The 57,671-nt window shown below is 38.0% G+C and carries 35 protein-coding genes, 2 tRNA genes and 3 rRNA genes (1 of these 40 running past the window's edge); 34 read left to right on the top strand and 6 right to left on the bottom strand.

Annotation, left to right across the window (positions count from 1 at the left end):
- From B9O19_RS04680 to B9O19_RS04670, 3 genes are all read left to right on the top strand, one after another.
- On the top strand, window positions 1-348 hold the 3' portion of the coding sequence (locus B9O19_RS04680; RefSeq protein WP_102365326.1) for a zinc-ribbon domain-containing protein. It extends 60 nt beyond the left edge of the window; 348 of the gene's 408 nt are visible here — the last part of the coding sequence; the start codon falls outside the window, past its left edge; it ends in the stop codon at window positions 346-348.
- A gap of 193 nt (window positions 349-541) precedes the next feature.
- Complete coding sequence (locus B9O19_RS04675) at window positions 542-1,873, top strand: MATE family efflux transporter (protein WP_245863024.1); 1,332 nt, start codon at window positions 542-544, stop codon at window positions 1,871-1,873.
- 26 nt (window positions 1,874-1,899) lie between these two features.
- On the top strand, window positions 1,900-2,385 hold the full coding sequence (locus B9O19_RS04670; protein WP_102365324.1) for a pyridoxamine 5'-phosphate oxidase family protein: 486 nt from the start codon (window positions 1,900-1,902) through the stop codon (window positions 2,383-2,385).
- Between the two features lie 470 nt (window positions 2,386-2,855).
- Here B9O19_RS04670 and gap read toward each other — a convergent pair whose 3' ends face one another.
- Window positions 2,856-3,872, bottom strand: coding sequence for a type I glyceraldehyde-3-phosphate dehydrogenase (gene gap / locus B9O19_RS04665; protein WP_102365323.1), 1,017 nt, complete (start codon window positions 3,870-3,872; stop codon window positions 2,856-2,858).
- 701 nt (window positions 3,873-4,573) lie between these two features.
- On the opposite strand from gap, the gene B9O19_RS04660 reads away from it, so the two are divergent.
- From B9O19_RS04660 to B9O19_RS04635, 6 genes are all read left to right on the top strand, one after another.
- Window positions 4,574-4,837 (top strand): DUF6809 family protein, encoded by a 264-nt coding sequence (locus B9O19_RS04660; protein ID WP_102365322.1) that lies wholly within the window; start codon window positions 4,574-4,576, stop codon window positions 4,835-4,837.
- 740 nt (window positions 4,838-5,577) lie between these two features.
- Window positions 5,578-7,032, top strand: a complete 1,455-nt coding sequence (locus B9O19_RS04655; protein WP_102365321.1) for an N-acetylmuramoyl-L-alanine amidase — start codon at window positions 5,578-5,580, stop codon at window positions 7,030-7,032.
- Between the two features lie 149 nt (window positions 7,033-7,181).
- The gene (locus B9O19_RS04650; RefSeq protein ID WP_102365320.1) at window positions 7,182-8,426 is read left to right on the top strand and encodes a peptidase U32 family protein; all 1,245 of its coding nucleotides are present in this window, start codon (window positions 7,182-7,184) and stop codon (window positions 8,424-8,426) included.
- 254 nt (window positions 8,427-8,680) lie between these two features.
- Window positions 8,681-11,545 (top strand): S-layer homology domain-containing protein, encoded by a 2,865-nt coding sequence (locus B9O19_RS04645; protein ID WP_102365319.1) that lies wholly within the window; start codon window positions 8,681-8,683, stop codon window positions 11,543-11,545.
- A 233-nt stretch (window positions 11,546-11,778) separates the two neighbouring features.
- Window positions 11,779-12,171: a helix-turn-helix domain-containing protein gene (locus B9O19_RS04640; RefSeq protein ID WP_102365318.1), complete on the top strand. Its 393-nt coding sequence runs from the start codon at window positions 11,779-11,781 to the stop codon at window positions 12,169-12,171.
- A gap of 332 nt (window positions 12,172-12,503) precedes the next feature.
- On the top strand, window positions 12,504-17,738 hold the full coding sequence (locus B9O19_RS04635) for an S-layer homology domain-containing protein (RefSeq protein ID WP_102365317.1): 5,235 nt from the start codon (window positions 12,504-12,506) through the stop codon (window positions 17,736-17,738).
- Window positions 17,739-17,821: 83 nt separating this feature from the next.
- Here the strand turns inward: B9O19_RS04635 and B9O19_RS04630 are convergent, their stop codons facing one another.
- The gene (locus tag B9O19_RS04630; RefSeq protein ID WP_102365316.1) at window positions 17,822-18,274 is read right to left on the bottom strand and encodes a C-GCAxxG-C-C family protein; all 453 of its coding nucleotides are present in this window, start codon (window positions 18,272-18,274) and stop codon (window positions 17,822-17,824) included.
- A 138-nt stretch (window positions 18,275-18,412) separates the two neighbouring features.
- Between B9O19_RS04630 and B9O19_RS04625 the strand changes: the two genes are divergently transcribed.
- From B9O19_RS04625 to B9O19_RS04595, 7 genes are all read left to right on the top strand, one after another.
- Entirely contained in the window at window positions 18,413-19,765 is a 1,353-nt protein-coding gene (locus B9O19_RS04625; RefSeq protein WP_102365315.1) for a sodium-dependent transporter, read from the top strand.
- A 303-nt stretch (window positions 19,766-20,068) separates the two neighbouring features.
- A complete protein-coding gene (locus B9O19_RS04620; protein ID WP_102365314.1) occupies window positions 20,069-26,281 on the top strand; it encodes an S-layer homology domain-containing protein in 6,213 nt (2,070 codons plus the stop codon).
- On the top strand, window positions 26,274-29,054 hold the full coding sequence (locus tag B9O19_RS04615) for an S-layer homology domain-containing protein (RefSeq protein ID WP_102365313.1): 2,781 nt from the start codon (window positions 26,274-26,276) through the stop codon (window positions 29,052-29,054). The genes B9O19_RS04620 and B9O19_RS04615 overlap by 8 nt, the downstream gene beginning before the upstream one ends.
- A gap of 374 nt (window positions 29,055-29,428) precedes the next feature.
- Window positions 29,429-30,418 (top strand): acyl-CoA dehydratase activase-related protein, encoded by a 990-nt coding sequence (locus tag B9O19_RS04610; RefSeq protein WP_102365312.1) that lies wholly within the window; start codon window positions 29,429-29,431, stop codon window positions 30,416-30,418.
- Complete coding sequence (locus B9O19_RS04605) at window positions 30,415-31,638, top strand: 2-hydroxyacyl-CoA dehydratase (protein ID WP_102365311.1); 1,224 nt, start codon at window positions 30,415-30,417, stop codon at window positions 31,636-31,638. The genes B9O19_RS04610 and B9O19_RS04605 overlap by 4 nt, the downstream gene beginning before the upstream one ends.
- A 15-nt stretch (window positions 31,639-31,653) precedes the next feature.
- Window positions 31,654-32,646, top strand: coding sequence for an acyl-CoA dehydratase activase (locus B9O19_RS04600; protein WP_102365310.1), 993 nt, complete (start codon window positions 31,654-31,656; stop codon window positions 32,644-32,646).
- A 22-nt stretch (window positions 32,647-32,668) separates the two neighbouring features.
- Window positions 32,669-32,914, top strand: coding sequence for a TIGR03905 family TSCPD domain-containing protein (locus tag B9O19_RS04595; RefSeq protein ID WP_102365309.1), 246 nt, complete (start codon window positions 32,669-32,671; stop codon window positions 32,912-32,914).
- Between the two features lie 128 nt (window positions 32,915-33,042).
- Here B9O19_RS04595 and B9O19_RS04590 read toward each other — a convergent pair whose 3' ends face one another.
- On the bottom strand, window positions 33,043-33,414 hold the full coding sequence (locus B9O19_RS04590; RefSeq protein ID WP_102365308.1) for a hypothetical protein: 372 nt from the start codon (window positions 33,412-33,414) through the stop codon (window positions 33,043-33,045).
- A gap of 179 nt (window positions 33,415-33,593) precedes the next feature.
- Here B9O19_RS04590 and dapF point away from each other — a divergent pair, with 179 nt between their 5' ends.
- The 5 genes from dapF to kduI all read left to right on the top strand — a co-directional run bounded on the left by dapF (window position 33,594) and on the right by kduI (window position 38,050).
- The gene (gene dapF, locus B9O19_RS04585) at window positions 33,594-34,445 is read left to right on the top strand and encodes a diaminopimelate epimerase (protein WP_102366609.1); all 852 of its coding nucleotides are present in this window, start codon (window positions 33,594-33,596) and stop codon (window positions 34,443-34,445) included.
- A 30-nt stretch (window positions 34,446-34,475) separates the two neighbouring features.
- A complete protein-coding gene (locus B9O19_RS04580; RefSeq protein WP_102365307.1) occupies window positions 34,476-35,750 on the top strand; it encodes an LL-diaminopimelate aminotransferase in 1,275 nt (424 codons plus the stop codon).
- Window positions 35,751-35,821: 71 nt separating this feature from the next.
- Window positions 35,822-36,052, top strand: a complete 231-nt coding sequence (locus B9O19_RS04575; RefSeq protein WP_102365306.1) for a YlmC/YmxH family sporulation protein — start codon at window positions 35,822-35,824, stop codon at window positions 36,050-36,052.
- A 115-nt stretch (window positions 36,053-36,167) separates the two neighbouring features.
- A complete protein-coding gene (noc, locus tag B9O19_RS04570; protein WP_245863022.1) occupies window positions 36,168-37,085 on the top strand; it encodes a nucleoid occlusion protein in 918 nt (305 codons plus the stop codon).
- Between the two features lie 128 nt (window positions 37,086-37,213).
- Window positions 37,214-38,050, top strand: a complete 837-nt coding sequence (gene kduI / locus B9O19_RS04565; protein ID WP_172620954.1) for a 5-dehydro-4-deoxy-D-glucuronate isomerase — start codon at window positions 37,214-37,216, stop codon at window positions 38,048-38,050.
- Window positions 38,051-38,103: 53 nt separating this feature from the next.
- On the opposite strand, the gene B9O19_RS11630 is transcribed toward kduI, so the two are convergent.
- On the bottom strand, window positions 38,104-38,280 hold the full coding sequence (locus B9O19_RS11630; RefSeq protein ID WP_158648915.1) for a hypothetical protein: 177 nt from the start codon (window positions 38,278-38,280) through the stop codon (window positions 38,104-38,106).
- 172 nt (window positions 38,281-38,452) lie between these two features.
- Between B9O19_RS11630 and B9O19_RS04560 the strand changes: the two genes are divergently transcribed.
- From B9O19_RS04560 to rrf, 6 genes are all read left to right on the top strand, one after another.
- Window positions 38,453-39,436 (top strand): hypothetical protein, encoded by a 984-nt coding sequence (locus B9O19_RS04560; RefSeq protein WP_102365305.1) that lies wholly within the window; start codon window positions 38,453-38,455, stop codon window positions 39,434-39,436.
- A 1,273-nt stretch (window positions 39,437-40,709) separates the two neighbouring features.
- Window positions 40,710-42,240: ribosomal RNA gene (locus B9O19_RS04555) — 16S ribosomal RNA — on the top strand.
- Between the two features lie 279 nt (window positions 42,241-42,519).
- Window positions 42,520-42,596, top strand: a tRNA-Ile gene (locus tag B9O19_RS04550).
- Between the two features lie 40 nt (window positions 42,597-42,636).
- Window positions 42,637-42,712: transfer RNA gene (locus B9O19_RS04545), tRNA-Ala, on the top strand.
- 515 nt (window positions 42,713-43,227) lie between these two features.
- Window positions 43,228-46,079: ribosomal RNA gene (locus B9O19_RS04540) — 23S ribosomal RNA — on the top strand.
- A gap of 133 nt (window positions 46,080-46,212) precedes the next feature.
- Window positions 46,213-46,328 (top strand): 5S ribosomal RNA (gene rrf / locus B9O19_RS04535).
- The 16S, 23S and 5S rRNA genes sit together here with 2 tRNA genes alongside, the layout of an rRNA operon.
- A gap of 980 nt (window positions 46,329-47,308) precedes the next feature.
- Here rrf and B9O19_RS04530 read toward each other — a convergent pair.
- On the bottom strand, window positions 47,309-47,566 hold the full coding sequence (locus B9O19_RS04530; RefSeq protein ID WP_306560578.1) for a helix-turn-helix domain-containing protein: 258 nt from the start codon (window positions 47,564-47,566) through the stop codon (window positions 47,309-47,311).
- Window positions 47,567-48,312: 746 nt separating this feature from the next.
- Here B9O19_RS04530 and B9O19_RS04525 point away from each other — a divergent pair.
- The 6 genes from B9O19_RS04525 to B9O19_RS04500 all read left to right on the top strand — a co-directional run bounded on the left by B9O19_RS04525 (window position 48,313) and on the right by B9O19_RS04500 (window position 53,529).
- A complete protein-coding gene (locus tag B9O19_RS04525; RefSeq protein WP_102365304.1) occupies window positions 48,313-48,834 on the top strand; it encodes a copper amine oxidase N-terminal domain-containing protein in 522 nt (173 codons plus the stop codon).
- Between the two features lie 186 nt (window positions 48,835-49,020).
- The gene (locus B9O19_RS04520) at window positions 49,021-49,959 is read left to right on the top strand and encodes an L-rhamnose/proton symporter RhaT (RefSeq protein WP_158648914.1); all 939 of its coding nucleotides are present in this window, start codon (window positions 49,021-49,023) and stop codon (window positions 49,957-49,959) included.
- A gap of 465 nt (window positions 49,960-50,424) precedes the next feature.
- Entirely contained in the window at window positions 50,425-51,378 is a 954-nt protein-coding gene (locus tag B9O19_RS04515; protein WP_158648913.1) for a sensor histidine kinase, read from the top strand.
- A gap of 222 nt (window positions 51,379-51,600) precedes the next feature.
- On the top strand, window positions 51,601-51,921 hold the full coding sequence (locus B9O19_RS04510; protein ID WP_102365301.1) for a PadR family transcriptional regulator: 321 nt from the start codon (window positions 51,601-51,603) through the stop codon (window positions 51,919-51,921).
- Entirely contained in the window at window positions 51,911-52,513 is a 603-nt protein-coding gene (locus tag B9O19_RS04505) for a DUF1700 domain-containing protein (RefSeq protein WP_102365300.1), read from the top strand. Before B9O19_RS04510 ends, B9O19_RS04505 begins: the two co-directional genes overlap by 11 nt.
- Complete coding sequence (locus B9O19_RS04500) at window positions 52,510-53,529, top strand: DUF4097 family beta strand repeat-containing protein (protein WP_102365299.1); 1,020 nt, start codon at window positions 52,510-52,512, stop codon at window positions 53,527-53,529. The genes B9O19_RS04505 and B9O19_RS04500 overlap by 4 nt, the downstream gene beginning before the upstream one ends.
- A gap of 287 nt (window positions 53,530-53,816) precedes the next feature.
- Here the strand turns inward: B9O19_RS04500 and B9O19_RS04495 are convergent, their stop codons facing one another.
- A complete protein-coding gene (locus B9O19_RS04495) occupies window positions 53,817-55,271 on the bottom strand; it encodes a carbon starvation CstA family protein (RefSeq protein ID WP_102365298.1) in 1,455 nt (484 codons plus the stop codon).
- A gap of 396 nt (window positions 55,272-55,667) precedes the next feature.
- Here B9O19_RS04495 and B9O19_RS04490 point away from each other — a divergent pair, with 396 nt between their 5' ends.
- Window positions 55,668-56,615, top strand: a complete 948-nt coding sequence (locus B9O19_RS04490) for an SGNH/GDSL hydrolase family protein (RefSeq protein WP_102365297.1) — start codon at window positions 55,668-55,670, stop codon at window positions 56,613-56,615.
- Window positions 56,616-57,671: the final 1,056 nt, after the last annotated feature.

Genomic DNA, 57,671 nt, shown 5'->3' with positions numbered 1-57,671 from the left:
TGCGGAGAAACTCAAAAGAAAGAGGGTTCTCAGAACCAAAGCGGTACATATTCTGATTTTCATAGTGTTAAGGAAAAAGGTCCGGTCGGGACAGCTATAGCCAGTTTTATAATTGGTATTATAAGTTTGGTACTCTGCAATACGGTTATAGGTCCGATTGTTGGCCTAATACTGGGTATAGTGGGGACGAAACAGTATAACCCTGCAAGGAATACGAGTAAGTGGATGGGCGTTTGGGGAATAGTACTAAACGCATTGTCTATCATTGCTTTAATCGTTTTTATTGCTGTCGTTATATATTTATACTCAACGGGGCAGCTTGAACCGGATATAGATATAGTTAACTAACCGTATTGTAAAAATAGAAATTGTTATATATAAAAACAGCAGGTTAAGATATATGCAATATGGGGTTGACATTATATAAGAGATATGGTTAAATGTTAAATTAAATAATTACGCTGTTTTGCCGCCGGGTAAAACAGCGGAGCGTCAGACTTTCTATCATTAGGTCTTTGAAGATAGAAAGCTGGCGCTTTTTATGAATAAGGAGACAAGATATATGGAGCAGACAAACTGTTTAAAAGACTTTATTCGCTATACTTCGCTTAATGTTCTCGGAATGATAGGCTTATCATTTTATATATTAGCGGATACGTTTTTCGTTTCTAACGGAGTTGGGGCGAATGGTCTGACGGCGCTTAATTTGGCCGTTCCGGTATACAGTTTTATTCACGGAAGCGGTTTAATGTTTGGTATAGGCGGCGCGTCTAAGTATTCTGTTTTAAGAGGTCAAAAGGCATACCAAGATTCAAACAGAGTATTTACAAATACTGTATACGCGGCAGGTCTTCTGTCAGTGATTTTTGTGCTGCTGGGAGTGTTTGCTTCTAATAAAATAACTGTTCTTTTAGGCGCCGATAATGAAGTGTTTGATATGACAAAAACTTATCTGAGCGTGCTGCTGTACTTTGCTCCGGCGTTTATAATGAATGATGTGCTGATTTGCTTTGTGCGCAATGACGGGAATCCGAAACTGTCAATGTCGGCAATGCTTGCCGGAAGTTTTTCTAATATTATACTTGACTATATCTTTATATATCCATTTGGTATGGGTATATTCGGCGCGGTTTTGGCAACCGGTTTTGCTCCGATAATAAGTATGCTGATTCTGTCGGTGCATTTCAGAAATAAAAACTGCTTTCGCTTTAAACTTAAGAGACCTGATTTAAAGCTTATAGGCACGATTTTTTCGTTGGGTATTCCATCTCTGATTACGGAGCTGGCTTCCGGCATAGTAATAATTGTCTTTAATATAATTATACTGGCTATTCAAGGGAATGTTGGAGTTGCGGCATATGGGGTTATTGCAAATATTTCGTTTGTGGTCGCGTCTATTTATACGGGTATCGCTCAGGGAATGCAGCCGATAGTCAGTTCTGCATACGGCAGGGGTAATATCAGCAGCGTAAAGCTTACTTTAAAGTATGCAGTGGTAACAATGCTGGCGGTTTCAGTTTTGGTTTACACATGTATTTTTATATTTGCCGGACCGATAACAGGAATATTTAACAGCGGGAATAATGGTATTTTGCAAAGTATTGCAGAACAGGGATTAAAAATTTATTTTACGGCGGTTCCGTTTATGGGTCTTAATATAGTTATTTCAATGTTTTTTATAGCGGTTGAAAAAGCAATTCCAGCACAGGCAATCTCATTGCTCCGCGGAATTGTGCTTATAATTCCTATAGCGCTACTTATGTCATTTTTAGCAAGTCTTATAGGGGTATGGCTGACATTGCCGATGACAGAAGGGCTTGTAGCTATCCTCGGTATTGTGTTATATTGCCGTGTTAAGAAAAGATTATTATAGAGTTACTGATATAAAGGAGAAGAAATATGTTTAGAGAGATGCGCAGAAAAAAACAGTCATTGTCCGGTGAAAAAATATCGGAGATATTAAATAATGGTACCTCGGGAGTTTTGGCTCTGTCGGGAGACAATGATTACCCGTATGCAGTTCCGCTCAGCTATGTGTATGACGGTTCAAGCATTTACTTCCATGCGGCGAAAACCGGACACAAAATTGACGCTGTAAAAAGAAATAATAAAGCGTCTTTTTGCATAATCGGTCAAGACGACGTGGTGCCGGAAAAATATACGACCAATTATAAGAGCATCATTGCCTTTGGGAAGATTCGGATTTTAGATGATGAGGGAGAAAAAAGAAGTGCAATCGAAAAGCTGGCGGTCAAATATTCTCCCGGGGATAAGACGGACAGAGAGGCTGAAATAAAAAAGGAATGGGATAATTTATGTATGCTTGAGCTGCAGATTGATTATATTACCGGAAAAGAATCAATAGAGCTGACAAAAATAAAATAGAAAAAAGAAGTATAATATTTTTAAGGTTAAATAGCGTATACGAAATTGATTTATATTTTAATTAGAAATTAAAATATAAATATAAGAAGCATGCAAAGTGGAAAAAACGTGCAAAGTAAATTTGACAATTTGTTTAAGTTTGCTTTTATGTGTTATACTCGTATTTAAAAAACTAAAATGAATTTCAGATAAAATACTGAAAAGTAAATCGAGCTGGCAAGAACAGTTATAACTATATTTTAACTGAGAACATTGTAAATAATTCTTTATATTAAAAAGTTATGTGGTTTATTATAAAAGCAAGTAAATTTTCAGTCTGAGAGTACAGAATAATATATTTAAGTAAAATATGATAATAAAAAAACTTAATATTTCATAACTTCGGTTTATAAAGTATGTTTTTATATAAAATACGCCGCCTGTTTTCAGGCGGCGTATTTTTATTAAATTATATAATAAATATAGAAATCTTAGCCAAGTTCAGAGAAATATTTGATTGTTCTAACCATCTGGCTGGTGTAAGAGTTCTCATTGTCATACCATGATACTGTCTGAACCTCATAGAGGTCGTCGCCGATTTGGTTAACCATTGTCTGAGTTGCGTCAAATAATGAACCCTGAGTAATACCAATAATATCTGAAGATACAAGCTGTTCCTCAGTATATCCGAATGATGCTGATTCAGCAGCTTTCATTGCAGCGTTGATACCTTCAACAGTAACATCTTTGCCCTTAACTACTGAAACAAGGATAGTAGTAGAACCGGTTGGTACAGGTACACGCTGTGCGCTTCCGATAAGCTTACCGTTAAGTTCAGGAATAACAAGACCAATTGCTTTAGCAGCGCCTGTTGAGTTAGGAACTATGTTAACAGCTCCGGCACGTGCACGTCTTAAATCGCCTTTTCTCTGAGGTCCGTCAAGAATCATTTGGTCGCCTGTGTAAGCGTGGATTGTAGACATGATTCCTGATTGGATAGGAGCGTAGTCGTTAAGAGCCTTAGCCATAGGAGCCAAGCAGTTTGTTGTACATGAAGCAGCAGAAATAATCTTGTCTTCAGGTGTCAAAATTCCTTCGTTAACACCAAAAACAACGGTTGGAAGGTCATTTCCTGCAGGAGCTGAAATAACTACCTTCTTAGCTCCGGCATTGATATGAGCCTGTGCCTTATCCTTTGATGTATAGAAGCCTGTGCATTCCAAAACAACGTCTACATCAAGCTCTCCCCAAGGAAGGTTGTTAGCGTCTGCTTCCTTATAAATTTCAATTTCTTTTCCGTCAACTGTGATAGAAGACTCGCCGGCTGTAACCTTATCGCCGAGAGCGTATCTGCCCTGAGCTGAATCATACTTCAAAAGATGAGCGAGCATAGTAGGGCTTGTTAAGTCGTTTATAGCAACAACTTCATAACCCTCCGCGCCGAACATCTGTCTGAAAGCCAGACGGCCGATACGTCCAAAACCATTAATAGCAACTTTTACTGACATAGTAAAGTACCTCCTAAAAAGATATATATTGTTTTATATTTTGCAGGTTTATCAGCTATCGGAACAGCGAAGCCTGTAAGTAAGAATAAAAATACGCCTCTTAGCCGACAGCAGTATTATTTTACCTCAAACAGATAAAATATTCAAGTATTTTTTCGATATTTTTTTAACGATTAAAAAAATAGGACAATTTAACTATATGTTGACACCATAAAGAAAATGAATTAGTCATTTAAACAATGCAAATGTTTTCAATCTTTGCTTATTAGTATACACAAATCCTTTAAATATATAAACAAGCATCAGAATATAAGAACAAGAGTGATATAATATTAAGATTTTTATTACAGAATATAATATAGAAGTTTAACAAATTATAATGTGCTGAAGCAATCATTTGTTTATTTTAGGATTATCGGTACGCCCAACTAGATAATCTATTGATACATTAAAATAATAAAGCAGGTGATTTAAAAATATGATAAAACTGTATGCAAGTATAGTGGTTATGCAGTTAGATACATTTTATTGTTTACCTGATTCTATAAAATCTTTTAATGTGACCGGATGATAAAGTTCTCAATTCCAAACAAAATAATACCATTATAAAAAGACAAAATCAAGTCATAAATTTAAAAAAGAATAAAAGGAAGTTTCAAGCGTGAAGAAATTTTAAAATACATAAATTGGAGGGGAAACGATTGAGTGTACTGAAAGAATTGTATTACGGAAATATAAATCCTCATGAAAAACGTGTTGTCAGCAATTTAGAATTTGAAAAACATGTAAAAGTTATATTAGAAAATGAAGAAAAACTAAGCATAACACTGAAGAATGAGGAAAAATATCTTTTTGAACAGTTATTAGCCGCACATGAAGAAGTTTCAAGTCTGGAATTATTGGAATATTTTATTGAAGGATGGAAACTGGGCAGCCGCTTTATGCTTGATACTTTTATTATATAGAATAAAATAACATTCTGGACTAAAGTTTTAAAGATAATATAAAAAATAATATTTTTATATCTTAAGTATTATGCAGTTAATAAAAATTATTAATAATAAAGTCAATTGCCGTCTGTAAAATTTATTTTAAGTACATTATAGTAGTATCTAACTAAAATTATTGTTTATATCCTGCATGTTGCAATGTTTGTTCCCGGACATGCGGTTTCAGATGTATTTAGACTATAATATAATAGGTTTAAAATTAGGCCGCTTGTATAATAAGCAGCTGATTTGATTCATCTTGTTATTATAAGCGCAGTAAAAGTTTTTTTGGCTCGCCTTTAAAATAATCTTTATATACTCAAAATTGTTATAATTTTATTGTGCAATTTATACAAAAGCGGCAATGTTGAAAAAAATCAAATATTACAGAAATGTTACAGAAATATTTATCTTATGTTACAAAAAATGACCGCAAGATATTGGCATCAAAAATTTTGTAACACAATATATTGATTTTTAAAAATAAAATTATATAAAAATACGGAAAATTTTGTGGGAAATATTTTGGCCATTTTGTGAATTGCAAATTAACAAATTGTGAAAAAATCGGGATTTTACTTGATTTTCCGAGCCTGCCGTGGTATACTGTGTGCACAGTTTCGGTTTTGAAATTGGAATGCTTGCTGAAATATTTTGTATATTGGCGCACCAGTATCAGGAGTTTTCAGCGGCAAAATTTTTGAGGTGATTATTTTATGCGAAAACACAAACTATTAGCAGGAACAGTACTAATACTGTCGATGTTAATATTTGCTCTGCCGGTTATAACGGCATCAGCCAGAGAATTCTCTGACGTACCTATTACCGCTTCATATTATACGGCGGTGGATAAGTTGAGCAATATGGGTGTTATTCAAGGTAGAGAAGATGGAAACTTTGCTCCTGAGGCTCAGACTACGCGTGCCGAATTCTGTGCGTTTATGTCAAGGGCTACAGGCTATAATGAAACTTATTACACAGCGGGAGACATACCGTTCTCTGACGTTCCTGACGGGTATTGGGCAAATAACTACATATCTTATTGTTATGAAAAGGGATATATAAACGGTATGCTTGACGGTTCTTTCGCTCCGGCTGATCCGGTTACATATGAACAGGTGGTTAAAATGGTCGTATGTTCATCCGGTGCCGGCGATGAAAGCCTAAGAAGCGTTGGCCCTTATTGGTATTCGGGTTATGTGGCTGTGGCAGAAAAGTATGGTTTGCTTCAGAACACGAAGAAGACTGTGGGTAAGGACGCTAACAGAGCGTTTGTGGCACAAATGGTGTATAACTCTTTGAGTTTTATTAACGGCGGTGATTTGGACGATTCAAATCAGTCGTCGGGTGACGCTTCCGATTTGTCAAATAATTCAGCATATCCTACAGCGGAACCGGAAGAACCGGAAAACACAGATATTTCCGGTGAAGATATATTTGATGCTACCCCGGCTCCTACATTAGCGCCTACACCGGACCCAACAGCGTTTCCAACTCCGGATCCGACAGCCAAACCGGCATTGGCTCCTACGCCTATGCCGACATTGGCTCCAACAAGAGAACCGGTTATTAATGAACCGGTATATAAACCTTCAATTCCGTCTAATAATGGTCTTACTGTTGTAATAGACCCCGGTCACAATTACAGCGGCGTTGATACAGGCGCTACCGGAAACGGTTTGAGAGAGCAGGATATAACCTATTATATCGCTGAAAAGGTTAAGCCTCTGCTTGAAGAGAGAGGGTTTAATGTTGTAATGACGCGTAATTCTGTTTATGATAACTGTTCTACAGAATCTACGTCAGCCAGCCTTGCTTACAGGTCAAATTTAGCTAACAGTATTGGTGCGGATTTGTTTGTATCAATCCATTGTAATGCAGGAGGCGGAACAGGAACCGAAACATATTATTATTACGGCAATGCTGATGGCAAAAGGTTAGCTACATATATTCAGAACTATGTGACAAGTTCTCTTGGTACCTCTAACAGAGGTGTTAAAGAGGCAGGGTTTGCAGTTATTAAAAATACCAGCATGACGGCGATACTTCTTGAAACTGCATTTATTGATACTGCCGCCGACGCAGCTAAACTGGCCGATGATGGCTGTCAGTGGAGCTATGCTGAAAGTATAGCGCACGGTATTTGTGATTACTTTGGTGTAGCGTATTAGTTGATGTTTATTAATAATATTGAGTAGGCAGCGCACAGCCTGCTCAATATTATAGTTATTTAAAATGGTTTACAAATTAATATTAGGGTGTCGGGCACATATATTATGTGCCTTTATGCGTGTCTAGGGAAAGATAGGGGGTTAATTAGATGAATAGAGATAAAACAATTAAAAAACCGGAACTGTTGGCGCCGGCAGGGAACTTGGATAAGCTGAAAATAGCATTAACTTATGGTGCCGACGCTGTTTATATCGGAGGAGAAGAATTTTCGCTGAGAGTTGCCGCGGATAATTTCAGCGCAGATGATATTCTTGAGGGTGTGAAATTTGCTCATGAAAGAGGTAAAAAAGTATATTTGACCGCTAATGTGATACCGCATAATTCTGATATAAATGAATATTCAGAGTTTTTAGGAAGTGTTAAAGACAGCGGTATTGACGCGGTTATTTTATCCGATTTAGGAATGTTTGCGTTAACTAAAGAAATTGCCCCGGACTTGGATATACATGTGAGCACTCAGGCGAATAATGTAAATTGGAAAAGTGCTGAAACATGGTATAACATGGGCGCAAAGCGGGTTATTTTGGCCCGGGAGATGTCTTTGGACGAGATAAGGGAAATTCGGGAGCGTACACCAAAAGAGTTAGAACTGGAAGCTTTCGTGCATGGGGCTATGTGTATATCATATTCCGGCAGGTGCTTGCTGAGCAACTATATGGCCGGCAGAGACAGCAACCGCGGTGAATGCGCGCATCCTTGCAGGTGGAAGTATTTTCTAATGGAAGAGCAGAGACCTGGCGAATATATGCCGGTGTATGAAAATGAAAGAGGTACGTTTATATATAATTCTAAAGACCTTTGTATGCTCCAGTATGTGGATAAGCTGATAGAATCAGGTTTGAGCAGTTTTAAGATAGAGGGCAGGGTGAAATCTGAATTTTATGTTGCCACAATTGTAAAAGCGTATAGAAAGTCTATTGACGATTATTTTAATTCGGATGAAAATTATGTGTTTGACACTAAGCTATTAGATGAAGTGAAAAAAGTCAGTCATCGTGATTATACAACAGGCTTCTATTTTGGAAAGCCCGGCGGCAGCGAACAGCACTATGAGAGCAGCTCTTATATACGCAACTATGATATGGTAGGAATAGTAACCGGATATGACAAAGAGACAAAAATGGCTGAGGTTATTCAAAAGAATAGATTCTTTAAGGGGAATACAGTAGAATTTTTAAGGCCTTTCGGTGATTTTCACGCTCAGGTGATTGAGTATATGACCGACGGGGAGGGCAATGAGATAGAGGTTGCCAATCATCCTCAGAGCGTTGTATATATTAAAAGCGAGATTGAACTGGAGCCCGATACTTTTATAAGAATGGAAAGAAAATAGAAACTAAATACTGCTGAGGGTTATATTGGATTATTTTCAGCTGCTATGCTTAAATTAGCCGAATAATAGGATAAATATTCAGTGGTTATAAGTTGTTTATCTATTGACTTTTTTCGATAAACATGATAAAATAAACTTCGCATTTATGCGTCATATTTGTGCGCGAGTCTGTTTGGAATTTAATGGACAAGCATAATTATGAAAATTTATATATTTATAAAATAAATAAATATTTTTATTTGGAGGGGTAAAAAATGAAAAACATTAAAAGAGTTTTGTGCTTGGTTTTGACGCTTTTGATGGTTGCGTCCACTGTATCTGTTTTTGCAGCTTTCAGTGATGTTCCGACAACAGTGTCATATGAAAAAGCCGTTTCAGCACTTAACCAATTGGGCATTATCAAAGGTTATGATGATGGAACATTTAAGCCTGATAATGATGTAACCCGTGCAGAATTTACTGCTATGCTGATGAGAACTATGGGAGCCGGTTCTATAGGTTCGTCCTCATCTGCAGATTTACCGTTTTCCGATGTTTCTGACCAGAATTCTGATATTTCATGGTCTATCCCGAACATCAATACCGCTTATAAAAATGGTATCGTTAACGGTTATGAGGACGGAACTTTCAGACCTAATGACAAGGTTGCTTATGAAGAAGCAGTAAAGATGGTTGTTTGCGCGCTTGGATACGGAGAAAATATTTCTGTTGACGCAACTCCGTGGTATTCAAACTTCATGGCTCAGGCAAGGTCTTTGGGTATCTTAAAAGGCGCTCAGAACTTAGGTTCTGCTGAGAAGCCGGCTTCACGTGCTTGTATAGCGCAGATGCTCTATGATTCACTTGAGGTATCTCTTGTTGAAAACGGCGTAGTAACAACAAAGACATTCCTCGCTGATTATCTAGGATACATTAAAAATACAGGGTATATTTCAGCAAACGATTTGACAAGTCTTGACGACCCGGATGTTAACCTCCGCGAGAATCAGATACAGATTCGTGCAAAAGAGCCGAACTCTACAGTTTATGAAGTTCATACATACGCTGTAGATAACGCAGCTGAATTTACAAATAAGCTCGGATATCAAATTGATTTCTTCTATCCTAAAACATCAGCTAATGATACAATCCGTACGCTGTTCAGTTATGAGATAAAAGAAAATGCAACTCTTGAACTCAATTCTTCAATGATTGAAAAAGACGAGTCTAATAATACAACAATTAAGTATTATCCAACTGAGACATCATCGCTTACAAACGCTAATTTGGCATCTGACAACATTGTTATATATAATGGAAAGCTTTATGGTTCCAATGCGGACGCAAGCAGATTCTCTACAGATATGTTCCCTAACGTAGGTACAATAACAGTACTGGATTCTGATAAGGACGGCAAGTATGACGTTGTTACTATTTGGGACTATCAGGTATATTATGTATCAAAGAAATCTACAAGTGATTCTTCGATAGTTGATAATGCATCAAGAGCGACTGATAAAACTTTGACTTTGGATGTTGATAAAGACACTAATCTTGAAATAGTAGATAAAAATGGAACAAAGGTTTCGTTCAGCTCTATTTCTGAAGGTAATGTAATCTGCTATGCAGTGAGCAACTATGCTGAGAATGGCGGCGAACAGTATTCAAGAGCTGTTGTGGTAACTGACAAGGCTACCGGAAACGTATCTTCAACAATTTCCGGGGATGAAATGTCTATTGGCAGCAATTCATATAAGTTCTCAGACGCGGCTCCTTGGATGGAGAATGGAAATGACGGTTCACTTGAGGAACCAAAGACTGGTGACAATGGAACATATGCCCTGGATATTTTAGGTAATGTGTTTGCGTATAGCAAGAGCAATGAGGTAGTTAACCAATATTATGGATATGTTTTGGCTTATGACGAGGGAGAAGCTACTTTCTCATCAATAGATGATTTTCAGGTTAGAATACTAACTCAAAATAATTCCAAAACAGATTTTCATATCAGAAAGGGAACCACTGTTAACGGTGTAAGCTGTTCTACAGCATATGACTTTTTGGACGCTTTGAGAGAAGGCGCGTCTTATCAGAAGACCGGAGAAGTTGGTCATACAGACGTGCAGCAGGTAGTTAAATATACTTATACTACTTATAAAGGAAACCAGTGTATAGATACTCTTTATACTGTAACCCCTGACACGGATGTAAAAGACGGACAAACTGTTGAGTCAGATAAGCTTTATAATTTTGCTAATCTTGAGCGAGGAGAAGTTTCATTAAAATATGCTAACAGTAAACTTAGCAGCGGAAATATTCAGCTTTCAGTCGGAAGCTCTATAGTTTTTGTAGTTCCGCCGCAGGATCAAAGAAATGATACGGATAGGTTTAGGAAAGCAACAAACAGCTATTTCAGCACAAATAAGACTTATGACAGCGTTGAGGCATTTGATGTTTCAAACACAAATTCCGCTAAGGTAGTTGTTGTATACGGCGGAAGCGCCGCTACGGAAGTTGACGACAGCTCGCCGATATATGTATTTAATGATAAGCCGAGCCAGCAGATAAATGCAAACACATCTGATACAATGTATAAAGTTTCAGGCTTTAAGATTTCTAAAACTTCAACTAACGGAACTTTTGACGATTGGGCTTCGCTCTCATCTAATAGTGTAGTTAAGAATGCACAGATTGGTGATATCTACAGAGTGGGCGAGGACAGTGACGGCTTCAAGACATTTAAGGATGAATATCGTCTGTATCCTGCTGACGAAGGTTATATCGAAGTAGGAAGCGGCAGAGTTTCAAATTGGAGCAGCGCTGATTTCTGTGTTATTTACGGAAGCGTATATGCTTCAGATTCCAGCGAAGGTATGGTTATCATTCCTAAGTATATAGACCAGAATGATGATGTAAGCGGCGAAGACCAGTATACTATTTCTGCTTCAAGCTTCTCAGGAGCTAAAATTCTTAAATATTCCGAGAATGGCGGAAAGACGGAAATAGTTGACGCAACTTCTGATAAAGAAGCAATTATGGATGGTATAGCTGAGTATAATGAAGGTCTTAACCCGGCTAAAGTATTGATTTATATGTCTGAAGGAAGAGTTAAACTTTTAGCTGTAACAGAAGGATATTAATATAGAAGTAACTAAAACATTTGACCGCGGGTATTTAATATCCGCGGTTTTGTTTTATTTATAGAATCACTTTTTGTATATAATAGTAGAATATTTACGTATTATTATAAAATATTGACATTATGTATTTTGTGTGTTAAAATTATACTCGTTAATATTTATGGCAGTTAGATTTAAAAATTTATTTTATATGCGTGAGTAATGGACCTAATATTTAGGAGGACTGTTTGGTTATGGTTATTTTAACTGAAGAAGAAAAACAAGAAATGTGTATTGAGCTTGCGGATCATTTGCCTAAAATCAGAGAATTGCTGAAGCTGTCACAAAAAGCATTCGGCGAAAGATGCGGTATTTCAACACCCAGGATGTCTGTGATAGAAAATAAACACTTTGTTATGACCTGGTCTCAATTAACATCAATTATGTTTGTTATAGTCTGCAACCAAAAGACAAAGGAATACTTTTTTACTAATAGTCTTCTTGGCCCAAAGTTTTTGCAGTTTATACAGCAAAAGGAAGAAAACAGTGTGCCTGATGTGAATATTATGGTAGACGAAGTTTATGTTAACAGGTATAAAAAACAATTCTTTGATGAATACATAAAAATAATGGATAATAATAACTAAGATTATACGCGGCGCTAAGCCAATAGTGAAAGTATTTATCAGGACGCATTAAACCGTGTCCTGATTTTTTGTATTATGTAAGATTTCGACTTATTTAGTATATTATTTGTAATATATTAGGGAACTAATAGCACAAAATTATTAAAAACTAATGAATAATTGCCTCATTGTTTTGGTTTGATTGACTAATATTAAAAATTAATGTATAATTGACTTTGTCTATAATGAGAATTTTATCTACAAATGCAGGTTTGCATTTGTTAATGATACATAATTGCTCATTAAAATAATATAGTAAAAGTTTATTTTAATATATTTTAGGGGGAATTGGAATGAAAAAGTTGAGAAAGTCAATGGCATTACTTCTAGCTATGGCTATGGTGCTTGCTACTTTCGGAATTACTGTCGTTTCAGCGGCAGCTTTTTCTGATACAAGCGGTCATTGGGCAGAGTCAGTGATTGACAAGTGGAGTAATGCGAATGTAATTAATGGTTATGAGGATGGAACTTTCCTGCCTGACGCTAACATTTCAAGAGCGGAACTGGCAAAAGTTATATCTGCAGCAAAACAGTTCACATCACTTGCTGATATTAATTTCAGCGATGTTTCAGGTGATGAATGGTTTGTATCAGATTTGAGAAAATGCGTTGCTCAGGGAATTATCGGTGGATATGAAGACGGAACGTTCAGACCTGATGACGCTGTAACGCGTGAGGAAGCTGCTACAATGTTCCAGCGTGCTTATAAAATAAATTCTATAGGATTGTTAAACTTCTCTGATAACGATTCAATTTCAGAATGGGCAAAGACCTCAGTAACCGCATTGGTTGGAGCAGGTGTAATAAACGGATATGAAGACGGAACGTTTATGCCTTCCGCTCCTATTACGCGTGCAGAAGTTGTAAAGATATTAGACGGAATAACTGCAGCTGCTGAGAGTCCTTCACAGACATCTAATCCCGGCGGCGGTACAGGAACAACCGGCGGAATTGGCAACTTAGGCGGAGGCGGTTCTTCAGGCGGAGGCGGCAGCAATAATAATCAGAACAGCAATTCATCAAATGTAACGCTCAACGCCAACGGCGGTAAGTTTTCTAATGGCTCAGGCACAAAAACAGTTACTGTTGCCAAAAACAGTGTTCTAGGTTCAAAAGCAGTTATGCCTTCTCGTGAAGGATATATTTTTGACGGCTGGTATACATCAAAAGACGCAGCGGATTCTTTGATAGCGTCTAAGAAATGGGATGTAGATTCAGACGCCGTAACTAGAAATATGGTTCTCTATGCAGGGTGGTATGCAGAAGGAAAATCCATAGTTTCTTTTGAAGTAAACGGAGGAACTCCTTCAGTAAGCAGTCAGGAGGTTGAGACCGGGGGTTATGCGGCTGAGCCTACTGATGTTGTAACGCGTGAACATTATACGTTTGTTGGATGGTATGCCGACAATACTTCTAAAACTCCATTTGATTTTAAAAACACAGTTATAACCGGAAATACCCGTATATATGCAAGATGGCAGGTTAATGCTGAGTATGCGGCTTCAGAGATTACTATGCCGACAAAAACCGTAGGTCAGTATCAGAACGGCACAATTTTGCCTGTTCCCCCAACAGTTTTACCCGGTGAAAAAGAAACAATAAATATTATTCCTCCGGATGGTTTTTCTGTTGACAGAATTCCTGTGATTACTTATGTGTCAAGTGTATCAGGCAAAAATGTGACAATAGATGCAAAAAATATAACTGATAACGGAGACAGCTCATATACATTTGTATTTCCGGAAGACGTGCAAAAGGGTTCTATTGAGGTTGCTGCACATTTCGAGCAGATTTTAGCTACGCCGGCACCAACTTCAACACCTGAACCGACATTGGATCCGTCAAAGCCGACCCCAGCTCCTACTGAGCAGCCTTTGGGTGATCCTACATATTATTTCTCGGTTTCGCCGTTTAGTGATTTAGATGGATCAGTTATGAAAGCTAATGTTGAGACAGGTGGATTGACAGTATCGAAAGATTCTACAATTGCGGACAGTAATAAGAAGTTCGCCGGAAGCGGATATGCTTATACTAAGACTTTGAAGAGTGGAACAGCTACTTTATCATTTAAGGTTACAGGGTCTTGTAAGATATTACTGGATGCTGTGTCTGCCAGCGGCTCAGAAAGCAGATCGTATTCTGTACTTGATTCATCTGGCGTAATAGGTTCAATAACCTGTGAAGGAGGAGCTACACCGACGCTTGAAGTTAATCATGCCGGCGGTGCTGATACAATAACGATTAAACCTGACGCAGGTATAAACTTCTATGGAATTTTCGTTGTTTATGGCGATGTTCCCACACCTCCTCCGGCTGGAACTGCTACACCAAAGCCAACACCTGAACCGACACTTGATCCCAATATACAATACAATATTAATATTTCAAGCGCGATTGAAAATGGAAGTATAGTTGTAAATAATGGAACTATTTCAAGTGATGAAATTAAGTCGGTAAAATGGCTTGCAGATGACAATATACCTGCAGATGCAGTTGCAGAAGATACAAATATTTTTGGTAATGGAAAAGCTGTATTAAATATAAATGGCAAGGACGACAGTAACGGTACAATTACGTTTTGGGATGCGGTACAGTGGTACTATGTCGATGTTGACGGAGTTCAAACTAAAGTAATTAAAGGTTTGGATAATCCATCAATTGCCTTTCCGTTCTCGGAGCATGATCCGGGCGGAAACGTATTTAGTTTCACACCTAAAGAGGCAGGATATTTATCCTTAGAATTATTCTTGAATCCTAATAAACCTTTCAATTTATATGATGACACAGAAGGAAGTTATTTCGAAAAGGACTACTCTCCTTCTAAAGCTGAGATTAATACTTATGTTATACCTGTAGAGCCTAACTTAAGCTACTATGCTTGGGCAAACGGATCAAAGATTGGTATAAAGAGCGTAACATATTCCAATGGTATTCTGTCTGCGAAGGCAGGAACAAAAATTACGGTTACAACTAAACCGAACAGTGGGTTCAAAGCATCTGATGTTACTACCGATCCTGATGTTAAAGTAACAAAAGTGTCAGATAATACTTTCACTTTCTCTATGCCTGCATCCGATGTTACTGTTGGAGCATCGTTTGTTGACAGCACTGCTAAAGAATATACTGCCACTGCTCCAAAGCCTGAAAATGGAACGGTAAAATTATCTAAGGGTGCTGCAGAACTTGCAGCAGAAAAAGTCACAGTTATTAATTCAACCGATAATTTCCTGATGTCTGACGGAAACGGCGGTAAGTGGGTTATCTCTGCTGACGGTGATGCAGAAAAGGTTGTTGACGATAACTCTGATATTGGAGGAAATGCTTCTTCAAAGATGAAGTTAATGGATAAAGCGGTACAATATGTATTGGCGGACAGCATTAAGACCGGAGAATTTGAGCTCTCATATGATTTTTATGATGACAATACGAATGCAGCAGGTCGTTCTTTCAGAACTTATCTTGATAACACAGCTCATCCGTATGATGAAACAACAGGTCAGGCTACAGAGTTTAACAGTGACTCAGCATTCTTCCATATGATGGATGTTGGTTCAAAGGTCTTTGTAACAAAATCGGTGGATGATGTAGCCGGAAAGGCTGAGGCAGGAATTCAGGTTGGTTCTGCCGCTTTAGAAGCTTCAAAGTGGTATAGAGTTGTGATAAAGGGAGAACTTGGAGCAACAGATCCATTTACTGTTTCATATTATCTGCATGGAACAGACGGAACATATAATCCTGACAATATTTCGGCAACACCTGTTCTGACGACGTCAGAAGCACCGGTTACTGACGGCAGAGCTCCTCAGCTTGCACAAATTAAGTTTATGAGGACAGCAAGCGGAAACCTTTACTATGATAATATTAAACTTACAGCGGATAATGGAAAAGCTGAAACCGATGGATTTACTCTGAAAGCATATAACGGAGAAACTGTTAATATTGAAGCGATTCCTGACAGTGGTTATGATGTACAAAGTATGGAAGTTGTCGATTCAGCTGGTTCAAATGTTGATGTTAAAAATAGCGCATTTGTAATGCCGGCCAGTGACGTTACCGTAAACGTTACATTTGGTAAGGGTGCGCCGGCAACAGCAACACCTTCACCTTTGCCAACCAGTATACCGGGACCAACTAATGGACCTGAGCCAACTGTAGATCCTGCCGGGGAAACTAGTGCCTGGGAATATACAGTTGAGAATTGCAGTTCTTTGGGCGAAGTTGACGCCAATGGAAAATTAAAGATAACAAGTAATTCAAATTATAATGGTATGACTATTTACGCTAGTCCAAGCAAAGCTATTGAGATTGATGTCAGCAATAAGACTTTTGACGACGGCGAAAAATATTCAGGAAGATTAAAACTCGGCGGAGCCGGAACAATTGATGGAGAAAATTCAAGCAGGGCCATAAGTTTTACTCCGGATAAGTTTGGAGCAGTAAGTATATACTTTGCCCATGCGTCCAGTCAGGGCACCCCTCGCGTGATGGTTGTTGAGCAGAATGGAATAAAGGCCAGAAAGAGCGTAGACGCCAATACTATGTCGATATTTACCGTCAGCGTTTATCCGGGATCTCCGGTATATATTTATGGAGAAGGCGCATTGAATGTATATGCGGTTAAGTATACAAAATCTACAATGGAAAACCCGCCGACAATGCCGCCGGTACCAACCTCAGCGCCTACCAATGAACCTGAACCGACAAATGTGCCGATTGAAAAACCGACAACCGCTCCGGAGCCATCTGCAGATCCGGTTGTTCCAACTGCGGAGCCTACTGCTGTGCCAAGCGAAAAACCAACAGAAGGACCGGCAGCGGAGACAGAGGTTTTATTTGAAAGCACATTTGCTAACGAAACAGTTGGGACAGTAATTGATGCTTCAGGCGATAGTCTTGGCGGAATGGCATTAGACACTATGGCTGAAGGCAGTACAATTGAGATTGTTAACGGCGAGGAAGCAGGCACAGATGTAAATGTAGCTAAAATATTAAAGAAATCCACGCCTGCAAAGACAGATCAGATAAAGTTATTCTGGACACCTGAAAATGGTGTTGAAATAACAAAACCTGTTATTATGACAGCTGTTGTTAAAAATGCAGGAGCAAACGTTGGTACAGATATGTGGGGGCTGTATGCAAATTCAGCCGGTTCATCAGTAAACTATACTGACAAAAATGGCGTTTCAAAAACAACGACAGTTATAGCACGTATTGGCGGAAAGGGTACAGTTTTAAAATATACGGCGTTTGAAGAACCAACTTCATACAGCGGTACATGGGCTTATGACGAATGGCTTACAATGAAAGTTGTTATTGAGCCTCTTGAAAATAACAGTTATAAAGTAACTGATTATATAAGCCAAGGTATTGATACAAAAGATTTTAAGGAGCTCACAAGCAGAACAATAACTTCTGAAGACGGAGAGTTTAATGGATTGCTTACAAATGTAGGTTTCCTGTCAGGTACTCAAACTTCAGCCGATTCATCATTCTATGTTAAAAGTTATAAAGTAGAGATTGAAAAATAGAATAAGCATATAATAGCATAGAAATAAAACACCTGTGCAGTAAATATGATTTGATATCATTATTTGCTGCCAGGTGTTTTTATTTATTTAATGTAAAATTTTTCGAGTATTTCTGCCGCATCTCCTACTAAGTCAACGCATGGGCGTTTTTTATAATATTCTTTTGAGCGCTCTGACGGAATATGGCTGTCAGCCTCACCTCTCTTTAGATCCAATCCTAATAATTCTCTGCATATAATAGAACCATTTTTTTCTTTAAACTTTCCGGCGCATTCCTGGACGCGTTTATAGTGTTCAGTTTTCTCCGCAAATGCTTTTGGATTAGAATATCCAAACCTTAGCCCTAAAACCATAAGCATGCCTGAGACAGTGCCGCAAACTTCCCGCATCCTCCCCATTCCACCGCCAAAGGACGAGGAGATTAGCATGGCAGTTTTAAAGTCTATTTCTATATCATCAGAAAACGCTCCTACCACTGCCTGACAGCAGTTGTATCCAGCTTTAAACAGTTTCATTGCTTCTTCTCTTTTACTCATTGTTTCCTCCCAATTATAATTTATACTTACTATAAATATAACAGATAATTTACCAAGTTACAATATCAAATTAAAATATTGATATTTAGATTAAGATGTGTTAAAATACAATTATAAAAATAAAGGGTGGTTATTGTTTTGAAAAAGAGAGACAGTTTTTCGGGGAGAATTGGATTTGTGTTAGCTGCCGCGGGAAGTGCGGTTGGGCTGGGAAACCTTTGGAGGTTTCCTTACTTAGTCGCTAAATATGGCGGCGGTATATTTCTGCTTATATATTTGATTTTAGTTCTAACCTTCGGATATTCAATAATGACATTGGAAATTGCAATTGGGAGAAAAACCGGTTTGAGCCCGGTGGGAGCATTTAGAAAATTTAGTCAAAAATATACATGGGTAGGTTGGCTGACTGTTATAATAAGTACTATTATATTAGGATATTATTCAATAATAGGCGGCTGGGTCATAAAATATCTGGTTACATTCATAACTAACAGCGGTTCTTTTGCGGCGGTAGACGGGTATTTTAACAATTTCATTTCACAGCCGTATCAACCGATATTATATGGCGTAATATTTTCACTGGCCGGTCTTGGAGTTCTGCTCGGCGGAGTCAGAGGAGGAATAGAGAAGGCCGGAAAAGTTTTGATGCCTATTTTGATTATAATATCAATAATTATCGCTGTATATTCAGTTACTTTACCGGGAGCTATTGAGGGCGTCAAGTATATCTTAATTCCGAATTTTTCTCATTTTGGATTTGAAACCGTAGTTGGAGCATTGGGGCAAATGTTTTATTCAATGTCGCTTGCAATGGGAATAATGATAACATTTGGCTCGTATCTGAGTAAGGACACGGATATTGAGAGAAGTGTAAAAAATGTTGAAATTTTTGATACAGCAATTGCGATTTTAGCGGCCTTCATGATAATACCTGCAGTTTTTGCATTTCCGGCCGGCGATACACCCCAATTAGATCAAGGCGCCGGTTTGATGTTTATAACTTTGCCTAAAGTATTTCTTAAGATGCCGTTTGGACAAGTTATTGGAGGGGCCTTTTTTATTCTAGTTGCTTTTGCGGCGTTAACATCGTTTATTTCTATAGCAGAAGTGTTAATATCAACCCTGTGTGATATATGTAAGGTTAAGAGAATCCCTGCGGTTTTGATTGTGGTGGCGTCGGCCTGTATTTTAGGTATACCGGCTTCGCTGGGATATGGCGCATTGGATTTTGTTAAAATATTAGGTTTTTCTATTTTGGACTTTATGGATTTCATAGCAAACTCTCTGCTGCTTCCGCTTGCAGGCCTTGCAACGTGCGTCGTATTTGGATGGTTTGTTGGTCTTGGTTCTATCTCTGATGAGATAGAGCTGACATCAAAATTTAAAAGAAAACGAGTATTTATAATTGTTGTAAAGTATTTGGCTCCTGTATTTTTAGGCGTTATAGTGCTAAGCAATATATTGCAGATACTTGGAGTTGTCAATATATAGCAATTTTTTAACTTTTTTAGTAAACTTAATATTTTATTATGTTTGAATATGAGTGAAAGTATTTGATTTTTGATAACAAAAGCTTTTTATAACTGTCAAAAATGAAAAAAACGGTCAAAAATACAATTCTTTCAAGCAAAATAACTGTAAGTTTTCTGATAAATTTGTGTTTAATTGTTCTTTTCATTGACTTTTGGAACAAAAGGCTATATAATGTATAGTACCTGGCTGTATCTATATTTTTTGATACAGTTATGAATTAGATAAATATTAAATCATTATATATTTTTAGGGGGAATTAAAATGGTAAGAAAGAAGCTTAAGGCTATTCTTGCGTTGCTTGTAGCAGTGATGTTTGTGCTTCAGGCGGCTCCGATGTATTCTTTTGCTGAAGAATCAGCTAAAGATGCCGGAACTGTGACTGCGGAGCAGCAGTCTGAGCAGGCGCAGGAAACTGCTAACGATGAAAATGAGGTTCTTCTTAATTATGCCATTGATGAAAATGGCAATAAGGTAGAACTAACAGAAGATGCAGATACTGGAGCAGACGAGGATGTTGCTGCGACTTCGGCACCTGAAAGTGACAGTTTGTACAAAGCTGACGCTGAGGGTTTTTTTCAGTATGATGAGGAAGATGTTACTCTTGAGGCTGAAAATGTAATTTATAGTGAAACATTTGACGGATACAATGTTGGTGACACTAGTATCCCCGGATGGGTTCTAACGTCAGTATCAAAGAGCGGAAGTGAGAAAACATCTGTAGTAAAAGTAGATAATTCCAGCGCCGGCAATGCTCTCAGACTGCAGAAGAATAAAAACGGCACTTCAAACGGAAGTGCCGCATCCGGTGATGAGGGCGTTTTTGCAATTCACAATTTTGACACTCCGGCACAGGGAGTTATTGCGGTGTCAGCTGATGTTTATGTAGAAACACCGGGAAGACTTGGTCTATTTTTCTATGGAAAGACAGACGACGTTGAAACAGCAGTAAGTGGAGATGATTTTCCGTATTTAGGACGCGGTTATTTTTGGGATTCAGGAAAATCTGATCAGGATCCCAGCAAAAACACACCATACGGTATTTCAACCTGGAGTGATAATACCAGAACACCTGATACCGGTGTTTCATACTCTACCGGTAAATGGTATACTATGAGATGTGACATTGATACCGAAAATGGTACATATACTTATTCGGTTAAAGATGAAAACGGTGAAGTTATAACTACTAAGGATAAGCTTAGTATAAACAAAGAGAATCTTGCAGCTTCAGAAGGACTTGTGCAAGGTGTTGGTTTTACAATTATGAACGATCCTAAGTCTCTTGGCGATTGTCTTGTTAAGAATGTTAAACTCATTGATAACAATAACGCTAAGCAGGACGCAGAAGACGTAGCTGCCGACAGAACAGCTTTAAGTCTTCCTGTAGATTTGGATGCAAATAAAGTAACAGAAGGTTTTTATGTTCCAATATCAGGAGCTAATGGCTCGGAAATTAAATGGACTTCATCTGATACCAAGATTGCTACAATTGATAATGCAACCGGATATGTTTCAATTACACGTCCTGATTTCACCGGTGCAGGAAGCATGGCAGTAATTTTGACAGCTAATCTTGAAAAGGGTTCAGCAAAGTCAACACGTGAATTTAACTTAAAAGTTTTAGAAAATGCCCCTGCTACTGATCAGGAAAAAGTTGCAGGCGATACTAATAACTTGGTATTGCCGTCTGATTTGAAGCAGACAGCAGTAGAAAATGATTTTAATATGCCTGTTGAAGGTGATTACGGTTCAAAGATTGTTTATACAACCTCCAATGATAGTATTGTAAGTGTAGATAATGCAACCGGACATGTTACTATTAACAGGCCAGCATTTACTGGTTCTGATGTTCAGGAAGTAATTATAACGGCTACATTGACATTTGGCGCAGCTTCTGAGACAAAGAACTTTTCAATTTCTGTAAAAGAGCTTGATCCGACAAGTGATCTCGAAAAGGCGAAGTATGATGCTGAAAACGCTTTAATCGGCGGAATTGATATAAACGATGTAAGACAAGAAAGCTTTTATCTTGGTGATAAGGGTACTTACTCTGCATTGAGCTGGTCTTCAAGTGATGAGAACTATATTAAGATAGAAAAGAATAAGGAAGTTAACGAGGATAATGAAGTTGTGGATCTCGGCGGTTATAAAGCAGTCGTAACAAGACCTGACAGAAACGCTTCTCCGGCAATAGTAACATTAACTGTTACAGCAACCTTAAACGGACAAACGGCTACAAAAGACTTTACTTTAAGTATTACTCCTGATGATGCTATTAAAGCATACCCCGGAGTTGAAGGTTATGGCGCATACTCAAAAGGCGGCCGCGGAGGTCAGGTTTATCATGTTACTAACTTGGATGCCGATGGCGAAGGTTCTTTAACATATGGACTGGAACAGATTAGCGGTGCAAGAACAATAGTTTTTGACGTAGGCGGAGTAATTGATCTTACTACTTTGGGAAGACCTATTTCAATCAAAGGTGAGAAACTTTCTAACGTTACAGTAGCTGGCCAGACAGCTCCTTATCCTGGAATAACATTAAAAGGTTATGGTATAACTGTAGGAAGTGCCCATGACGTTATAATAAGAAACCTGAAGATTAGAATTGGTGATGTATTTAAAACTGGCGAAGTTAACCAGTCTGACCCGCTTAGTATCGGTTCATCAAAACAAGTTATTATTGACCATTGTTCTCTGCAATGGGCGATTGATATGGATTTCCGTGTAACCGGCGAACATGTTACAATCTCAAATACAATAATGGCTAAATCTCTAAAGGAGAATTCGCCTCATGAAAAAGGCGGACACTCCTATGTTGGTATGATTAATGAGGGTGCTACAAAAACATCCTTTATTAAAAATTACTTGGGAGATAGTACTCAGCGTACACCGCGTATCACTGATGCGGATTGGATAGACGCATATAATAACTTGCTGTTTAACTGCGGTAATGGTTTTGATATTTACAATTATGAGTGGCAGGATAAGAATGCAAAGATGAATGTTTATAATAACTGGGCAAGAAAAGGTCCTAGTATGTCAAATGCTACTCCATACAGAGCCGGCCGCGGCCGTGTTTATTCAGGCGGCGCAATGGTTTACTTTAAAGAAAATTATGGAGTTAAGGATAAAACGACTTTACAGGAAAGAGCAACAAACGCTTCCGGTTCATTCCATTATGTATTAGACTTCGGTTCAGAGAATGGCAAGCCGGGAACAAATTATGACTTGAGCAATGTTACATATGAAGAATGGAATAACAATCCTGCTTCATATGATAATGAAGGAAAAATTGCCATTGCGGCAACATTGACATATATGAACTATCCTTTCCCTGCACCGAGAGGAAATGTTTTAGCATCTAATAAGCTTACAACATATGCTCAAAGTGATAATGGAATGGGTGCAACAAGACCGGCAAGGGATCTGTATGATACAATGGCAATGGTTGAAATGCAGAATGGAACATCAAAAAGTAATAAGCTTACAGCTGAGGAAGTATCTCCGTTCTTTGAAGAATTGGAAAGAAGAACCGGGAATGATTATTCAGAATATAAAACTCAGCGTGACTGGAACACAAAAGAAGGTGAAGGACCTGTTCTTAAAGGCGCTTCAGCCGGAGCTGGCCAGACTAAACCTGTACATTGGGATGATTTCACTGATGTAAATAAGAATACAAATCCTAATGCTTCCAGCACATATCAATATACAACAAACTTTGAAATAGGCGACTGGTGGGGTGAGTTCTGTGGTTCACCGGGACAGCAAACGGTTTATACACTTTATGACAATAAGTGGGATCGTTATGTAACAACAACTGATGCGAATTATGATCAGACACGCTATTCTCTTATGGGAGAATCTAAAGAGTATTTAGAGGTAAAGAGAACAGTTGCTGATTTATACCCGGCTGATTGGGTAAAGAATGATTTCCCTGAAATCGCTGATTTTATGGATTCTTATAGAGAGAAGAATTATGCAGGAAGACCTGACTCTTATAAAATCGCTTGGGATGGCATGGGAGATGGTATTCCTAACTGGTATAAAGAGTACAGAGGCTGGAGCACTTCTAAGTATTTGGCAACAGAGATTAATCCTGAATCCGGATACACATATCTTGAAGAATACATGTCATTTATGGCTGACGATCAACCTTTAGAAGCTGATAATACACCGGCGTCAATTGAAAACTTTAAGGTAAATAAGCTTGGTTATTCTACTGCTCAGATTTTCTGGAATACAAATTACAGAACAACATGTGTAGTTGAGTATGGTACTGAGCCAGGTGTTTATACAAAGAGTGAAGTATTGACTTATGATGAAAGAACAGATTATTATCATACCTATCATGCTAAAACATTGATTGATTTGCAGCCTGATACTCAATATTATTATAAGGTAACTGCTACAGATGAAAATAGTAACGTGACTGTCGCAGAGTATGATCCAAACGATGCTAATGAAAAAAATATGACCTTCCGTACGACGGTGGCGCCTGAGGGAGCAGGAGATTTGCTTCCGGATAAGCCTGTTATTACAAATAAGGTTCCGTATTTGAAGCAAGTTAGATTGAATTGGACAGGAAACGTTGCTACTGATGAAAGTTATGAGATTTATTATGACACATCAAACCACGGCAGCGACTATACAGCATATGCTCATAAACTTACAGGTATAGACGCTAGAACCAACAAACAGGTTGTTGGAGGTCTTGAAAATGGAAAGACATATTACTTTATAGTAGTTGCAGTTAATGACAACGGTAAGACAGCATCTGATGTTGTTTCAGACACACCGAGCAGTCAGTTGTTAAATTATGACTTTACTAAGATGTCTAAGGAAGAACGCGACGCATTTATGAAAAATGAGTATATGTATACTCTTGGCGGAAGCGTAACAATGGCTAACGACCCGGATACCGGAGAGTATTGTCTGCAGTTATTGGATGAGACAAACTCACATGGTGTAAATGCAGATAATAAGCTGAATGTAACGCAGGATGATAAGTTTACTTATGAAATTAAGATGAAAATTTTATATCAGAAGCAAACTGACGCTCTTAACAGACAGGGTGATTTTAGTAAGAAGGGTGATAAATCACAGATAACAAGTGATGCGTCTGATGAGCATAACACTGTTCAGCTGAACTTCTATAAGGATTCTCTTGTAAACGAGGATAAGGATTCTACAAATTCTGCATTGTGGGAATCAGCATTTTCTATTTTCTTCGATAGCGAATCAAGTCCTGTTTCGAGAGAGTTTGTAGTTAATAAGTGGCAGACTAATCCGCCGGACGAAGGAAGCTGGAGATTTGACGGAACGGTTGAGAATCCGATATTAAAGTTTAACTCAGACGAAGTCGGTTCTTATAGTATAGGAAAAACTCCTATGGCAAGTGAAAAGAAAAATAGAGTGCTGCCTTCTAATACCGGATATTCATCTAAATATTATCAATTTGATACAATAGCCGGAGACGCAGTTTACTCTGATATTGCACAAACCGGAAAGACTCTTCACGGCTTATGGTATTATGAGAAAGGCTCGGCTGACTATGTAACTTATAAAGTGGTTGTAGACTTTGCTCAGAAGAACATTAAGTTGTATGCTGATGGAAAGCTAGTTCATGGATATGGTGAGTTTACTGATGAAGATATAGATGATTATAATGTTGGTAAAATTCAGATTAAGTCTCGTAACGATGGATATTCATGGGTTAATATTGCAAGTATTAAAGCGTATAACGGTGATGGAACAGATTCCGGAAATATAGACGTAAAACCCGTTAATCCTGGCGGCGGCGGTGGCGGAGGCAATTATGCTACAGCTACACCTGCTCCAACAGAAGATCCGAGTGTTACAGAGGCACCAACAGCTACTCCGGCAGTAACTCAGAATCCTAATACTAACAAGTATTTTAATGATTTAAATGATTACGAGTGGGCTGTTGACGCAATCAATACTTTAGCTGAGAAAAACATTGTTAACGGTACGGCAGACAGAGTATTTTCACCTTCTTCTAATGTTACCAGGGCGGAATATGTTTCTATGTTAATGCGCGCTTTGGGTGAAAGTGTACCACCGGCTGAAGAAGTTCCATTTAGTGATGTTGTTCAGGGTGAATGGTATTATGAGCCTATAGCTAAAGCTTTAAATCTTGGAGTTGCAAATGGATACGAGGATGGAACTTTCGGAATAAATGAAAATATTTCTCGTGAAGATATGATGGTTATGGCTTATAGAACATTGAATGCTTTGGGTATTAGTATTCCTGCCAATAAGCCTTACGCAAGTTTCTCAGACCAAAGCAGCATAAGTGACTATGCGGTTGAGGCAATAGAAAGAATGTACTGCGCAGATATAATTAATGGCGTTGGAGACAATATGCTTGATCCTAAGGGAGCTGCAGACCGTGCTCAATCCGCTAAAATCATATATGGATTATTGAAGATGGAGGGAACTGTTAATGAGTAATATCAAAAGAGTAATTTCAATGTTACTGGCAGCTGCTATGATTTTAAGTATGTCTACTTTCGTAGCTTTTGCCGAAGATTCAACCACAAATGAAGAAGCTGCCGACGCTGTTTTAAGCTCGGCAGCAGGAACAGAACTTGCGTCAATGCCTAATGACGACGTTCAGTATGCTGACGCTTATAAGTTTGATTATTCTATGGGCCTTTTTGAAATGCTGGAGGATGGTTATTGGCAGAACGAAAAGGTTACAAGAGCGGAATTTGCAACAATTGTTGCAAAAATGCTTAAGGCAAACACAGCCGGCTATCCGAGATACGGCAGCTCACCATATGTTGATATTGACGCGTCAAACTTTGCATACTCATCAGTATGCTATTTGACAGAAATCGGTATCCTGAGCGGTGACGGAAATTCTGAGTTTAGACCAAACGACCCTATTCTTGTAAACGAAGCTTCAAAGATGATTATGTGTGCACTTGGCTATCAGGACGCTTGTGAAATTACAAACGGCGGATTTCCTAACGGTTACACAACGTTTGCTTTGAGACAGGGCATTTATAATGGTCTGAGCTTGAGCTATACTGATTCAATGACAGCTATGCAGATGGCAAAGATGGTTAGAAACGCTATGGAAGCATATTTGATGGAAACTGTAGTTTACAGAGCAGACGGTACAGCAGATGTTAGAGTAAGCGATTCAAAAACTTTGCTTACTGAAACATATAAGATTAAAAATGAAACAGGTTATGTTGAAGGAACTTACTTCTCATATTTGACAGGCAGTGAAGTTGACCTGGAAAATGAAGTAATAATTGATGGCACTTGCTATCAGTTCTCAGATAATTATGACATGGAATCTCTTCTTGGATATGAAGTAAATTATTATTACATGGAAGATGTTTCAGGTTATAGAAGAGATTATATTGCTTACTGCGAGCCAAGAAAAGATAAGAATAAAGAATATGATATAATGGCAAAAGATATCGTTTCTTTAACAGCTGATAAGATTGTTTACACTGATTCAAATGATAAAGAAAAGACGCTTACTTTTGATGGTTCAACACTGATTTCTTATAATGGCAAGCCTTATTATGAGCTTAGCGATGTATCAACAGTAATAAAAGAGGGACATGTAAAGGTTGTTACTCATGAGAGCAGTACGAAAGCCAGCGCTGTAATGATTCAGGAACAATTTGACGGATTGTTTGACAGATATAATAAGTCAACATATCAGGTTATATTCCAAAACAGTATGACAGTTACACTTCCTGAGTTAAAATTTGATACTTCTTATCATACAAGACTAACTCTTGATGGCAAAACAATCACACCTGAAGAATTATTGAAAAATGATGCTATAACTTATTGCGTAAGTAAAGATGGACAGTATATTAGAGGTTATGTATCAAGAAATGTTGTTTCCGGAACAATCAGTACAACAAGAACTGAGCAGTATACAGCCGGAGAGTATAAGGTTGTTACACTTGCAGGTAATGAGTATATAGTATCTGCTTATTGTGTAAAGGATATAACATCAGGCTTTACAAGTGATTTCCAAATCACTTATGATGGCAGACTCTTAGGTACTAATACTTCAACATCAAACAATGGTAACTACGGTTATTTAATTAAGTTTGCTGCCGGCGATGATGTTTTTGAAAGTAATTTTAGGGTTAAGATTCTTGATAAGACAGGAAAAATAAATGAGTATGTATCTGCATCAAAGGTTAATACCAATGTAATGGAAAAGGATGATAACTCAGGCAGAACAGATGAAGCTCAGCAGAGATCTGCTTCCTTTATTATTAATTCCGGAGCATTTGCTGACGCTCAGTTAGTTGTTTATGAAATTAACTCTGAAGGCAAGTTGAAGACATTATACAAAGCTGTAGATTTCACAGAAAATTATGATGCAGATGATGATTTAGGCTTTGGTAAATATTTCAGCGGTGAAGGAAGATATTCCAGAAGTCTTATCGGTAACTGTGCAATAGAAGATTCTACAATCATATTTGATGTTCCTTTTGTAGATCGTGACCGTGATGAAGATTATACTGTATTAACAAAGCAGGATCTAGCAGATGGTTCTTATACGGCAGATATATATGATCTGAACAGGGGAGTAGCCAATGTAATGGTTATTCAGGATAAAGAGCCTACAACCTTAGACCAAACTGCTGATACATTGGTTGTTGACAAGTTCGCAACAGCTTGGGATGAGGAAAAGCAGGAGAAAGTTCTTGAAGTAAACGGCTGGTCAAAAGGCGAGTATATTTCATTAAAGGTTGATGATGATGTAAGTCAGGTTGATCCTATTACACCAACAGAGACTATGGCAAACGACAAAAAAGATATCAAGGATTTAGTTAGAGGCGATGTTATCCAGTACAATTTGGGTTCAAATGGATATTTGTACACATACAGAGTATTGTTTAACTACACTTACAGAACAAGCGGCGGCGGTTACTTTGAATCAAGTACTTCGCAGCGTGACAGACTTGGTGTCAATAATTACAAGATAACGAACGACAAACTTATGACTGTATTTGGTGAAGTAAGAAAAGTATTTGATTACTTTATGGTTGAAAGTGCTAATGTTGCAGATGGCAGATTCTATAGAGCATATCCTACAACAGATGTGAATCTTTATATCTATGATACAAGTAAAGATGAGATTACTATAGGTGAACCATTTGACATTGAGCCAGGCAATCAGGTATTTATCAGAACTAAATATATTGACCAAGCGATTGACATGCTGGTTATTCAGTAATATAGAGAGTCTCATAAAAAGGCGGCAGGGCTTAAGGCCCGCCGCCTTTTATAAACTTATCAAATAAATTATATAGACATATGAAAATAAAAAATTTATATAATTATAAATATATGTACAAAAAACTAAATGTGTTTCATAAGTGCAGTATTTAAAATAATTGATAGTGCAAACTCTGAATGTGTAAAATAAAAGCGGCATAAAATGTATAAAAAAGATGTTATTTTTACGTGATTATTTCGGCAATCTATTAGACTGAAAGCTATTGACAAAGCCCGAAAAAAGGAGTAAAATGGCTGTAATTAGGGTTATAATTATGAGGCCGTGAAGGTAAACGTGCTGAATATTTTGTTTTAGAATTTGGAGGAAGTTATATGAAAATCGGTATTACAAGAGCCTTATTATATCAGTACTATTACCCGTTTTGGCGGTCTTTATTTGAGAGGCTTGGATGCGAGGTCGTTATTTCTGATACTTCAACAAAGCCGCTGGTTCAAAAAGGCATAGCGGTGACAGTCCCTGAAATTTGTTTTCCTATAAAAATATATAATGGTCATGTTATTAACTTGATAGAAAAAGGCGTTGACTACATATTTTGTCCGAGATTTGTGCATATAGAGAAAAATTATTGGTTTTGTCCTAAGTATATTGGGCTGCCTGAGTTGGTTGAAAAGACTGTTCCCGAGGCAAAGCTTCTTATTGCTGAAATTGATTGTGACCGTGAGGATACGGCGGCTTTGAAGTGCTATCTTCCGGTGGCTAAAAAGCTTGGCGTTTCGGCGCACAAAATGCGAATCGCTTTGGAAGGCGCCGCGGAAGATTTTAAGCGGTTCAGAGAATACTGCAATATGGGTCTAACGCTTGATGAAGCCGCTGAGGTAATGTTTGAGGGCGCCAAAATTTCTGATTTCGCATTGCCTGAGTTTGATACTACGATAGGATTGCTCGGATATGTTTATAATGTATATGATCCGTTCATAAGCATGAATATAATTCAGAAACTGCGTGAGCTTAAAGTTAATGTTATAACTTTTGATATGCTGGATTTAAGAGACCTTCACAAATATAGAGACGAGTGCACTAGACCTATATTCTGGACATTTCCGGATAAGTTATATCAGGCGGCAAGCGTTATGATAAAGGATTTAGACGTTCAAGGAATAATACATATAACAGCGTTTGGCTGTGGTCCTGACTCAGTGGTGGGAAAAGAAATAGAGCATGATTTTGCAGATTCCGGAGTTCCGTTTATGACTCTGAGAATTGATGAACATACAGGCGAAAGTCATCTGCAGACGCGTATAGAAGCGTTCACAGATATGATTAAGAGGAAAATTCGGAAGGTTAATGAGGTGATTAAATGAAAGTATCTTTTCCGCATATGGGTTGTGTAACAGGATATAAAAAGCTGATGGAAAAGCTGGGTCATGAAGTTGTAATGCCTGACCCTCCATCTCAAAAGACAATGGAACTCGGCGTTAAGTATAGTCCTGAGTTTATCTGTTTTCCTTTTAAGGTAATGATGGGAACATATATAGAGTGCGCTGAAAGGGGCGCCGAATTGATAGTTTCATCAGGCGGCAACGGTCCGTGCCGTGCCGGGATGTACCCGGATGTTCATCAGAAAGTTTTGCAGGAGCTGGGATTTGATACAAAAGTAATTGTTTTTGATAATATGTTTAACGATTTTAAGGCATTTTATGAAATCGCTATGCTAGTCAAAAATGGAACCAGCAACTTCAAACTTTTGGGTATAGCAAGATTTTGTTACAATCTTATTAAGAAAATGGATAAGCTTGAAAAGAAAATGAAAATAATGAGAGCTTATGAGATTAATCAAGGCGATTTTTCAAGAACATGGAAAAAAATAAAAAACATGTTTGATAAATGCGATACATATTCTGAAATTAATAAGACGTATAAAAAAGCGCTCAGAATGTTTGACAGCATACCGATGCGTCAGGTTGAGGAAAGCAAACGGATTAGAGTTGGCATAGTGGGAGAGATATATGTTATTATGGAACCCACTGTGAATAAGAACGTTGAGGAAATTTTAAACTCTATGGGCGTTGAAGTTGAAAACGTTCAGTACATATCTGATTGGGTAGAACATAATTTGATTCCGAAATGGCTGCCGTTTCCTAAATCACATCGAATATTTAAATCATCAGATAAGCTGGCGCCTATAAACTGCGGCGGCCATGATAAAGAAAACATGGGTTGGGTAATGGATTTTGCAAAACGCGGTTTTGACGGTGTGGTACATCTTATGCCTTTTGCATGTCTGCCGGAACTTGTAAACTTAGGTAAATTTCCTGCTGTATCAGAGGAGCTTAATATTCCTATTATGTCATTATCTTTGGATGAGCAGATGGGAGAGGCTCATGTAAAGACAAGACTGGAAGCGTTTACTGATTTAATAAGAAATAAACATTTTGCGAAACAGAAAAACACATTGAATAATGTGGCTGACTCTCTTGAGAACGCTGCACAATCAGCGGCAAGAAGAGTAGGTACAAAGGTAGGAGAGGTTAAGGACAATTTAAAGACTTCACCGACTTCGCCTGAGTATCAAACAAAATAATTATAGGAGTTATATATGAAATATTATTTGGGTATTGATATTGGATCGGTTAGTACAAACGTTATCGCTATGGATAATAATTATAATGTTTGTTTTAACCAATATATTAGGGCAAACGGTCAGCCGCTGGAGAGCGTCAAAAAAGGCATGACAAAACTGAAAGAGGCTATAGGCTGTCAGGATGACGATATACTAGGTATAGGAACCACAGGCAGCGGAAGAGAACTTGCAGGTGTTCTCGTCGGAGCCGATGTTATAAAAAATGAGATAACAGCGCATGCTACGGCAACCCTCCATTTTCACCCGGACGCTCAAACCATTTTTGAGATTGGAGGACAGGACTCAAAAATAATAATCCTCCAAGACGGTATGGTTACTGATTTTGCTATGAATACAGTGTGCGCTGCCGGTACGGGTTCGTTTTTGGATCATCAGGCGGAAAGACTTGGAGTTCCTATTGAACAATTTGGCGAGCTTGCATTAACCGCTGAAAAGGATGTAAGAATAGCAGGCCGGTGTACAGTGTTTGCCGAGTCTGATATGATAGCGAAACAGCAATATGGATTCTCAAAGGCTGAGATAATAAAAGGCTTATGTACAGCGCTTGTGAGAAATTATATTAACAATTTGGGCCGCGCAAAGACATTAAAGCCACCGTTTATTTTCCAGGGCGGCGTCGCTGCTAACGTTGGAATCAGAAAGGCGTTTGAGGACGAGGTAGGCGAAAAGGTTATAATACCAAAATATTATGATGTTATGGGAGCCATAGGCTGTGCTATTCTTGCGAAGGAATATATTGAAGAAAATAATATAACCACACCTATGTTCCGCGGATTTGAACAGCTTGAACTTGAGTTTAAGCCAACGAGTTTTGAGTGTAACGGTTGCTCTAATATGTGTGAGGTCATAAGGGTAATCTCATCAGACAATGAAGTTTTGGCTGTATGGGGAGATAAATGCGGCAAGTACGCCGGAACCAGCAAGGCCTCAAGGCAGAGTGTTCGTTAATTGCATATTTGGAGATGATTATATGGAGTATACATATAAAACCAGAGGGACGTGTTCACGTCAAATAAAGTTTGATTTAGTTGATGGTAAAGTTAGTAATGTCTCATTTGTCGGCGGATGCAATGGTAATTTGCAGGGCATATCACTGCTGGTTGAAGGAATGGAAGCGTCAAAGGTTATTGAAATTTTAAAGGATATCGACTGCAATGGCAGAGGTACATCATGTCCTGCTCAGTTAGCAAGAGCTTTAAAAGAAGCTGTTAATTAATAAGAAAGCGCCGGCACATATGAGTGCCGGCGTTTTTTTTAGGGGTATAAAATGAAAAAGAGCGGGATAGATTAATCAAAGAGTTACGTAACTATATTTATGAAAACTATTTTTATTTATTACAAGCGCTAAAATTCATTTTTGCATTTTGGGCAAATAACCTTTGAAGTGTAACCAAAGGTTTGGTTTTTGGGAGTTACAAATTTTGTTTTGCATACGGGGCACCTGTAGTAATTATAGTTCTTTCTGTCTCTATGAATAAATTCTTTGGCTTGTTCAAACTTTTCAAGAAATATTCTGTTTTCACGCTGTCTGGCAAATTCCTTTTTAGATAAAAATCTGTATATAAATACTATATCAAGAATTATAGCCATCCAATTCAAGAGGGGAAGCCAGAACAGCCTTGATAACATAGATAATACAATGGACGCAATTATAATAAACAGCCCTAGTTTGTCAAATCCGTATCTTCCCTGCATAAAGTTTCGAAAACTTTCCATATTCTTCACCTCGTAAAATTATTACAGTTTTACTCTAACATAATAAAAGACGAAATTCAATGAACTTTGTGTAAACAATTTTTATATTTTTAAAATTATTTTTACTATTGCTTGTAATTATTAGCGTTTTGTGGTAGAATATACCATGTGTAAGCAGTTTATATGGAGGGATATTAATGATCAAATTTACAAAAATGCATGGCATAGGTAATAGTTATATTTACATCAACTGCTTTGAAGAGGAAGTTTTTAATCCGTCAAAAATGTCTGAGTTTGTTTCGGATCCGCACTTTGGAATCGGAAGCGACGGCCTAGTATTGATTATGCCGTCGGAAACCGCTGATTTTAAAATGCGTATTTTTAACGCTGACGGGTCGGAAGCTGAAATGTGCGGAAACGCTACAAGATGCGTAGGAAAATACGTATACGATAATGGTTTAACCAAAAAAACTGATATAACGCTTGAAACTAATTCAGGAATTAAAGATTTAGAGCTTGATGTAATAGATGGCGAAGTGGTATCTGTTACAGTTGGTATGGGCAAGGCGGAACTTGAGCCTCAAAAGATCCCTGTCAGTATAGACGGCGATAGAGTTATAGGTTATCCGATTAGCGTTATGGATAAAGAATATGAGATTACGGCGGTGTCTATGGGAAACCCCCATGCTGTAATATTTATGGATGATATTGATAGTTTGGAACTCGAAAAAGTCGGTCCACTATTTGAAAATCATGAATTGTTTCCGGAGCGTATCAATACCGAATTTATAAAGGTTATTGATGAGGATACTTTGCAAATGAGAGTTTGGGAACGAGGAAGCGGAGAAACATGGGCTTGCGGAACAGGCGCTTGTGCTGCTGTTGTGGCAGCTGTTTTAAACGGATACTGTAAGCACGACAGAGAAATAACGGTTAAGCTTAGAGGCGGAAATTTAAAAATAACTTATTTGCAGGACGGCACGGTAATAAAAAAGGGACCGGCTACATTTATCTGTGAAGGAGAAGTTGAGGTTCCGCCAATAGCCAGATAGAAATTAATTAATAATAAAGGAGTGTTGAAATTGAGATTAAATGAGAATTTTTTAAACGTTAAAGAAAGTTATCTATTTTCAGAGATAGCTAAAAAGGTTAATGATTATTCAGCCCAAAACCCGGATAAAAAAATAATAAGGCTTGGTATAGGTGACGTTACCTTACCTTTGGTTCCTGCAGTTATCGAGGCGCTTCATAAAGCTGTGGATGAGATGGGCGCACAGGAAACATTCAGAGGATACGGACCGGAACAGGGATATGACTTTCTGAGAGAAAAGATTGTGGACTATTATAAGAAAAATACAATTCGCCTTGAACTTGATGAGGTCTTTGTAAGCGACGGCGCTAAAAGTGATGTCGGTAATATAACTGATTTATTTGATAAGGATAATGTTGTTTTGATTCCTGATCCGGTCTATCCCGTATATGTTGATACCAACATTATGAATGGCAGAAAAATTGAATTTTTAAACGCTAATGCAAACAATGGTTTTTGTCCTCTGCCGGAGGGAAATACAAAGGCGGATATTATTTATTTGTGCTCGCCAAATAATCCTACAGGGGCTTGTTATACCAAAGAGCAGCTTAAAACGTGGGTGGACTATGCTCTTGAAAACGATGCGGTTATTTTATATGACGCTGCGTATGAGATTTTTGTTCAGGATGAAAATCTGCCAAGAAGCATATATGAAATTGACGGAGCAAAAAGATGTGCAATAGAGTTCTGTTCACTTTCAAAGACAGCCGGATTTACCGGAACCAGGTGCGGATATACTATAGTTCCGAAGGATTTAAAGGTTAAGGTAAATAAGCTGAAGCTCTTAAAGATTGACAGTGATGTTGTTGAGATTAACAAGCTGTGGGTAAGACGTCAGACCACTAAGTTCAACGGCGTTCCATACATTGTTCAAAGAGGTGCGGAGGCCGTTTTCACTGAAGAAGGTCAGAAGCAGATAATGGAAAATATAAATTATTACCGTGCGAATGCAAAAGTTATAGCTGATACTATGGATGAGATAGGTATAAAGTATTTTGGCGGTGTGAATTCGCCGTATATTTGGCTGAAGTGTCCTAACGGAATGAAGTCATGGGAATTCTTTGATTATCTGCTGGAGAATATAAACGTTGTGGGAACTCCCGGCGCAGGTTTTGGAGAAAACGGAGAGGGGTATTTCCGTTTGACAGCGTTTGGGGATAAAGATAATACAGTTGAAGCTATGAACCGCTTAAAAAAGCTTTTTGGTTTTGAGCATCAGACTGAGCCTGAACAAGAGGCAGAAGAGACAAAAGAAGATTCAGAATAATTTTATCACATAGAATTTGAAATCACTTCATATATATTATGGAGTGATTTTTTATTATAGGCGGTGATGGAATGAAATTCAGCGATATGCGTTCTAAAGAAGTAATTTGTGCAATGGATGGTGAAAGACTGGGTTTTGTGTCTGATATGGAATTTGATGAAAACAGCGGTCAGATAAAGTCTCTTCTTGTTCCGGGCTCGTACAGGTTCCTGGGTGTTTTGGGCAGAGAAGACGACGTTACTATTCCATGGGATAAGATAACAAAAATCGGCGATGACTTAATTATAATTGAGAGAGACTGAAGAATGAATTAAATGTCGAAATTTTTGTCATTAAACTTTTTGCATTAAGGTATATATTACGATATAATTTTTATAGCCGAATATAGCAAATGTTACAAAAGAAAGGATGACAAAAATGTTATTAGACTATTTAAAACGAGGCGTCGAAACAGAAGCCTCTCAGGAAAACGAAGTGCATGAAATTGATAGAGTAAATATGGAGATTAATTTGACGGACGTAACTCAGAATAAGAGGATAAAGACACATGGGAACTCGCAATCCATACCAATAAACAGCATAAAACCAAACCCCAATCAGCCGCGGTTGGAAATTGATGAAAACTCATTAAACGAGCTGGCCGCGTCAATAGAAAATTATGGTTTAATGCAGCCGATAACTGTAAGACAGGTTATACCGTTTGAGTATGAACTGGTTGCGGGGCAGCGCAGGCTTGAAGCGTGCAAGCTTTTGGGAATGGATTACATACAGGCAATAGTTATGAGGGTTGACGAGACTGACAGCGCAATTTTGGCATTGGTTGAGAATATACAGCGTGAGAACCTAAATTATATTGAGGAGGCGGAAGCATATTTAACTCTGATTTCAGAGCATGGAATGACCCAGGACGAGCTCGCCTCTAAGCTCGGAAAGAATCAGTCGACAGTAGCAAACAAAATCCGTATTTTAAAACTGCCGATAAAAGTCAGAGCCGTATTGTGTGAATATGGATTAACTGAACGTCATGCCCGAGCGCTTTTAAAGCTTGAAAATGAGGAACAGCAGATGGCGGCTTTGAATGAAATAACTAAAAAAGGTCTTAATGTGGCAAAAACAGAAGCTTTAGTAGAAAAAATACTAAAAAAATCTCAGGAAAATAATAATGAAGAAGAGAAAAAGCCGGGGCACCTTCCTCAAACTTTCAGAGATATAAGAATTTTTTCTAACACTATAAGAAAAGCTGTTGACCTTATGAAACAGAGCGGTGTAAACGCGGTAACCAAGCGGCGTGAGAGTGAGGAATATATAGAATATACCATTAAAATTCCCAAATAATATATAATGTTAACTGTCGTAAAATATTCATTTTATTCCTTGCATATCAAATGAAACTATGATAAAATTGGAATGAAACTAAAGAGACGCTGAGAAAGCGGCGTATTTTTATAAATGGAGGAATAGAAATGGATATTGAAATTAGAAACCCGTGGCATCCTGATGATGCAAAACATTACACTACTGACAGAATGAGAAATGATTTTTTGATTCAGGACTTGTTTATTCCTGATAAAGTGAAGCTGGTTTACAGCCATGTTGACAGAATAATTGTCGGCGGAGTATGTCCGTCAGAAAAGGTTCTGACTTTGGAAGCAGGGCACGAGCTGGGCGTGGATTACTTTCTTGAGAGAAGAGAGCTTGGAGTTATCAACATCGGAGGCCCGGGAACAGTTATTCTAGACGGCGAAGAGTATGATTTGTCCTATAAGGATGGTTTATATGCAGGAATGGGAATTAAAGAGGTATCATTTAAGAGTGACGACCCTGCGAATCCGGCAAAGTTTTATTTGAACTCGGCTCCGGCTCACCATACATACCCAACATTGAAGATTACAATGGAAATGGCAAATAAACGTCCCTTGGGAAGCGTTGAAGGATGTAATAAGAGAGTTATAAACCAATATATTCATCCTGAAGTTTGTCAGAGCTGCCAGCTGGTAATGGGAATGACCTCGCTTGAGGTAGGAAGCAACTGGAATACTATGCCGTGCCATACTCATGAGAGAAGAATGGAAGTGTATCTGTATTTTGAATTGGGAGAAGATGATGTTGTATTCCATATGATGGGCGAACCTCAGGAAACAAGACATCTCGTTATGAGAAATGAGGAAGCTGTTATTTCACCAAGCTGGTCAATACATTCAGGCGTTGGAACCAAAAATTATACGTTCATTTGGGGTATGGTAGGAGAAAATCAAACCTTTGATGATATGGATGATGTTGATATGAAAGACATAAGATAATAAATTATAAAAAGTCAGCCCGTTTTATACCGGACTGACTTTTTTGTTCTAAATTAATTACTTTTTTCTATAAATTCTTTATGATATTGCTGCAGAACTTCCAGAGTGATTTTGGCTGACATATTTACAATTGTTTCAGACAATTCTCCAATAGCCCCGGCAGGAAATTCTATATTATTATAATGTTCAGTTACCGCCTCTTTAAAATCTTCAAAATTTTTGTGTGCCATAAGTATCTCTCCAGTCATTTTTTTCTTTAAATTATAACATATAAGTGATTGCAGAACAATAAAATATATCAAAATATTTGTGTTTTATTATGCTATCTTATGTAAAGCATGTATTGACTAGGTCGAATATTGTGTTATAATTTAATAAACATAAAAAGAAAGAGGTATTTATATGATTTGTCAATTTTGCGGAAAGCAAGTAGGCGACAATGATAAGATATGCAAGTATTGCGGCAGCTCTTTGGTGCGGCCGGCGGTAAACAATAACTATGATGTGAAGCATGATAATAACGTTAAAAATATTGAAACGTCTGAAACTGAGACATATAAACCGGTACAAAGTGCAGGTAGAACAAACAGAAGACCTGTCAATACAAATTTGGAGAATAATGCTGATATGACTGTAGCTATTCCCAAAATTGACGGCAGGGGGAGCGGCTTTGAAAACAGCCGGGCGGCAGAGGAGACAGGAATTTCCGGTAATGAATATCAAGGGGGCCGAAACAGGAGACAGTCTCAGCCTGTCAAAAAGCAATATTATCGATATAACCCGGATCAGAAAACGAAAAAGAATACGCGCAGACAGGATCAGCAGTTTTATGCTGATAATAATTATGAAGGTAAAAGAGTTAAGAAGCCTTCTGCAAAAAGACATCCGGGAAAATTTATAATAAAAGTTGCCGGTCTTGCAATAATAGGGTTTATTATAGGGTTATTGATATACATAGTTTCAGTAAACGCTTCAAATTGGTTTAAAACAAGGAGTAATTCGGCTGATATTCCAGTGTCGGCACCCGCTGCAACTGTAAAACCGAAAAGCAGTAATGGAGCTGACTCAGATACAAAATCGAGCGGTGATAAGTCATCGGCCGGAAATGACAAGGAAAACACCGATAAAAACACACAATCCGGTTCAGAATCAAAACCGAAAGATACTACTCAGGAAAAATCTACTCAAAGAACTGACACCGAAAAAAAGACTGATAGCGGGGAAGAGAAGAAAACTCAACCTGCAGACAGCGGAGAAGAAGACACGAAAAAGGCGGAGGAGCCTGTAGAAGATAACATTGACGATGCCAAAACAGGCGACAACACAAAAAGTGACACCGGCAATGAAGAAAGCGCTGAGAATGCTGAATCGGGTTTAGAGGATTAAAATAATAAATTAATAGTTTAAGAGTTATAACTGCATATTTAAGTAATAGTGCTAAGTATTTGTCAGTCGGATGTTATAACAATAAATAACATTGACCATAAAAAAGTATTTAAGCCGGGCATATTAAATGACTTGAATATTAATTGTCTAAATTATTAGCGTTACATAAACCGGTGGATTTAAATTGTTATAACTAATAATTAGTCTTTAGAAAATTTCAAAAATGCAAACTGGATATTCTTGCAGCGGTTAGGTATGATGTTATTGTAAATTAAAACAATATGAATTATTTAATCGTATGATTTGATAATTAAAGGTTTATCATCTGTAGATTCAAATCCAACTAGCGGAGCTTTCTAAGACTTGGCGCTGAGTGAGATAAGTGAGCGTTGGATTTGATAAATTGATGACTGGAGTTTCTCAGAGACCTCAGCGACAGCGGTTGGAGAATTGGTTATTCGGAGAACTACGATGATGTGATAAAAGATAGTTTAAGTTTTTAAGCAAACAAAATAGGATATGCAACCAAAATTGCATATCCTATTTTTTAAAGTAATATTAGCGGGACATTATAAATAGAAAACTATATACAAACAAAATAACCAAAGCAGAAGTAAATAATGGGTAAAGAATTTGTGAAAAGTAAAGTGAAAAAATATATTGACAAGAAGGGTAAGAATATGATAAGATAATAAAGCTTTCGGCTGAGGCAAGAAAAGCTGAAAGATAGAATACTGTGAGAGTAAAAAAGGAACCGGAGAAGGCAAAAAGGCCGGCTGAAACTTAAGGGACAAAAAAGAACAGAAAAAATAAAAAAAGTTCAAAAAAAGTCTTGACAAGTAAAAACAAACATGGTATACTAATAAAGTTGCTGCGGTGCAGCGATGGAGCTTTCTAATAAAGAGATTTGTTTGAGAGCTAAGCAGATGTTTGAAAAATAAATAGTGAAAAAGCGGTAATAAAGATACATTTAGATGTACTTATTACGACAATTGCACAAGGTAAGAAACTCGCAAGAGTGGAGACTTTGTCAATTCCAAAAAAGTTTTAGCGAACTTTACAAGTTGCAGCTGCGGAACAAAGTTCTGCGGGGGTTAAGAATAAATCAAAAGCTTGCTTTTGATTTAAGAGGAGCTGCTGCGGAGCGAAGAGCATAAATTTGTTTACAAATTTATGGGGAAAGCGAAGCGGGCTGCGACGAACGTTAGTATTCGATAAGAGCTAACAAACAATCGAGTATATTGGTAGACGAGAGTCTGGATATATAACAATATTAATCGAGAGTTTGATCCTGGCTCAGGACGAACGCTGGCGGCGTGCCTAACACATGCAAGTCGAGCGAGAAATTTTTAACGGATCCCTTCGGGGAGAAGATAAGGATGGAAAGCGGCGGACGGGTGAGTAACGCGTGAGTAACCTGCCTTTAGGAGGGGGACAACATTCCGAAAGGGATGCTAATACCGCATAAAATTATTGTATCGCATGGTATAATAATCAAAGATTTATCGCCTAAAGATGGACTCGCGTCCGATTAGCTAGTTGGTGGGGTAAAAGCCTACCAAGGCGACGATCGGTAGCCGAACTGAGAGGTTGATCGGCCACATTGGGACTGAGACACGGCCCAGACTCCTACGGGAGGCAGCAGTGGGGGATATTGCGCAATGGGGGAAACCCTGACGCAGCAACGCCGCGTGAAGGAAGAAGGCCTTCGGGTTGTAAACTTCTTTAAGTGTGGAAGATAATGACGGTACACACAGAATAAGCCACGGCTAACTACGTGCCAGCAGCCGCGGTAATACGTAGGTGGCAAGCGTTGTCCGGATTTACTGGGTGTAAAGGGCGTGTAGGCGGGTAGACAAGTCAGATGTGAAATACCGGGGCTCAACTCCGGGGCTGCATTTGAAACTGTATATCTTGAGTGTCGGAGAGGAAAGCGGAATTCCTAGTGTAGCGGTGAAATGCGTAGATATTAGGAGGAACACCAGTGGCGAAGGCGGCTTTCTGGACGATAACTGACGCTGAGGCGCGAAAGCGTGGGGAGCAAACAGGATTAGATACCCTGGTAGTCCACGCCGTAAACGATGGATACTAGGTGTAGGAGGTATCGACCCCTTCTGTGCCGCAGTTAACACAATAAGTATCCCACCTGGGGAGTACGGTCGCAAGATTGAAACTCAAAGGAATTGACGGGGGCCCGCACAAGCAGTGGAGTATGTGGTTTAATTCGAAGCAACGCGAAGAACCTTACCAGGACTTGACATCCCACGCATAGCCTAGAGATAGGTGAAGTCCTACGGGACGTGGAGACAGGTGGTGCATGGTTGTCGTCAGCTCGTGTCGTGAGATGTTGGGTTAAGTCCCGCAACGAGCGCAACCCTTACTGTCAGTTACCATCATTAAGTTGGGGACTCTGGCAGGACTGCCGGTGACAAATCGGAGGAAGGTGGGGACGACGTCAAATCATCATGCCCCTTATGTCCTGGGCTACACACGTACTACAATGGCTGTTAACAAAGTGAAGCAAAGCAGTGATGTGGAGCAAAACACAAAAAGCAGTCTCAGTTCAGATTGTAGGCTGAAACTCGCCTATATGAAGTCGGAATTGCTAGTAATCGCAGATCAGCATGCTGCGGTGAATACGTTCCCGGGCCTTGTACACACCGCCCGTCACACCATGAGAGTCGATAACACCCGAAGCCTGTAGCTTAACCTTAGGGAGAGCGCAGTCGAAGGTGGGATTGATAATTAGGGTGAAGTCGTAACAAGGTAGCCGTATCGGAAGGTGCGGCTGGATCACCTCCTTTCTAAGGAGACCCCTTGGTTCTGAGAAGAGTAACGGAAGCGGAGAGCGGAAGTAAGAGAGTAAGGCATTGAGCCTGAAAATTATGGAAGAAGGAAGCGGAAGGAAGTAACGGAAGTTAGCCAAGAAATCCTAAGGTCGATGATTGAGGAAACTCAATCTCAAAAGACTTTTTCACTATTTGTTTTTCAACCATCTGAGAAGATAGGTTGAGATAAGAAACTTCTAATCTAAGCTGAGGTTTTCAATAAGAAAATAAAGCAAGTACGGATGGTTTCAATGCGGGCTGATAGCTCAGCAGGTTAGAGCACACGCCTGATAAGCGTGAGGTCGGTGGTTCGAGTCCACTTCAGCCCACCACTTTTATTGCTACAAAGTGGTTTTAAATTTAATATCCCATGGGGGTGTAGCTCAGCTGGGAGAGCACCTGCCTTGCAAGCAGGGGGTCAGGAGTTCGATTCTCCTCATCTCCACCAGGAACTTATAGTTCCAAATTTCAACCATCTGAAAAAGAAAGGTTGAGAAGATGTTTGAAAATTGAATAAAGAGAAGAGTAAGGAGTAATGATTAGAAATAATTATGAAAGATACTTTGACGTAGTATATGATACAGGTCATATATTACGGAAAAATGATGAGTATTTATGAAAATAGATACAAGATCAGGTTTTTTCAGAAAAGAACGCGCGTATGAAGAGATTCATACAAGGGTAACTGGGAATGCAGCGACTAGAGATAGGAGCTGTAAAAAAACTATTCTAAGAAAGTATTAACAAAACTTACTCACATGATTAAAATTAATCGAAAGATTAATCGCTAAGGAGAACTAAATAGCGACCGTGAAATAGTAATATTTCACTACAAAGCGGAGCAAACAAGAGTTGAAACTCAGTACTCCCGCAAAACTTGTTTTGTGGGAAGAGGAGGAGCAACGAAGCGGTGAAGATTTACGGCGAAGCCGTAAACGGAACAGCGAAGTTTGCGACGACGAAGGTCAAGCGAAGAAGAGCACATGGAGAATGCCTTGGCATTAGGAGCCGAAGAAGGACGTGACAAGCTGCGATAAGCTGCGGGAAGGTGCAAATGACTATAGATCCGCAGATTTCCGAATGGGGAAACCCGGCAAAGCAATACTTTGTCAGCATATACTGAATAAATAGGTATATGTGGGGAGACCCGCTGAACTGAAACATCTAAGTAGGCGGAGGAAGAGAAATCAAAAGAGATTTTCTGAGTAGCGGCGAGCGAAAGGGAAAGAGGCCAAACCGATGGTAGTAATACTGTCGGGGTTGAGGACTGCGAAACGCATTCGGAGTTGATAGTAGAATTGACTGGGAAGTCAAGCCAAAGAGGGTAAGAGCCCCGTAAACGAAATTGACGAAGAGCGAGCAGGATCCAGAGTACTGCCGGACACGAGAAACCCGGTGGGAAGCAGGGTAGACCACTATCCAAGCCTAAATACTACCTAATGACCGATAGAGAAGCAGTACCGTGAGGGAAAGGTGAAAAGAACCCCGGGAGGGGAGTGAAAGAGAACCTGAAACCGTGTGCTTACAAGCAGTCGGAGCACGTTAAAGTGTGACGGCGTACTTTTTGTAGAACGGTCCGGCGAGTGTATGTATGTAGCAAGGTTAAGAGCTTAAGGTTCGAAGCCGCAGGGAGACCGAGTCTGAATAGGGCGAAAGAGTTGCATGTATACGACCCGAAACCGAGTGACCTACCCATGGACAGGTTGAAGCTAGAGTAAAATCTGGTGGAGGACCGAACCCACGTATGTTGAAAAATGCGGGGATGAGCTGTGGGTAGCGGAGAAATTCCAATCGAACTCGGATATAGCTGGTTCTCCCCGAAATAGCTTTAGGGCTAGCCTCGGATTAGTTTAGCGGAGGTAAAGCACTGAATGGGCTAGGGGGCGTATAGCTTACTGAACCCTATCAAACTCAGAATGCCGCAAAAATGATGTCCGGGAGTCAGACTACGGGAGATAAGTTTCGTGGTCGAAAGGGAAACAGCCCAGACCCACAGCTAAGGTCCCAAAATAGGTTTAAGTGGAAAAGGATGTCTAGTTGCAGAGACAACTAGGACGTTGGCTTAGAAGCAGCCATACATTTAAAGAGTGCGTAATAGCTCACTAGTCGAGTGAATAGGCGCCGAAAATTTAACGGGGCTAAAACCTATACCGAAGCTTGGGAATGTAACTTAGGTTACATTGGTAGGGGAGCATTCTATTATAGGGAGAAGCATGACCGGAAGGACATGTGGACGAGATAGAAGAGAGAATGCCGGAATGAGTAGCGAGAATTATGTGAGAATCATAATGGTCGAAAACCTAAGGTTTCTTGAGGAAGGTTCGTCCGCTCAAGGTAAGCCGGGAGCTAAGGCGAGGCCGAAAGGCGTAGTCGATGCACATACGGTAGAAATTCCGTAGCCACCGAAATTGTTAAGCACAGGGACGCAGGAACATAATCCAACCGCACCGATGGTCGAGTGCGGCGAAAGGGAGCGAAAATTAAGTAGCGAAGTGGATGATTGTACACTGACGAGAAAAGCTGTGTGTATTGATGAGGTGCCCGTACCGTAAACCGACACAGGTGGGTGAGGAGAGAATCCTAAGACCAGCGGGAGAAGTGTTGTTAAGGAACTCGGCAAATTGACCCCGTAACTTCGGGAAAAGGGGTGCCTGCTAGCGCAGGCCGCAGAGAATAGGCCCAAGCGACTGTTTAGCAAAAACACAGGTCTCTGCTAAATCGAAAGATGAAGTATAGGGGCTGACGCCTGCCCGGTGCCGGAAGGTTAAGAGGAGGACTTAGCGCAAGCGAAGGTCTGAATTGAAGCCCCGGTAAACGGCGGCCGTAACTATAACGGTCCTAAGGTAGCGAAATTCCTTGTCAGGTAAGTTCTGACCCGCACGAATGGCGTACCGATTTGGGCACTGTCTCAACAACACACCCGGTGAATTGTAGTACCGGTGAAGATGCCGGTTACCCGCGAATAGACGGAAAGACCCCATGGAGCTTTACTGTAACTTGATATTGGATTTTGGTATTGCATGTACAGGATAGGTGGGAGACAGAGAAGCACAGACGCCAGTTTGTGTGGAGTCAATGTTGGGATACCACTCTTGTGATACTGGAATTCTAACCTGCGGCCGTGAAACCGGTCGGGGGACAATGTCTGGTGGACAGTTTGACTGGGGCGGTCGCCTCCTAAAGAGTAACGGAGGCGTTCAAAGGTTAGCTCAGTACGGTCAGAAATCGTACGAAGAGTGCAAACGCAAAAGCAAGCCTAACTGCGAGACGAACAGGTCGAGCAGTAACGAAAGTTGGAGTTAGTGATCCGGCGGTAAGAGAGTGGAATTGCCGTCGCTCAACGGATAAAAGCTACCCTGGGGATAACAGGCTGATCTCCCCCAAGAGTCCATATCGACGGGGAGGTTTGGCACCTCGATGTCGGCTCATCGCATCCTGGAGCTGGAGTCGGTTCCAAGGGTTGGGCTGTTCGCCCATTAAAGCGGTACGCGAGCTGGGTTCAGAACGTCGCGAGACAGTTCGGTCCCTATCTGTCGCGGGCGCAGGAAATTTGAAGGGAGCTGTCCTTAGTACGAGAGGACCGGGATGGACGTACCACTGGTGTACCAGTTGTCTTGCCAAAGGCACGGCTGGGTAGCTAAGTACGGAAGGAATAAACGCTGAAGGCATCTAAGCGTGAAGTCCCCCCTAAGATAAGATTTCCCATTCTTTAAAAGAAGTAAGACCCCACGTAGACTATGTGGTTGATAGGTCGGAGGTGTAAGTGTGGTAACACATTAAGCTGACCGATACTAATAGGTCGAGGGCTTGACCTAAAAGACATAGGAAGTAAGGCGAGAGTTTTATGAACTATGTTGTGAGTAAGAAAGCTTCTTACTTTCTCTTTTCAATTGAAAAACATAATATATTAGTTTGTATAACATACACTTTTAAAAAAGTGTAGTCATATTTGGTGGCAATAGCGAGAAGGTCACACCTGTACCCATACCGAACACAGAAGTTAAGCTCTCAGCGCTGAAAATACTTGGCGGGTGACTGCCCGGGAACATAAGACGCTGCCAAAACATATCAGAGCACTTGAACGAAAGTTCAGGTGCTTTTTTTATGCTCGAACAAATAATATATTGAATTGCTGTCTCTGCATCTGAATGATGTGTGTTATGAGATACCAATAAATTGTTAAGCTGTGATGGATAGTGACCGCACTTAAAAAGTGTGTATAATGAAACTAGCTTGTTATATCAAAACTGCAATATCAATTGTGGCTGTACTTTTGTTTAATTTATGATGGAATTAAATCATATATTTATGAACGGTTTTAAAATATGTATTTGTATGAAGTATAATATATGCGAAATATTTGTATAAGATTTGTGAGACATAAGTTATGTTATTTGTATATTGAACACTGCGTGTTCAGATGATGGCTCACCTAACGCGGCGCATAAATGCGCCCTTCCGATGTTCGCAAACACACTTTTTTTACTCTATTATTTATGTAGATGTAGTATACTTTTTAAAGTGCGTATAATGAAACTAGCTTATTTTATCAAGCCTGCAATGTCAATTGTTGCTACACTTTTGTTTAATATTATATAATATATATGCTAATAATTAACTCAGTTATCATATAATATATTACACGACTGTGATGTATCGTGGCGGAATTAATTTTATATTTATAAATGGTCTTAAAATAGGTATTTGTATGAAGTATAATATATACGAAATATTTGTATACGCATATATATTGTACTTAATAAAAATATCATAATCTATATGAAATAATTCATATATTTGAATTATTTATATTAGTGTAGCTTTATATGTAATTAGTTAAAGTGCTATAAAAATTGATAAGTTTAAATAAATTATAAGTATGTATATAGATTAAAAATCTTTTTCATCCCGTGGGTATGTTCTTTGTCATATTTCTAAAATGTTAGAAATTTCTGTTTGTTTTAATTCCAATAATTATATACTTATTTTAATCTTTTTAAATATATTTTACCTAATATTTAATATAAATTAATATAGCTTTATTTTATAAATTTTCTGATTTTTTATCATGTTCATCATTATTAAAGTAGAAAGAGGGCAAATTAAGATTAAGCAAGTCACCGGGTTTGACCTCTAAAATATCGGCGATATTAAAGAGAATTTCTAAAGAAAATGATGAAGTTATATTAGGGGCTTCAATGGAACTAAGATGTGAACGGCTAATATGTGTTTTCTCAGCAAGTTCATGTTGAGTATAACCCTTAGCTTTTCTCAAAGCAGAAATCATTAATCCCAGTTCCACAAATCGGTCTCTGTTTTCAAAACCAACTTCTTTACGTATTATATGCACTCCTTGTTAATTATTAAAATATAATAAATATATTTAACTGCGTGTTTGTTTAATAATTTACATCATATGTATATTTATTCATCTGTGCAAATTATTAAATTTGACTTTTACAATATTTTAATATGATACTAATATGAAATGTAAATAGTTGTTAGTATCGAAATACCATTTAAATTATTATATTTACTATAAGTATCTTAACATAAAAAGAAATAAAAGATTACATTTATAAATGTAATTTTTTATTTTTATAATGATAATATGAAAATATTGTAAATAACGAATTATAAATATTTTAAATTGATAATGGGGTTTAGGCAATAATTTAATGAGACAAAGTTAATAGCAGAGGTTTGGGGGGAAGTTCAGGCGGTGGCTCCTCAAATGTTAAGGACAACTATTTTAAAGTCACTTTTAACTTAAATTATGAAGATGTTGTGCTGGCTCCGAACTCGCAGTAAGTAAAATGGCGAATATGTGCTGGAATCTGATACGCCTGATAGGTATGGGTTTTCATTAATATGCTGGTTTAAGGAGTTCAATTTTACTGACAAGTTTGATTTTTCTCCAGAAACCGTTAATTCAAATTTGAATATTTATGCTGGTTGTGCTAATTACAGGGATATTCAGCAATAGATGTTAATTATAAAAAAAATAATAAATTACAAATTTCAAAATCTTGGCTCAGGAGGATACAAATGATTTTTAAATTCAAACGTTTTATTTTGTGTTTATTTGTTTTGATAGTTTCATTGTTTTGTGTTTATCCGACTTATGCAAGCGTAAGCGGTGATGCTGTAAAAATTAATGGTGAGACATATAGGATTACATCTAGTAAAAATATAAATGTATATATAGAAAGAAGCAAGATAAATTTTGATGTTGAACCAATAATTATTGAGAACAGAACAATGGTGCCTCTGCGCTTTTTAGCGAATGCCATAGGGATTAAAGATAATAAAATTATTTATGATGAGACCGAGCAAAGCGTGATATTAGAGTATAATGGCAAAACAATAAAATTGATTGTCGGAGACAAAAATGCCTTAATTGATATTGATGAAGTTGAACTTGATGTTCCGGCCGTTGAACTTAACAACAGAGTATTAGTTCCCCTTCGTTTTGTCTGTGAGACGTTCGGATATAATGTTGATTATGGCGAGACAGAAACCAGTATGAACATTTTTATGAAAAAAAGAAACAGCCCCACTAATTTGTAAAAATACTAAAAGCGCCTTGAAACCGATTCACCGGTTTCAAGGGCGTTTTTTATTTAAACCGGCATTTGTTTTAATCATTATATCCATTAAAAATTATTATACCGGAAATAAGTCTTGACTTTATAATTATTATATCATAATATAGACAATGTGTATAATTTTATATAATTACATATGGGGGTAAATATGGTAGTTGGTTTTGCTTTATTGTTTGCTGCCGGAATTTTTCAGGGAAGCTTTGGTTTGGGGTATAAAAATTATAAACCGTTTTCTTGGGCGGCATTTTGGGGGATATATTGTCTGCTGTGTATGGTGACGGTAATAGGAGTTGCATGGATTCAGGTGCCGTCTTTGCCGGAGTTTATAAAATATTATAAAATACTGCCTGTATTTTGCGGTATGCTGTGGGGAATTTCAGCTGTTGGATTTTCTAAAGCTATTGATAAAATCGGAATGTCTATGGTATATGGAATATCTATGGGGATTTCAACAATCGTTGGGTCTGTTATGCCGATGATATTAAATTCTGCACTCCCTGTTGGAAGCGATGCGGTTAAACTGTATATCGGCCTTATTTTGACTGTTATCGGAGTAATTATTATTACTGTTGCAGGTGTAAGGCGTGACGGAGGGGCAAAAGGATCTGCCTTAGGATACCTGCTTTCCATTCTTTCCGGCTTAGGTTCCGGAGCGATGAATATAGGGTTTAACGGATCTGAGGTTTTGGGATATGAGTTAATGGCTTTAGATTATTCCCAGTTAGCTATTTCAGCGGTGAAATGGCTGCCTGTGCTTGTCGGCGGATGTATTATGGGGATGATTTGGTGTATCTGTGAATTATTTATAAGAAAGGAATGGTATACCGTTAAACTAAAAGGCTCCGCCGTTAGGTCGGCAAAATTGTTTATTGTGAGTATGATATGGTATGCAGCATTGTTATTATATGGGCTTTCTATAATAATTTTGGGAGAAAAATACAGCTCTGTTGGATGGATTCTGTTTAACGCTTTAGCACTAATAATTTCTACTGCCTGGGGGCTGAAAACCGGGGAATGGAGAAATCACTCCAAGAAGCTGCTGTTTATAGGATGCGCTGTTTTAATTGCGGCGTGGATGTTTATATAAAAGTCAATTTATAATAATTTACGATTTGATAATTGTTTGTTTAATCACAGGCAATTATCAATTTTTTATATATAATTTCGGGCAGTATAATACCGAGCGGATTAAAACATCAAAGAATATAGCTGTATGTTATTGTTTATATTAATTTAAATATTTAAATATATCCGGTTTCTTTATCAATGTGACATATGTGCAGGATTTTAATACATATGTTTTATTATATTATATGGTCAGTATATAAACATATAATATTTTAAAACAGCCGAAATACTTTTAAAGTATAATTATAGTTTTTTATTTTATTTTTTCAAATGTGATATTTATCATTGTCTTCCAGTCTATTCGTGTGTTATAATAATATTATTGCATAGATATTTTAATTTTATAGTATTAATATGAAATAAATATGTTGTTGGGGCAAAATTTTATATATATTAAGTTATAAAATAAGACATGAGGTGTATTATGATTAATGAAATAAATGAACTGTCTTTATCCCAAAACGGTAGTTTAAGCGCAAAAGATTTACGATTATTTTTACTAAAAAATTTTCATAATAAGAAATACATTTTATCATGCGATTCGAGAAAGAGTGTGTTTGAAAATGATATTGAATACATTATTAAACTGATAGAAGATAATACATATATGATTAGGGATATGATAAATTCTGTTATAAAATATGAAGAACTGAAACCTGAAAGCCTGGATATTCTACACAAGGTCAATGCATCAATGGGAACTACTTATCTCAGGCTGAGAAACCTATGCGAGCTGCTGATGAGTAAAAATGAGGCTGCTCTTTATAAAAAAACTAAGGTAAGCCTGGTAAAATATATGAATGAGTTTATAAACACCGTTCATAATAATCTGCCTGTAACTGTGAGCAAGAATATTCATCTTAGAAATAATATGAGGAGCGAGGCGCTAGTAAGCGTTGATATAACGCGGCTTACACATATACTTGTTAATTTGCTGGTAAATTCAATAGTTCACAGTCACTCAGAAAACGGTCGGGTGGATATTATCGTAAATAATTTCTCAAATGAAAATACCGTTGCTGTTTCTGTAGTGGATTACGGTATTGGAGTTGATATAGAAAAAATCAAATCATTTTTAAACCGTGACAATATAAGTATTTTCGGAAAGAATAACGGATTGCTCAGATCTTATAAAGGTTATGGCTTAATAGTGTGTCAAAAACTTGCCAGCAGTATGAACGGTAAAATATTGGTATCAAATATAAAGGAAGGCGGTTCGGTATTTAGTTTAATTCTCAAAACTGATATAGGTGAGGACAAAGATGGAGTTGTTCCTCTTCGAGATGTTCTGAGCTATGGAAAAGATTTAGTGGATACAAGCTTGATTGCGTTATCATTATTTGGTGCCTTTAAAAATGAAACTGTTTATCTGTCATAAAAAAACTGCGGCAAGACGATTTATATAGATAAAGATATAAGAAAATTAGTTATTAATACAAACGCTTGAATTTCGGTCTTCTTCAGCCGATTTCAGGCGTTTATTTCTTATTATAGTATTTTTACATTTTTCAGATCTGGTTTTTTATTTAATAATTTTAAAATACCTCTTGACAAATTATACTATGCGTGATATAGTATCATGTGAAAGGAGGTATTTCATGTGGATGTACAATTAAAGCGCGGAATATTAGAGATTTGTGTGTTAGCGTCTGTCAAAGGTGAAGATTCATATGGATACAAAATTATAAAGGATATACAGCCATATATGGAGATTTCTGAATCTACTTTGTATCCAATACTTAAGCGCCTTGAAAGTTCGGGATGTCTTACTCATTATTCGGTTGAGCATAACGGAAGACTGAGAAAGTATTACCAAATAACTAAAGAGGGGATTGAGCGTATTAATGTATTTATATATGAATGGCCAAATGTGACGAGAGCGTATGATTTTATAAAGGAGGCGGTTAAAAATGATGAATAAGGATGAGTTTTTAAATGATTTGCGTCATGCTTTAAAGGGGTTGCCTTATGAAGAGGTAAATAAGACTTTGGATTATTATTCGGAACTGATTGATGACGCTGTTGAGGACGGCGCCGACGAGAAAACATTTATCGCAGGTCTTGAGGACGCGGATACAATAGCAGGACGGATTACTGACGAGACGTCAATACGAAAGCTTGTAGCCCGGGAGGTTAAGGGGAAGCGGTTTAGTGTTCCTGCGATTATATTGATTATTGTCGGGTCTCCGATATGGCTTTCAATCTTGATAGCGGTTGCCGCGTCATTACTGGCGCTGTATGTATCTGTTTGGTCTGTTGTTGTATCATTGTTCGCCGCAGACGTTGCGTTTGCTGCTTCAGCTGTTTTAGCCGTTATTGCTATGCCTTTTGTGTTTGTTGAGAGTATAGCAAAAGCTTTGTTTTTTCTTGGTACGGCAATTGCTTGTGCAGGTTTAGCGATACTTGGATTTTTTGGCTGTGTATGGTGCGCTAAAAAACTAATACAGTTCACAATGTTTATAGTCAGAAAAATCAAGTATAAATTTATACGCAAGGAGGCTGAGAGAATATGAAGAAGTTAATCATTACAGCGTGTATTTTATTTGTTTCGGGAATAATTATTGCCGGCGCGTCTATTGCGGGCGGGGCTTTTGAACCAGTTGACCTGAAGGCGCAAAGCGTAGAGTTTAACGCTTCGGATATAACTGCTATGGATATTGATTCCGTCCTTGACAGAGTAGAAATATCAGGATACAGCGGTGAAAAGGTTAGAGTTACTTATAGTGAAGACTTAAAGCGAAGCTGCAGTGTTTCAGTTGAAAACGGAATTTTGAAAGTTGACTATAAATATGGTTCAAAGTGGTATGACAACCTTTTCAGTATTAATATCGCAACATATGTTGTAAATATAGAAATTCCGCAGGGGCAGATTCAGAACTTTGATATTGACGCCGGTAACAGCGATGTAAGTTTGGAAAGTTTAAACGGAAGTTTAAAGTATATTGGCAAAAGCGGCAGAGTAAGTATGGAGGACTGCGCTTTTTCGGATTTCAAACTGGAAATTGACAGCGGAGATATCAGTATCTTAAATTCTACAGCCGGTCAGAGCGGGAGCAGTGCTGTTATTACAAGCGGATATGGGAACATATATATTGATAATTCAGTCTTTTCAAATACTCAAATCAAAAACACTTATGGAAATTTGAAGCTTACAGAAGATAGCTTTGAAAATCTTTCTGTTGACGCTAAAAGTGGAAATATGATGTTAAGCAGTATTAAAGTTTCTGATACAATTGAAAGCAAACGCGCGTACGGAAACTTTATAATGGAGGACGTTTCATGCAGAGCTTTAATAGACGCAAGCGATAACGGCGATGTTAAATTTGATAATTTGACCTCAGATTATATTGACCTTAAATCTAAAAATGGAAATATAAGAGGAAATATAAATGGTGCTCAGACGGAGTATATAATAACATCCAACAGCAAATACGGCAATAATAATTTGGGCAGCGCTGTGAACAGCGGAGATAAGAGACTTAACGCCGAAACTGACAGCGGAAATATTATTATAGAGTTTGAAAAATAAACTGTTTTATTTAGCCGGTTCAAAAATATCAGGGTGAATAAAATGGCAGCCGCTTTGTTAGGACAGAAAAAATGAAAGGTTTTTAATTTTCTAATAAATGAATAGAAAAAAATAAGACTTCATTATAATGAACTTACCCCCAAAAAGGTAGACCGAAAATATAACAATTTAAGGTCAGTTCATATTGTTTGAAGTCTTATTTTTATTTAATATCATAATTAATTTGAGACATTTTATAGATTGGCTAACAAATTTGTTTAGTAAATACCTGTTATTATCTTATTATTCTAATTTGGTATTTGTGTTTGCAGTTTTAAAGATTTTTTGCCGGTATGTATTATAAAGTATCCATATGCTGTTGTTAAAATTCCTGCAATTATATAGCTTATTGTCCAGGAAAGGTTAAACCCAATCTGAGCGTTAAGAATAAAGCTTGTGATAATAAACGCGTAGAACATTCCGGGAATAATTGCGAGAATATATGGCTTTTTGTTCTGTATAAAATAAATGGCAATCATAGCGAATGCAAATATTGCTATTGTTTGATTTGCCCAAGCAAAATACCGCCAAAGTATATTGAATCCGTCAGCATTCAGTTTTGAGAATAAAAGCAGTGCCGCCACAAGCACAAAAATTGCCAGTGATACCATCAATCTGTTTCTTTTTTTTGACTGGTCAATATGCAGGGCGTCTGAAACCATTAGTCTTAAAGAGCGAAGCGCGGTGTCACCTGATGTTATAGGAAGGACAATAACGCCTATTATCGCAATCATTCCGCCTATTCTGCCAAGAAGGCTGTTGGCAACTATACCAACAACGTTAGTCGCCGGGGTGTCAGCGTTGGCAAGTCCAAGATTCATAACTCCCATTGCAGCCGCAGCCCAGGTCATAGCAATAAAACCTTCAGCAATCATCATATTGTAAAAGGTCATTCTGCCCTCTTTTTCATTGCCTATTGTCCTTGAGATAAGGGTGGCTTGTGTGGAGTGAAATCCAGATACTATGCCGCAGGCTACGGTTACAAAAAAGATTGGAATAAAATGCAGACCTTTGGGATGTATGCCGACAACTCCAGTAGACCAGATTTCATTCAGCGGATAGCCTTTAATAAAAAGTCCCGCAAATACGCCTAAAGCGGACAAAATCAGTACAGCCCCAAAGATAGGGTAAACTCTGCCTATTATTTTGTCTATAGGAAACAGGGTTGCAATTATGTAATAAACAAATATTGCACCGTAAACAATCCAAATAACTGGATTTGAAAATCCACTGTTACCTTTCAAAATTTCGGTTACAAATAAGTCGCCAGGAGTATAGATAAAAACAGCTCCGACCAAAAGCATTAGCAAACAGACAAATATGTTATATACAACATAAATATGCTTACCTAAAAATTGCTGAATAAGTGACGGCATTTGTTTTCCGTCATTCCTTACGGAAATCATTCCGCTCATATAGTCATGAAACGCTCCCCCTATTACACAACCGATAGGTATAGTGATGAATGCAATAGGACCAAATAAAATTCCTTGAATCGGACCTAATATAGGACCGGTTCCGGCAATATTTAAGAGTTGTATCAAGCTGTTTTTCCACTTTTTCATAGGAACAAAATCTACTCCGTCATTCAACATTACTGCCGGAGTTGTTCTATCATCAGGTTTAAATATTTTCTCGCAGACCTTTCCGTAAACAGCTCCGCCGGCAATAAGAATAATTAATCCGGCTATAAAAGTAATCATAGTCATACCTGCCTTTTTATAATATATTTAAAAGTTTAATAATTTTAGATTTATTGTAATTCGCTTTGTATCAAATTTATATAGGCCGAAAGTTCGTCAAAGAACCGTTAATATAAGCGTTAAAATATGAAAAATTCAATTACTGAGCGTCGAAATACGTTTGAATGAATACTATAAAATAAGTTAAATAAACATAGATTTAAAGCTTTACTTCATCAGACAAAAATTAATACCTAATTATTATATAAAATTTGTCTTATAATGTCAATTGCTTTATAGTCAAATGTCTGCTTGAATTTTAATATAAAATAATGTATTATAATATGATATGATAGTAAATCATAAAAAGAAGGATTTTTGTATCTAAATATTATTGGGAAACGGATAAGTGTTATTATGATTAAAGTATTTTTATTGGGTGATTCGATAGTTACCGCATATGGTAAAGACAGTGAAAATTTTATAGGGGGCTGGGGCGACCATTTAGGAAGTTTTTTTGATGATAAATTTGTTTCGGTTATTTCATGCGCGGAAGGCGGTGAAAGCTCCAGAAGTTTTTTAAATGACGGCAGATTTATAGATAATGGACTCTTTACTAAAGAAATGTTTCCTCAAGGGGTAGGCCCGTGTTATGAACTAATAAGAGAAGGAGATTTTGTATTTATTCAATTTTGCCATAATGATGATGATTCTGCCAGACATGAAAAAAGAGAACTAAGACACACGCCGCTCGGAACGCCTGATTCTAATGGAATTTATCCCACAGTTTTGCCAATTGGAAACACGCCTTATTCTTTTGAGTGCGGAGCGACTTATAAGGGCTATTTAAAATTTTATATTGATAAAATAAGAAAGCGCGGTGCAGCGCCTGTTTTGCTCACACCTCCTCCAAGAGGTGTTTTTAAAGATGGAAAAATCGCTTCAGTTCCCGGTAATCACGGAGGGACAGACGAATTCGGAGAATATGCCTATATCAGAGCAATTCGTCAGGTTGGCGAAACGGAAGACGTCACTGTGCTGGAGTTGTTTGAAAGGTCAAAAAACTATATTAACAGTATTGGGGAAGAGAATTTCAAATACTTGCAGTCATTAAAAGACGGTTCAGGAAACACCATAGGCGAATCAAGATACGGCAGGCCTAAAGCCTGGCCTCAGGACTATAATGAAATAATGCAGTCAGGAGAATTCGGAGAGATTGACAATACGCATCAAAACAGATTTGGTTCTTTTGTTTATGCGGGTTTTATTGCAGAAGAGATAAGAGAAAAGATACCAACTCTGGCAAAGTTTTTGTTAGAAGAGTCAAGCAAAAATGTTCCGCCGCCGGAAGGTTTTAGATTATAAAAATAAATTAAATTTGCTGAGTTTATATAATCTGATACGTTATAATTTTCATATATAACTTTGGAACTCTTTTAAACTGTTATATTAAAAAATAAATTTGCAGTGATTATAAGCATAGCCAAAACTAGAATATGTATTAAGAATTAAGTTAAAATATATACAAAGTCTTTACTGGACACACAATAAAAATGGAAAGACTACAATAAAGCGGTCAGAAGTGTTAGGGCCATCTAGCATAAAATTTTTATATTTATTTTTATTATATACCTCAACTTTTCTATGCACTTTATTGTTTCATTTTCAATTATTTCCGTATATACAGTGTTTATAGTGAACATCGGTAGGGCAGACGACGTCTGCCTCGTTAGGTGAACTACCATCTCACGCAAAGCGTGAATATATTTAGAATAGTTTGTTATAAACCTTTCTAATTACAAGTTTTCCGCGACTGCGCGCCTTACGCGGCGTACTTCGCACGCCCTACCGATGCTTGCTATACCACATTTTTATAAAATTTTTATATTTATTTTTATTATAAACGTCAACTTTTCTATACACTTTATTGTTTCATTTTCAATTATTTCCGTATATACAGTGTTTATAGTGAACATCGGTAGGGCAGACGACGTCTGCCTCGTTAGGTGAACTACCATCTCACGCAAAGCGTGAATATATTTAGAATAGTTTGTTATAAACCTTTCTAATTACAAGTTTTCCGCGACTGCGCGCCTTACGCGGCGTACTTCGCACGCCCTACCGATGCTTGCTATACCACATTTTTATAGAATTTTAATATTTATTTTTATTATATACCTAAACTTTTCGATAAACTTTATTGTTCATTTTCAATTATTTCCGTATATACAGTGTTTATAGTGAACATCGGTAGGGCAGACGACGTCTGCCTCGTTAGGTGAACTACCATCTCACGCAAAGCGTGAATATATTTAGAATAGTTTGTTATAAACCTTTCTAATTACAAGTTTTCCGCGACTGCGCGCCTTACGCGGCGTACTTCGCACGCCCTACCGATGCTTGCTATACCACATTTTTATA

This window comes from Monoglobus pectinilyticus (assembly GCF_002874775.1).
Classification (GTDB): domain Bacteria; phylum Bacillota; class Clostridia; order Monoglobales; family Monoglobaceae; genus Monoglobus; species Monoglobus pectinilyticus.
Note: the sequence above shows the minus strand (reverse complement) of the source record. Positions and strands in the feature narration are given on the sequence as shown.

Bases quoted from the DNA above. Each gene is read 5' to 3' on its own strand.
- B9O19_RS04675 (WP_245863024.1), top strand. From the start codon at position 542: ATGAATAAGGAGACAAGATATATGGAGCAGACAAACTGTTTAAAAGAC.
- B9O19_RS04670 (WP_102365324.1), top strand. From the start codon at position 1,900: ATGTTTAGAGAGATGCGCAGAAAAAAACAGTCATTGTCCGGTGAAAAA.
- gap (WP_102365323.1), bottom strand. From the start codon at position 3,872: ATGTCAGTAAAAGTTGCTATTAATGGTTTTGGACGTATCGGCCGTCTG.
- B9O19_RS04655 (WP_102365321.1), top strand. From the start codon at position 5,578: ATGCGAAAACACAAACTATTAGCAGGAACAGTACTAATACTGTCGATG.
- B9O19_RS04650 (WP_102365320.1), top strand. From the start codon at position 7,182: ATGAATAGAGATAAAACAATTAAAAAACCGGAACTGTTGGCGCCGGCA.
- B9O19_RS04645 (WP_102365319.1), top strand. From the start codon at position 8,681: ATGAAAAACATTAAAAGAGTTTTGTGCTTGGTTTTGACGCTTTTGATG.
- B9O19_RS04640 (WP_102365318.1), top strand. From the start codon at position 11,779: ATGGTTATTTTAACTGAAGAAGAAAAACAAGAAATGTGTATTGAGCTT.
- B9O19_RS04635 (WP_102365317.1), top strand. From the start codon at position 12,504: ATGAAAAAGTTGAGAAAGTCAATGGCATTACTTCTAGCTATGGCTATG.
- B9O19_RS04630 (WP_102365316.1), bottom strand. From the start codon at position 18,274: ATGAGTAAAAGAGAAGAAGCAATGAAACTGTTTAAAGCTGGATACAAC.
- B9O19_RS04620 (WP_102365314.1), top strand. From the start codon at position 20,069: ATGGTAAGAAAGAAGCTTAAGGCTATTCTTGCGTTGCTTGTAGCAGTG.
- B9O19_RS04615 (WP_102365313.1), top strand. From the start codon at position 26,274: ATGAGTAATATCAAAAGAGTAATTTCAATGTTACTGGCAGCTGCTATG.
- B9O19_RS04610 (WP_102365312.1), top strand. From the start codon at position 29,429: ATGAAAATCGGTATTACAAGAGCCTTATTATATCAGTACTATTACCCG.
- B9O19_RS04605 (WP_102365311.1), top strand. From the start codon at position 30,415: ATGAAAGTATCTTTTCCGCATATGGGTTGTGTAACAGGATATAAAAAG.
- B9O19_RS04600 (WP_102365310.1), top strand. From the start codon at position 31,654: ATGAAATATTATTTGGGTATTGATATTGGATCGGTTAGTACAAACGTT.
- B9O19_RS04595 (WP_102365309.1), top strand. From the start codon at position 32,669: ATGGAGTATACATATAAAACCAGAGGGACGTGTTCACGTCAAATAAAG.
- B9O19_RS04590 (WP_102365308.1), bottom strand. From the start codon at position 33,414: ATGGAAAGTTTTCGAAACTTTATGCAGGGAAGATACGGATTTGACAAA.
- B9O19_RS04575 (WP_102365306.1), top strand. From the start codon at position 35,822: ATGAAATTCAGCGATATGCGTTCTAAAGAAGTAATTTGTGCAATGGAT.
- noc (WP_245863022.1), top strand. From the start codon at position 36,168: ATGTTATTAGACTATTTAAAACGAGGCGTCGAAACAGAAGCCTCTCAG.
- kduI (WP_172620954.1), top strand. From the start codon at position 37,214: ATGGATATTGAAATTAGAAACCCGTGGCATCCTGATGATGCAAAACAT.
- B9O19_RS11630 (WP_158648915.1), bottom strand. From the start codon at position 38,280: ATGGCACACAAAAATTTTGAAGATTTTAAAGAGGCGGTAACTGAACAT.
- B9O19_RS04560 (WP_102365305.1), top strand. From the start codon at position 38,453: ATGATTTGTCAATTTTGCGGAAAGCAAGTAGGCGACAATGATAAGATA.
- B9O19_RS04525 (WP_102365304.1), top strand. From the start codon at position 48,313: ATGATTTTTAAATTCAAACGTTTTATTTTGTGTTTATTTGTTTTGATA.
- B9O19_RS04520 (WP_158648914.1), top strand. From the start codon at position 49,021: ATGGTAGTTGGTTTTGCTTTATTGTTTGCTGCCGGAATTTTTCAGGGA.
- B9O19_RS04515 (WP_158648913.1), top strand. From the start codon at position 50,425: ATGATTAATGAAATAAATGAACTGTCTTTATCCCAAAACGGTAGTTTA.
- B9O19_RS04505 (WP_102365300.1), top strand. From the start codon at position 51,911: ATGATGAATAAGGATGAGTTTTTAAATGATTTGCGTCATGCTTTAAAG.
- B9O19_RS04500 (WP_102365299.1), top strand. From the start codon at position 52,510: ATGAAGAAGTTAATCATTACAGCGTGTATTTTATTTGTTTCGGGAATA.
- B9O19_RS04495 (WP_102365298.1), bottom strand. From the start codon at position 55,271: ATGATTACTTTTATAGCCGGATTAATTATTCTTATTGCCGGCGGAGCT.
- B9O19_RS04490 (WP_102365297.1), top strand. From the start codon at position 55,668: ATGATTAAAGTATTTTTATTGGGTGATTCGATAGTTACCGCATATGGT.